Source organism: Halomonas sp. YLB-10, assembly GCF_003856855.1.
In the GTDB taxonomy this organism is placed as follows: Bacteria; Pseudomonadota; Gammaproteobacteria; order Pseudomonadales; family Halomonadaceae; genus Halomonas; species Halomonas litopenaei.
This window is the reverse complement of the sequence record NZ_RRCU01000002.1, coordinates 461,372-519,042: the sequence shown is the minus strand read 5'-3', so window position 1 is coordinate 519,042 and position 57,671 is coordinate 461,372. Positions and strand designations below refer to the sequence as shown.

The 57,671-nt window shown below is 64.5% G+C and carries 41 protein-coding genes, 2 tRNA genes and 1 pseudogene (2 of these 44 running past the window's edge); 31 read left to right on the top strand and 13 right to left on the bottom strand.

Annotated elements, in window-relative coordinates; translation table 11 throughout:
- The 3 genes from thpD to EBB56_RS06160 form a co-directional block, all read left to right on the top strand.
- Positions 1 to 452, top strand: partial view of an ectoine hydroxylase gene (gene thpD, locus EBB56_RS06170; RefSeq protein WP_108449962.1) — the end only. The gene continues 472 nt to the left of window position 1, outside the view; only the last 452 of its 924 coding nucleotides appear in the window; its start codon lies beyond the left edge, outside the window; it ends in the stop codon at positions 450 to 452.
- Between the two features lie 89 nt (positions 453 to 541).
- Positions 542 to 751: a hypothetical protein gene (locus EBB56_RS06165; protein WP_108132360.1), complete on the top strand. Its 210-nt coding sequence runs from the start codon at positions 542 to 544 to the stop codon at positions 749 to 751.
- Positions 752 to 911: 160 nt separating this feature from the next.
- Positions 912 to 1,265 (top strand): DUF488 domain-containing protein, encoded by a 354-nt coding sequence (locus tag EBB56_RS06160; RefSeq protein WP_045991984.1) that lies wholly within the window; start codon positions 912 to 914, stop codon positions 1,263 to 1,265.
- A 172-nt stretch (positions 1,266 to 1,437) separates the two neighbouring features.
- On the opposite strand, the gene EBB56_RS06155 is transcribed toward EBB56_RS06160, so the two are convergent.
- Positions 1,438 to 2,253 carry an acyl-CoA thioesterase II gene (locus tag EBB56_RS06155; RefSeq protein WP_108132364.1) on the bottom strand — a complete coding sequence of 272 codons (816 nt, stop codon included), beginning with the start codon at positions 2,251 to 2,253 and terminating at the stop codon, positions 1,438 to 1,440.
- A 122-nt stretch (positions 2,254 to 2,375) separates the two neighbouring features.
- Between EBB56_RS06155 and tadA the strand changes: the two genes are divergently transcribed.
- A complete protein-coding gene (gene tadA, locus EBB56_RS06150) occupies positions 2,376 to 2,828 on the top strand; it encodes a tRNA adenosine(34) deaminase TadA (RefSeq protein WP_045991988.1) in 453 nt (150 codons plus the stop codon).
- Positions 2,829 to 2,915: 87 nt separating this feature from the next.
- Here the strand turns inward: tadA and EBB56_RS06145 are convergent, their stop codons facing one another.
- From EBB56_RS06145 to mltF, 4 genes are all read right to left on the bottom strand, one after another.
- Positions 2,916 to 4,970: a diguanylate cyclase gene (locus tag EBB56_RS06145; protein WP_124803370.1), complete on the bottom strand. Its 2,055-nt coding sequence runs from the start codon at positions 4,968 to 4,970 to the stop codon at positions 2,916 to 2,918.
- A gap of 120 nt (positions 4,971 to 5,090) precedes the next feature.
- A complete protein-coding gene (locus EBB56_RS06140) occupies positions 5,091 to 7,115 on the bottom strand; it encodes a diguanylate cyclase (RefSeq protein ID WP_124803368.1) in 2,025 nt (674 codons plus the stop codon).
- Positions 7,116 to 7,352: 237 nt separating this feature from the next.
- Positions 7,353 to 9,323 (bottom strand): diguanylate cyclase, encoded by a 1,971-nt coding sequence (locus EBB56_RS06135; RefSeq protein ID WP_124803366.1) that lies wholly within the window; start codon positions 9,321 to 9,323, stop codon positions 7,353 to 7,355.
- A gap of 14 nt (positions 9,324 to 9,337) precedes the next feature.
- Entirely contained in the window at positions 9,338 to 10,813 is a 1,476-nt protein-coding gene (gene mltF / locus EBB56_RS06130; protein ID WP_260425299.1) for a membrane-bound lytic murein transglycosylase MltF, read from the bottom strand.
- Between the two features lie 140 nt (positions 10,814 to 10,953).
- Here mltF and purL point away from each other — a divergent pair, with 140 nt between their 5' ends.
- Positions 10,954 to 14,871, top strand: a complete 3,918-nt coding sequence (purL, locus tag EBB56_RS06125) for a phosphoribosylformylglycinamidine synthase (protein WP_124803364.1) — start codon at positions 10,954 to 10,956, stop codon at positions 14,869 to 14,871.
- Between the two features lie 181 nt (positions 14,872 to 15,052).
- Entirely contained in the window at positions 15,053 to 15,856 is an 804-nt protein-coding gene (locus EBB56_RS06120; protein ID WP_045992008.1) for a crotonase/enoyl-CoA hydratase family protein, read from the top strand.
- An 81-nt stretch (positions 15,857 to 15,937) separates the two neighbouring features.
- Here the strand turns inward: EBB56_RS06120 and EBB56_RS06115 are convergent, their stop codons facing one another.
- Positions 15,938 to 19,018 (bottom strand): efflux RND transporter permease subunit, encoded by a 3,081-nt coding sequence (locus EBB56_RS06115; RefSeq protein ID WP_124803362.1) that lies wholly within the window; start codon positions 19,016 to 19,018, stop codon positions 15,938 to 15,940.
- A gap of 3 nt (positions 19,019 to 19,021) precedes the next feature.
- On the bottom strand, positions 19,022 to 20,143 hold the full coding sequence (locus EBB56_RS06110; protein WP_124803360.1) for an efflux RND transporter periplasmic adaptor subunit: 1,122 nt from the start codon (positions 20,141 to 20,143) through the stop codon (positions 19,022 to 19,024).
- 229 nt (positions 20,144 to 20,372) lie between these two features.
- Here EBB56_RS06110 and EBB56_RS06105 point away from each other — a divergent pair, with 229 nt between their 5' ends.
- The 7 genes from EBB56_RS06105 to nadA all read left to right on the top strand — a co-directional run bounded on the left by EBB56_RS06105 (position 20,373) and on the right by nadA (position 27,157).
- Positions 20,373 to 22,214, top strand: coding sequence for a DEAD/DEAH box helicase (locus EBB56_RS06105; RefSeq protein ID WP_124803358.1), 1,842 nt, complete (start codon positions 20,373 to 20,375; stop codon positions 22,212 to 22,214).
- A gap of 235 nt (positions 22,215 to 22,449) precedes the next feature.
- A complete protein-coding gene (locus EBB56_RS06100) occupies positions 22,450 to 23,529 on the top strand; it encodes a ScpA family protein (protein ID WP_260425307.1) in 1,080 nt (359 codons plus the stop codon).
- The gene (scpB, locus tag EBB56_RS06095) at positions 23,526 to 24,518 is read left to right on the top strand and encodes an SMC-Scp complex subunit ScpB (RefSeq protein WP_124803356.1); all 993 of its coding nucleotides are present in this window, start codon (positions 23,526 to 23,528) and stop codon (positions 24,516 to 24,518) included. The genes EBB56_RS06100 and scpB overlap by 4 nt, the downstream gene beginning before the upstream one ends.
- A complete protein-coding gene (gene rluB, locus EBB56_RS06090; protein ID WP_045991996.1) occupies positions 24,515 to 25,384 on the top strand; it encodes a 23S rRNA pseudouridine(2605) synthase RluB in 870 nt (289 codons plus the stop codon). Before scpB ends, rluB begins: the two co-directional genes overlap by 4 nt.
- A 69-nt stretch (positions 25,385 to 25,453) precedes the next feature.
- Positions 25,454 to 25,529, top strand: a tRNA-Lys gene (locus tag EBB56_RS06085).
- A 41-nt stretch (positions 25,530 to 25,570) separates the two neighbouring features.
- Positions 25,571 to 25,646: transfer RNA gene (locus EBB56_RS06080), tRNA-Lys, on the top strand.
- A 482-nt stretch (positions 25,647 to 26,128) separates the two neighbouring features.
- Positions 26,129 to 27,157, top strand: coding sequence for a quinolinate synthase NadA (nadA, locus tag EBB56_RS06075; RefSeq protein ID WP_045992009.1), 1,029 nt, complete (start codon positions 26,129 to 26,131; stop codon positions 27,155 to 27,157).
- A gap of 204 nt (positions 27,158 to 27,361) precedes the next feature.
- Here nadA and EBB56_RS06070 read toward each other — a convergent pair whose 3' ends face one another.
- Positions 27,362 to 28,924: a M48 family metalloprotease gene (locus tag EBB56_RS06070; RefSeq protein ID WP_239452522.1), complete on the bottom strand. Its 1,563-nt coding sequence runs from the start codon at positions 28,922 to 28,924 to the stop codon at positions 27,362 to 27,364.
- A 147-nt stretch (positions 28,925 to 29,071) separates the two neighbouring features.
- Here EBB56_RS06070 and EBB56_RS06065 point away from each other — a divergent pair, with 147 nt between their 5' ends.
- Both EBB56_RS06065 and EBB56_RS06060 read left to right on the top strand, forming a co-directional pair.
- Positions 29,072 to 29,314: a sulfurtransferase TusA family protein gene (locus tag EBB56_RS06065; RefSeq protein WP_045991997.1), complete on the top strand. Its 243-nt coding sequence runs from the start codon at positions 29,072 to 29,074 to the stop codon at positions 29,312 to 29,314.
- Complete coding sequence (locus EBB56_RS06060; RefSeq protein ID WP_045991998.1) at positions 29,311 to 30,432, top strand: AI-2E family transporter; 1,122 nt, start codon at positions 29,311 to 29,313, stop codon at positions 30,430 to 30,432. Before EBB56_RS06065 ends, EBB56_RS06060 begins: the two co-directional genes overlap by 4 nt.
- A 94-nt stretch (positions 30,433 to 30,526) precedes the next feature.
- Here the strand turns inward: EBB56_RS06060 and EBB56_RS06055 are convergent, their stop codons facing one another.
- The gene (locus EBB56_RS06055) at positions 30,527 to 31,003 is read right to left on the bottom strand and encodes a peroxiredoxin (protein WP_045991999.1); all 477 of its coding nucleotides are present in this window, start codon (positions 31,001 to 31,003) and stop codon (positions 30,527 to 30,529) included.
- A 213-nt stretch (positions 31,004 to 31,216) separates the two neighbouring features.
- On the opposite strand from EBB56_RS06055, the gene dapA reads away from it, so the two are divergent.
- The 6 genes and pseudogenes from dapA (at position 31,217) to EBB56_RS06030 (ending at position 40,322) form a co-directional block, all read left to right on the top strand.
- Positions 31,217 to 32,101, top strand: a complete 885-nt coding sequence (gene dapA / locus EBB56_RS06050) for a 4-hydroxy-tetrahydrodipicolinate synthase (protein WP_045992000.1) — start codon at positions 31,217 to 31,219, stop codon at positions 32,099 to 32,101.
- 60 nt (positions 32,102 to 32,161) lie between these two features.
- On the top strand, positions 32,162 to 33,127 hold the full coding sequence (locus EBB56_RS06045) for an outer membrane protein assembly factor BamC (protein ID WP_045992001.1): 966 nt from the start codon (positions 32,162 to 32,164) through the stop codon (positions 33,125 to 33,127).
- The gene (locus EBB56_RS06040; RefSeq protein ID WP_045992002.1) at positions 33,127 to 33,924 is read left to right on the top strand and encodes an MBL fold metallo-hydrolase; all 798 of its coding nucleotides are present in this window, start codon (positions 33,127 to 33,129) and stop codon (positions 33,922 to 33,924) included. Before EBB56_RS06045 ends, EBB56_RS06040 begins: the two co-directional genes overlap by 1 nt.
- 56 nt (positions 33,925 to 33,980) lie before the next feature.
- The gene (gene purC / locus EBB56_RS06035; protein WP_045992003.1) at positions 33,981 to 34,694 is read left to right on the top strand and encodes a phosphoribosylaminoimidazolesuccinocarboxamide synthase; all 714 of its coding nucleotides are present in this window, start codon (positions 33,981 to 33,983) and stop codon (positions 34,692 to 34,694) included.
- Between the two features lie 834 nt (positions 34,695 to 35,528).
- A pseudogene (locus EBB56_RS22320) lies at positions 35,529 to 36,221 on the top strand (hypothetical protein); the annotation flags it as partial.
- Positions 36,222 to 36,572: 351 nt separating this feature from the next.
- Entirely contained in the window at positions 36,573 to 40,322 is a 3,750-nt protein-coding gene (locus EBB56_RS06030) for a YadA-like family protein (RefSeq protein WP_045992835.1), read from the top strand.
- A gap of 187 nt (positions 40,323 to 40,509) precedes the next feature.
- Here the strand turns inward: EBB56_RS06030 and tsaA are convergent, their stop codons facing one another.
- The gene (tsaA, locus tag EBB56_RS06025) at positions 40,510 to 41,247 is read right to left on the bottom strand and encodes a tRNA (N6-threonylcarbamoyladenosine(37)-N6)-methyltransferase TrmO (protein ID WP_045992834.1); all 738 of its coding nucleotides are present in this window, start codon (positions 41,245 to 41,247) and stop codon (positions 40,510 to 40,512) included.
- Between the two features lie 269 nt (positions 41,248 to 41,516).
- Here tsaA and EBB56_RS06020 point away from each other — a divergent pair, with 269 nt between their 5' ends.
- Positions 41,517 to 42,038 carry a GNAT family N-acetyltransferase gene (locus EBB56_RS06020; protein ID WP_045992833.1) on the top strand — a complete coding sequence of 174 codons (522 nt, stop codon included), beginning with the start codon at positions 41,517 to 41,519 and terminating at the stop codon, positions 42,036 to 42,038.
- 235 nt (positions 42,039 to 42,273) lie between these two features.
- Here the strand turns inward: EBB56_RS06020 and nadC are convergent, their stop codons facing one another.
- A complete protein-coding gene (gene nadC, locus EBB56_RS06015; protein ID WP_045992832.1) occupies positions 42,274 to 43,131 on the bottom strand; it encodes a carboxylating nicotinate-nucleotide diphosphorylase in 858 nt (285 codons plus the stop codon).
- 107 nt (positions 43,132 to 43,238) lie between these two features.
- Between nadC and ampD the strand changes: the two genes are divergently transcribed.
- The 6 genes from ampD to EBB56_RS05985 all read left to right on the top strand — a co-directional run bounded on the left by ampD (position 43,239) and on the right by EBB56_RS05985 (position 51,465).
- A complete protein-coding gene (ampD, locus tag EBB56_RS06010) occupies positions 43,239 to 43,796 on the top strand; it encodes a 1,6-anhydro-N-acetylmuramyl-L-alanine amidase AmpD (RefSeq protein ID WP_045992831.1) in 558 nt (185 codons plus the stop codon).
- A 358-nt stretch (positions 43,797 to 44,154) separates the two neighbouring features.
- Positions 44,155 to 46,827: a pyruvate dehydrogenase (acetyl-transferring), homodimeric type gene (gene aceE / locus EBB56_RS06005; protein WP_045992830.1), complete on the top strand. Its 2,673-nt coding sequence runs from the start codon at positions 44,155 to 44,157 to the stop codon at positions 46,825 to 46,827.
- A gap of 74 nt (positions 46,828 to 46,901) precedes the next feature.
- Positions 46,902 to 48,956 (top strand): pyruvate dehydrogenase complex dihydrolipoyllysine-residue acetyltransferase, encoded by a 2,055-nt coding sequence (gene aceF, locus EBB56_RS06000; protein ID WP_124803352.1) that lies wholly within the window; start codon positions 46,902 to 46,904, stop codon positions 48,954 to 48,956.
- A 289-nt stretch (positions 48,957 to 49,245) separates the two neighbouring features.
- A complete protein-coding gene (gene adk, locus EBB56_RS05995; protein WP_045992828.1) occupies positions 49,246 to 49,902 on the top strand; it encodes an adenylate kinase in 657 nt (218 codons plus the stop codon).
- A 100-nt stretch (positions 49,903 to 50,002) separates the two neighbouring features.
- Positions 50,003 to 50,722, top strand: a complete 720-nt coding sequence (tsaB, locus tag EBB56_RS05990; RefSeq protein WP_045992827.1) for a tRNA (adenosine(37)-N6)-threonylcarbamoyltransferase complex dimerization subunit type 1 TsaB — start codon at positions 50,003 to 50,005, stop codon at positions 50,720 to 50,722.
- A gap of 26 nt (positions 50,723 to 50,748) precedes the next feature.
- A complete protein-coding gene (locus EBB56_RS05985) occupies positions 50,749 to 51,465 on the top strand; it encodes a class I SAM-dependent methyltransferase (protein ID WP_045992845.1) in 717 nt (238 codons plus the stop codon).
- Here EBB56_RS05985 and plsB read toward each other — a convergent pair.
- Positions 51,449 to 53,893, bottom strand: coding sequence for a glycerol-3-phosphate 1-O-acyltransferase PlsB (gene plsB, locus EBB56_RS05980; RefSeq protein ID WP_083970407.1), 2,445 nt, complete (start codon positions 53,891 to 53,893; stop codon positions 51,449 to 51,451). The two genes, EBB56_RS05985 and plsB, sit on opposite strands and share 17 nt — an antisense overlap.
- A 141-nt stretch (positions 53,894 to 54,034) precedes the next feature.
- Here plsB and EBB56_RS05975 point away from each other — a divergent pair, with 141 nt between their 5' ends.
- On the top strand, positions 54,035 to 55,147 hold the full coding sequence (locus EBB56_RS05975; RefSeq protein ID WP_045992826.1) for a phosphatidylserine/phosphatidylglycerophosphate/cardiolipin synthase family protein: 1,113 nt from the start codon (positions 54,035 to 54,037) through the stop codon (positions 55,145 to 55,147).
- A gap of 118 nt (positions 55,148 to 55,265) precedes the next feature.
- Here the strand turns inward: EBB56_RS05975 and EBB56_RS05970 are convergent, their stop codons facing one another.
- Positions 55,266 to 56,018 (bottom strand): YecA family protein, encoded by a 753-nt coding sequence (locus EBB56_RS05970; protein WP_083970406.1) that lies wholly within the window; start codon positions 56,016 to 56,018, stop codon positions 55,266 to 55,268.
- Between the two features lie 97 nt (positions 56,019 to 56,115).
- Here EBB56_RS05970 and EBB56_RS05965 point away from each other — a divergent pair, with 97 nt between their 5' ends.
- Both EBB56_RS05965 and acs read left to right on the top strand, forming a co-directional pair.
- A complete protein-coding gene (locus EBB56_RS05965; protein WP_045992825.1) occupies positions 56,116 to 56,706 on the top strand; it encodes a SprT-like domain-containing protein in 591 nt (196 codons plus the stop codon).
- 170 nt (positions 56,707 to 56,876) lie between these two features.
- Positions 56,877 to 57,671 carry the 5' portion of an acetate--CoA ligase gene (gene acs / locus EBB56_RS05960; RefSeq protein WP_045992824.1) on the top strand. It continues 1,155 nt past the right edge of the window, so the window shows 795 of its 1,950 coding nt (coding positions 1-795); its start codon is at positions 56,877 to 56,879; its stop codon lies off the right edge, out of view.

Genomic DNA, 57,671 nt, shown 5'->3' with positions numbered 1-57,671 from the left:
CGGACTTCGAGACCTGGCACGCAGAAGACGGCATGCCCGGCATGCGCGCGCTGAGTGTCTCGCTGATGCTCACCGACAACGGCGAGTTCAACGGACCGCTGATGCTGGTGCCGGGGTCCCATCGCCAGTTTGTCCCCACCGTGGGACGCACCCCGGACCAGAACTGGGAGACCTCGCTCAAGGCGCAGCACATCGGTGTACCGACCCGGGAGCAGCTGGGGCCGATCATCGAACAGCAGGGCATCGAGGCACCCAAGGGGCCGGCCGGGTCGATTCTGCTGTTCGACTGCAACGCGCTGCATGCGTCCAACAGCAACCTGTCACCGTGGCCGCGCTCCAACCTGTTCTTCGTCTACAACAGCGTCGACAACCGCCTGGTCACTCCCTTCGGCGCCAAGTCCCCACGGCCCGAGCACCTGGCGGCGCGCGAGCGCACGCCAGCACTGGGATGATCAGGCGCCAGCCAATGTCGGTAGATGGCTTCGCCCTTGGGCGTGGCCGCTCCCCATCAAGAGAAAAGAGCCATCAAGAGGAAGCCCCCATGCACATTGGCGACACCCTGCTGATTGCCCGTGATCTGGTCATGGTAGCCGAGGACCAGTTGTCCTCGGGTAACACCGCCGAGATCATCGATACCTCGGCCCTGGTCGAAGGTGACGGTGACGACATACGTCTGCCGCGCTATCGGGTACTGATCGACGAGGTGGGGGAGCGGGATTGCTCCTGCACCATTCTCGAACGCCTCGAATAGTCGGACGCTGGCGCCTGGTCTGATTGTCTCATTGGCATCGGCATCGGCATCGGCATCGGCATCGGCATCGGCATCGGCTGCGACTGCCAAAGCCACACGGGGTGACGGCCGGGCCATGCGTCTGTTAAGGATGGAGCACATTCTCGGACGTGGAGGCACGATGACGATTCAGCTCAAGCGGGCCTACGATGCGCCCGCCGACAACGACGGCTATCGGGTGCTGGTGGACAGGCTCTGGCCGCGGGGGATCGCCAAGGACGAGGCGCGTATCGATGAATGGATCAAGGAGGCCGCTCCCAGTGATGACCTGCGCAAGGCCTTTCACAGCGAAGCACTGGGCTGGGGCGAGTTTCGTCAGCGCTATCTGGCTGAGCTGAAGGAGCAGAGGGAAACGCTCAGACCCCTGGCCGAGCGCAGCCAGCAGCACAAGGTAACCCTGGTGTTTTCCTCGAAGGATGAGACCCACAACAACGCCGTGGTGCTCAAGGACTATCTGGCCATGCTGACCGGGTGACATTCGGGCGGACCACCGGGCATCACGGCCTCGAACCTCCGACCCACGCATTACGAATGCGTTGCTCTACCTGCTGAGCTACACCGGCTTGACACCACCTTCTCGATCACACCGGGCCTACCGCCAGCCCGGCTAGCGGGGTTTCCAGGCGTCCCTGATGGCCTCCCGTGCGCTAGTCCCGGGGCTCCCTCAGGCGTGTCAGGCCTTCCTGGGCGCTGGAGGCCACCAGTTCGCCTTTTCGATTGTAGATGCTGCCACGAGCCAGGCCTCTGGCGCCGCCGGCCCAGGGGCTGTCCATGTCGTACAGCAGCCAGTCGTTGACGGCCACGTCCTGGTGAAACCACAGCGAGTGGTCGAGGCTGGCAATCTGCAGCTTGGGGTCGCCGAAACGGATGCCATGGGGCACCAGGGCGGTGGTCAGCAGGTTGAAATCCGAGCTGTAGGCGAGCAGGTAGCGATGCAGAGCGGGGTCATCGGGCAGCTCGCCATTGAGCCGGAACCACAACCGCTTGCGTGCGGGCGCGCCGTCCTCGGCGGTGTCTTCCACATGGCGAAATTCGATCGGGTGGCCGGGGAAGCGCAGGATCTCGTCGCTGTCGCCGGGCTCTGTTGCCTCGAGGGCGGGCATGCTGGCCTGGTGGCTCAGGCTGTGTTCCTGGCCATGGAAGGAAGCGCTGCAGAAGAAGATCGGACGGCCCTTCTGGATCGCGGTGATGCGGCGGGTGGTGAAGCTGCCTCCGTCACGAACGCGGTCGACCTGATAGACCACCGGCATGGCGGCGTCGCCGGGACGCAGGAAGTAGCCGTGCAGCGAGTGCACCTGACGCTCCGCCGCGACGGTCTGGGTGGCTGCCGACAGCGCCTGGCCCAGTACCTGGCCGCCGAACAGCTGGGGAAGCCCCAGGTCCTGGCTGCGTCCACGAAACAGGTTCTCTTCCAGCATTTCCAGGCCCAGCAGGTCTACCAGACCCTTCAAGGCGTCCGACATTCGCGTATCCTCCTTGCGCCGGGGTAGCCCGGCTAGTCGATGGCGGTGACACGGTGGCGATTGCCGTGCCCGCGACAATGGTTCAGCATTTGCCTGGGCTCAGTGTACGGGAGTGCAACACCTTGCGCAGTGACGAATTTTACATGCATCGAGCGCTGGAACTGGCCGAGCGGGCGGCCCAGGCAGGAGAGGTGCCGGTCGGTGCGGTGGTGGTGGACGCGGCCGGAGAGATCATCGGACGCGGCGCCAATGGCCCCGTGGCGAGCCATGATCCCAGCGCCCATGCCGAGGTTCAGGCGCTCAGGGACGCCGGGGTGAGCCTGTCGAACTATCGGCTCGAGGGCTGCACGCTGTACGTGACGCTGGAACCCTGCATGATGTGCTCCGGGGCCATCATCCACGCCAGGATCCGGCGTCTGGTCTACGGTGCCGCGGAGCCTCGTTCCGGCATGGTCGAGTCCCGAGCCAACCTGTTCGCCCAGCCCTGGCACTTCCACCAGGTGGAGGTCGAAGGTGGGGTGCTGGCGAGCCGAGCCTCTCGCCTGCTCAAGACGTTTTTTGCCGAGCGCCGATGAGCCTTTGCCGAAGCGCAAAGCACTGAGGCAACGTCGGCGGTGCAGACCAGGGTACTCAAGACTCCCGTTATAGGCGTCGAGCCTCGTTCAGGCGGTGAAGGGCGGTGTGTCCAGGTCCGATGCGCCGTCGACGGTATCCACGAAAAGCTCGACCCGGTCGCGTCCCTGGTGCTTCGCTGTATAGAGCGCCTGGTCCGCCTGCTGTATCAGGCGTGCCAGATCTAGCGGTGCCTGGTCCTGGCATGCCACCCCCAGGCTGATGGTCAGTGGCGTGCCGTCGTGATGAGCCAGCGGTGCCTGTCGGACGGCACGCCGCAGACGCTCGGCCACAGCGCTGGCTTCGGCTAGCCGTCCTTCGGGAATGATCACCAGAAACTCTTCCCCGCCGTAGCGCCCCAGCAGGCCGTCATCCCCCAGGGTCTCCTGTGCAAGTCGACCTACCGCCTTGAGCACTCTGTCGCCTTCGGCATGGCCGAGGCAGTCGTTGATGCGCTTGAAGTGGTCGATGTCGACAAGAATAACGCTAAGGGGCAAGCGCGCCCGCCAGGTCTGGGCGGTGGCCTGAAGGTGACGTCGGTTCGGCAGACCGGTGAGTTCGTCGTGGTCGGCGAGCCAGCTGAGTTGCTGCTGCAGGCGATGGCGAGTGCGGACCTCGCGGCGAAGGTCTCCGTTGGAGCGTGCAAGCGCACGATGCTGGGAGGCCATCTGGTGCTGGCTGAACAATGTCAGATAGAGGAACTGGCTGAACAGCAGACCCAGCATCAGGGTGACAGCCGGAAGACGGCTGCGCAGGCGCGTCAGCAATCGGGTATCGGGGCGCAAGGTCAGCTCGAGCGGTAGATAGGCTGTGTCGACTGTCGCCGCCTTATTGTCGGGTCGATGCAGGGGAATGGCGTCGAGGGGAACGGATACTGTCCACGGGGCCGGATGCCCCTCCATGGGCCATTCCTTGATCAGACGGTTGTGGTAGGTAAGTCGGACCTGCAGGCTCCCCGCCCCCGAGGGGGGATGCGTATACATATTCTCGGCCATGGCTGACAGTGACAAGGTCGCTGCCAAGTGCCCGAGCAGCTTTCCACCGGGACGGCGAATCGGTAGCGAGAGCGTGATCTTCATCGTCGGTGCAGGAGCGTCGATGGCGAGGGTAGTGATCGGGGCCTCCGGGGGAAGCACTGCGGCAGGTTGAGGCATATCAGTGGACCTGGGGACGACTGTGGTCGCGGGGCTTCGCACATTGCCGCCGGTCACTTCGACGTAGCGCAGCGTCGCAAGGTAGGGAAAGTGGTCGCGAAGAGGTCGCGTCAGGTGCTGCCAGCGTTCGGTAGAGGGCGGGAGCGGCGATTGTTCGAGGAAAACCTGCAAATGTTGCAGTGAGTGTCGAAAGTCATTGAATTCGCTAGCCAGGCGTTCCTCCATGGCACGGCCTTCGCGCTGTCCTAGATATTGCAGTTCGCCATCGGCCTGAATCTCCAGGTACTGCCAAAGTGCCAGGGTCATCACGACCAGAAGTGTCGAAGGCCAAAGCCCACGCCTGAGGCTGTCGCGGGTGGGACGCCAGCCGCTTACCACGCCCACCCACTGGCCGGCCAGCAACAGGCCGAGGACGGCGGTGACGGTGAGCGAGTGGGCGTGCAGCAGTGCCGCTGAAGGCAGCCAGTGATGCAGTGGTGTCTGGTCCAGCAGCAACAGCAGCAAGCAGGACATGTGGAGCAAGGGGACGCCCAGGCTCGAGCGCGTGCGCGCCAGTATCCCCAGGGTCAGCAGCGTCAGCACGACCAGTTCGACCAGCGGCGGGCGCCAGTCCAGCAGCGTCGAAGGTGTCGTCAGCCAACGGAAGGGTTCGGACAGGCGCTCCAGTGACAGCCAGTCTTCCGGTGCACAGGTGCCGAATAGCAGAGTGACCAGGCACAGACACAGTGGCCATAGCACCAGGGCACTGGTGAAGACCCCCTTGCGTGTCCATCGCCATTGACCAATGGCGACGATAAGGGCCAGCGCCAGGGTCGTCTGATTCGCTGGCAGAGACGCTACCCGCGTATCGAGCACGGTGAGGGAGGCGACTGCCAGCACCAGGGCGAGCAGGGTCAGCCCTTGGCTCAATAGCCGGTAGTGACGAACAACGGGTGTCGAGGTGTACCACATTCAGGCGTTCCAACCCTGGCGGCTCGCGGCCTGACTGGCCGCGCTACGACCAGCTTACCCAGGCGCTGAACGAGGCTCAGGAAGAACTGCGCCGCCTCGCGCCAGTGGGGTTGACCTGAGTCAGGAGTGCAACAGACCGCTGGGCTCTGTGGCCTCGCTGGGCTCGGCAGCGGGCTTCGCCTCGGCGATCTCCACCCGATTGCGGCCCAGCCGCTTGGCACGATACAGCGCCATATCCGCTCGATGCAGCAAGTCCCTTGGCACAACGGGGCCGTCGGTCTGGGTGATCAGGCCGATACATACCGTCATGGGACTGCCGTCTTCGTGTTGTACGCCGCAGGCCTGCACCTCTCGCCTCAGGTGTTCTGCCCAGGCATGTACCCAGGCGATATCGCCCTGTGGCAGATAGACCACGAATTCCTCGCCGCCGTAGCGGGCCAGCACGCCACCCTGTGGAAGCAGTTTCTGCGCGCAGGCGGCGAAGCGCTTGAGTGCCTGGTCTCCGGCTTGATGGCCTTGTTGGTCGTTGATGCGCTTGAAATGGTCGAGGTCACATAACAGCAGACTGAGAGGGTTCTGTCCGGCGTTCGTCGGCAGGCTGGCGAGAAAGGTGCGTCGATTGGCCAGGCCCGTGAGGTCGTCGTGTCCTGCCAGCCATTCGATGTTTTTCTGCAGGCGTGAACGACGCCGCATCTCTCGGCGTAGTTCGAGATTGGTATCGGCAATCTGGCGGTGCTGCTGGCGCTGCCGATGGCGGCTGAACAACAGCAGGTAGAGCAGCAGAGCCATGATCAGGCCGGTGCACAGCGTTGAACTCGGATAGTGCAGCTTCAGGTGCTCCAGCAAACGGCGGTTGGGGCTGAGCTCCAGGCTCAGGGTATGGGACAGCAGACGAACGTCGCTGACGAGCCTCCAGGGCGAATTAGCCGCTGACGTCGGTACCCGCCATAGGGTGCTGTCGCCGTCTTTCAATGTCAGCGTCATGGCGTCCGGTATATCGGCGAGCGCGGGCAGGAGATTGGAAGCTAAGGCGTCGAGGCTGAAGACCATGGCGACCGAACCCAGCAGCCGCCCACCATCAACCGTGTGGATCGGCAGAAAGTGGATGATGCCCCAGCCCCCATCGGGCAGTGGCAGGATATCCGATGACACCGCGTCGCGCTGGTGAAAGCTCTGCTGCAGCACTTCCATCAGTGGCTGGTCGAGGGCTCCATCCAGCAAGCGCATGCCCGGGTAGGCCTGGTGCCAGTTGTCGTCGGGATAGAGGTGCTGGACCCGTCCGGAGGGATCGATCAGGGCCAGCAGGGGCAGTTCCGGGAAGTCGTTCATAAAGCTCTGGGCTTCGTGGCGCCACATCGATGCCGAGGGCAGGCGTTGATCGATCTCCCAGACCAGATGGAAGCGATGCATGGCTCGAAGGGTGTCGTCGATGCGGTCTGTCATCGTTGCCGACAGGCGATCGGTCTCCCGCTGGGCACGTTCGAATAGCTGTCGATTGGCCTCGCTGTCCTGCTGGCACCACAGCAGAACCGTTGCCGTGGCAATCAGAAGACCGGGGCCCAGGGCGCGCAACAGGCTCGCCTGGTTATGGCGCCAGCCGGTCACCACCGCCAGGAACTGGGTCAGCAATAGCAGCCCGCTGCCCGCCAGCGCCCAGGGGCCTGCGGGTGGCGCCAGCGGCGGCAGTGTCTCGGGCGCCGCCACCTGGTAGGCCAGACTCCCCCACAGCAGGACGGCGATGGCGTGGAGCAAGGGGGTGCCCAGGCTGGCACGGGTGCGCAGGGCAAGACTCAAGGCCAGGCACGCCAGCAGCAGGCTGTCGGCCAACCCCGGCCACTGCCAGGAAAGGCGTGGGTGGCCAGTATCGAGCGGCGCTGGTGGATCGAAAGTCGCCAGAGACAGCCAGCCCTGGGGCAGGATATCGCCGGCCACGCCGATCAGCAGAGCGGCCAACACCGCCACCACCAGCGTCAGACTCAAGCCCAGCCGCTGGCGGTACCAGGCCAGTTGAGCAAGACCGATCAAGCCGCCCAGTACCAGGGTGGGCAAGGTGGTCGAGGCGGTATAGCCGGCGAGGCTGGCGCAGAGCCCCGCAATGTACAGTGCCAGGGACAACAGCGTCAGCGGGATTCTTAGACGTAGCATGTACCCACTTTCCAGGCGAGGAGCTGGCGGTTGTTGGACGTTGTGGTCAGCGAAATATCTCGCCGAACCGATCAGCGAGAAGAATAGACGTTAGGGGGATTGTGCTGGAAAATGCGGCCAAGTGGGCGCGGAACCATGCCTTTCCTGATGTAGATCAAGGACATCGAGAGGGCGGGTGGGTGTCTGGTTGGCTCCTGGTGTATCAAGTCAGCGCGCCAGATCCGCGCGAGGCCGCGCTCAGGCAGGTGATCCACAAACCTCGATGCGATTTCGCCCCTGTCGCTTGGCCCGATAAAGTGCCAGGTCCGCGCGGTGGAGCAGGTCTTCGGCGATCAGGTCGCCGGCGCCGTGGCTGGCGATGCCGATGCTCACCGTCATGGGGCGCCCATCGGCATGCTCAACGCCGCAGTTCATCACGCTCTGGCGCAGGGATTCGGCGATCTCGACGGCCTCGTCCGCGGCCACCCCGGTCAGCAGGGCCACGAATTCCTCGCCGCCGTAACGGGCCAGCACCACCCCTTCGGGCATCGCCAGGCGTCCCACTCGGGCGAAGCGACGAAGCGCCTCGTCCCCCGCCTGGTGGCCGAGCTGGTCATTGATGCTCTTGAAGTGATCGATGTCACACAGAAGAACGCTCAGCGGGCGGCACTCCTGCTGTTCTCGCAACGTCGACATGAACAGGCGGCGGTTGGGCAGCAGCGTCAGCTCGTCGTGGCCGGCAAGCCACTCCACCTCACGCTGCAGTTCGGTACGATGGCGGACCTCTCGGCGCAGCTCCTCGTTGGAGCGGTACATCGACGAGTGTTGTACCGACATGCGGTGGTGGCCGAATACCACCATGTACAGCAGGTAAGCCAGCAGCAGCCCGATACTGAGACTGGCCACCGGCTGGCGCGAACGCAGACCCAGCAGGTAGCCGGTGGAGGCGTTCAAGGCGACGGTCAGTTCTTGTTCGTCGAGGGCAAGCAGGCTCAGCGTGGTCCATGGGCCTGGCGACTCGCTGGTCGGCCAGTCGCGGATGGTGTCACCGTCCACGGCAAAGCGCATGCGGATATGCTTACGGTCCAGCAGGGTCTCGGCGTAGAGCTTGTCGGCCAGCACCGGGAGGCTGAGCACCATGGCCGCAGCGCCGGTGACGCGCTGCTGGTCGGGGGAGGTGATCGGCAGGTAGTAGATCATGCCGGGCATCCCCTGCAGCAGTGGCACGACGCCGGTGTGGCCCTCCTGGTTGTCGGAAAGTGCCTTCGCCAGTGCGTCGACGTAGGGGCGGTCCACGTCTAGTGCATTGATGCCGATGATCGCCCGGTTGCTGTCATCGCGTGGGTGGACAAGGCGGATGGTACCGTCGGCTTCGATATAGGCGATGTTGAGAAAGTAGCTGAAGTCCTGGTGGTAAAAGGCGGCCTGGCGCTCCCACTCTTCGGCGCTGGGGGCCTCTTCCAGCAGGCTCCAGAAGCTGGCGAAACGTCTCACTGCCTCCAGGTGGGCCGTTATCTCGGCGCCAAGCTGAGTCGCCAGACGATCCGATTCGCCCTGCAGCTCGTCTTGAAGCTGCTGGTCCACGTACACACGTTGCTGGTTCCAGACGAACAGACTGACCAGCACCAGGGCGAGCGAGGGAATCAGGCTGCGCAGGATGCTGATCCGGGTGTGGCGCCACCCCGAGACCACGCCGACGAACTGGGCGACCAGCAACAGCGCCAGCAACAGCATGCTGGCGGGGGTGCCTGCCAGGTTCTGCGGCGAGCGGATCTCGTCGGTGATCACCAGCAGCGCTTCGGTGACCAGTAACAGCGCCGCCAGCGCCTGCAGCAGCGGGGCGGCCAGGCTCGCCCGGGTGCGTCCCAGCAGCCCGCCAGTCAGCGCCAGCAGGATGAGCAGCTCCATCAAGGGCGGTCGAAGATCGTCGAGGCCCTGGACCCCGGGTAGCCACGATGCCCATTGGTCGAGCGTGACGTAAGAGATCAGGGCTTCGGGCAGCAGGTAGCTGGCCAGGCCCAGCAGCAGGATCGCCAGCACCGGCAACAGACACACGACCGACATCCTCACCCCACGCCAGTACCACATCGCCTGGCCGATGCCGGTCAGCAGCAGCAGGGTCCAGCTGGCGCTGTGGCTCTGATCCTGGATCATCGAGGGATCGACGATCAGTCCTGCCGTGGCCAGCAGGATGACCAGCAGCGTCATGGACAGGGCAATTCGAGACATGAAGGCAAGGTGTCCTAGGGCATGGGGGGCACGAGTTCGAAGATCTCGGCGTCGGCTTGATCGGGCAGGCGGGCATTCAGCTGGTGGAACTGCTGCTGGCTGCGATCGACGTAGTCGAGGATCTCGAGATAGCGGCGAATATTCTGCACATAGATGACCGGTTCGCCACCCCTTGCGTAGCCGTGGCGTGTCTTGCTGTGCCACTGGCTTTCCTGCAACAGGGGCAGCGCCTCACGCACATCACGCCACAGATCCGGGTTGCCACCCCGCATCCGGGCGATGTCACGGGCGTCATACAGATGGCCGAGGCCCACGTTGTAGGCCGCGAGCGCCATGTAGAGGCGGTCCTCACCGGTGATCGACTCGGGCAATCGCTGTTCGACGCTGCGCAGATAGCGTGCGCCGCCCTCGATGCTCTGGGCCGGGTCCAGCCGGTTCGATACTCCGACTTCCTCGGCGGTGGCGTTGGTCAGCATCATCAGCCCACGCACCCCGGTGGGCGACGTCGCCTCCGGGTCCCAGTGGGACTCTTGATAACCCACCGCTGCCAGCAGCTTCCAGTCGAAGTGCTGCGCGCGGGCGGCCTCTCGAAACAGGGCATCAAAGCGGGGCAGGCGCTTGTTGACGTGGTTGATGAAGACCCGGGCGCCAACGTACTCGAGATAGTCGTCATGACCGAAGTAGCGGGCGGTGAGGCGGTCGAGTTCACCGTCTGCGCGAAGCTCGTCGAAGAACGTATTGGCGCGTTCGATCAGCGCCAGACCGTCTTTCCCGGAGAAGGCCCAGGCCATGGTCACCGGCTCGCCGATGTCGAAGCCGTCTTCCACTTCGGGGAAGAACAGACGATTGAGGCGGAACTGGTGGGCGTACACCACCGCGGCGTCCAGCTCGCCATCCTCGATGCGCCTGAGCAGCGAGGCGATCTCCAGGTCTTCCGCTTCCTTCCAGCTGAGGCGAGGGTGCTCGCGCTGCAATTCGTGCATGACGCGGCTGATGCCGGTGCCCTTGGCGATGCCGATGTTCCAGTCCTTGAGGTCATCGAGCGCCTTGGGCGGCTGCAGTCCTCGGCGATACACCACCATCGGCTGCATCGACAGGATCGGGCGCGAAAACACCAGGCCTTCCGCCAGCGGATCCAGCGGCAGGGCGGCCGCACCGAGGTCGCCCTGGTGGCGCACCGCGTCGAGCACGCTCTGCACATGGTGGTCATCGCTCAGGTTCAGGCTGACCCCGAGGCGGTCGGCGAAGCGACGCATCAGTTCGTACTCGAAGCCGGTAGGTCCCTGGCGCCCCTCGTAGTAGGTAAAGGGGGTATTGCGGGTGTGCACGGTGATGAAATCACGTGCCAGTACTCGCTCCAGGGCGGCGCTTGAGGAGGGGCCGGGCGGTGTTGGCCAGAGCGCGCACAGCAGGCCCAGGCCACTCGCGGCAAGGATGCGCAGGCGCCGCGCATGACGGAAACCGTCCTTCATCGGGGCAAAATCGCTCATGGTGGAGCGCCCACCTTACCCAGCCCACGGGGCGCTGTCATCCGCATCGATTTCTCGCACCCGTCGGTTTCCAGTATCATATGCCGTCTCGCCCGCCGCGGCCCCCTTCTTTTATCGCTGATCTTCAGAGGCTCCTGGATATGCTCGAACTGCGCGGAGCGCCCGCCCTGTCCACCTTCCGTCACGCCAAGCTGCTGGCTCAACTGCGTGTGTCCGTCCCCGAGATCGAGGCGCTGCACGCCGAGTATGTGCACTTTGCCGATCTGGAGCGGGAGCTCGATGCCACCGAACTGAGCCTGCTCGAGCGCCTGCTCGACTACGGGCCGGCACAGCAGGATAGCGATGTGGAGGGGCTTGCGTTGCTGGTGGTGCCACGTATCGGCACCCAGTCTCCCTGGTCATCCAAGGCTACCGACATTGCCCACAACTGCGGTTTGACCCAGATCAACCGCCTGGAGCGCGGCATCCTCTATCGCATCAAGGTGCGCGGTACGCTGAAGGAAGCCCACTTCGACGCCATCGTCGCCGGCCTGCATGACCGCATGACCGAGACGGTGCTGCGAGACAGCTCCGACGCCGCCACCCTGTTCGCCCACCATGAGCCGGCGCCGCTGGGCCAGGTGGGCGTGCTCGAGGGTGGCCGTACTGCGCTTGAGGTCGCCAATCGCGAGCTGGGGCTTGCCCTGGCCGAGGACGAGATCGACTACCTGGTCGAGGCGTTTGTCGAGCTGGGCCGCAACCCCAGCGACGTCGAGCTGATGATGTTCGCCCAGGCCAACTCCGAGCACTGCCGCCACAAGATCTTCAACGCCGACTGGGTCATCGACGGCGAGGCCCAGAGCCACTCGCTGTTCAAGATGATCAAGAACACCTTTGAGGCCTCACCGGACGGCATCCTGTCGGCCTACAGCGACAACGCTGCGGTGATCAAGGGCAGCGAGGCGCGTCGCTTCTTCGCCACCCCGCTGACCGGTCGTGACGGTGAGCGCGCCAGCTACGGCGGTGAGGTGGAACCGATCCACATCCTGACCAAGGTCGAGACCCACAACCACCCGACCGCCATCGCACCGCATCCCGGCGCGGCGACCGGTGCCGGCGGCGAGATCCGCGACGAAGGCGCCACCGGCATCGGCGGCAAGCCCAAGGCGGGGCTGACCGGCTTTACCGTGTCCAACCTGCGTATCCCCGAGTTCGTGCAGCCCTGGGAGGCGTTCGACTACGGCAAGCCCGAGCGCATCGTCAACGCCCTGGAGATCATGCTCGAGGGCCCCATCGGCGGCGCCGCCTTCAACAACGAATTTGGCCGTCCCAACCTCACCGGCTACTTCCGTACCTACGAGCAGGACGCCCTCGGTGCCAGCGGCATCGAGCGTCGCGGCTACCACAAGCCGATCATGATAGCCGGCGGCTACGGCAACATCCGCGAGCAGCACGTGGCCAAGGGCGAGATCCCGGTGGGCGGCAAGCTGATCGTGATGGGTGGCCCGGCGATGTTGATCGGGCTCGGCGGCGGTGCAGCGTCGTCGATGGCCTCCGGCTCGTCGAGCTTCGATCTCGACTTCGCTTCTGTTCAGCGCGACAACCCCGAGATCGAGCGGCGTGCCCAGGAGGTCATCGACCGCTGCTGGGCGCTGGGTGACGACAACCCCATCTGCTTTATCCATGACGTAGGCGCCGGTGGTCTGTCCAACGCCTTGCCGGAACTGGTCAAGGACGGCGATCGTGGTGGTCTGTTCAGCCTGCGCGAGGTGCCCAACGCCGAGCCCGGCATGAGCCCGCTGGAGATCTGGTGCAACGAGGCCCAGGAGCGCTACGTGCTGGCGGTGGCACCTGCGGATCTCGAGACCTTCGACGCCCTGTGCCGGCGCGAACGCTGCCCTTACGCGGTGGTCGGCGAGGCCACCGCAGAGCACCACCTGGCGGTGGTGGACGGCCACTTCGACACCCGTCCAGTGGACCTGCCGATGAGCGTGCTGTTCGGCAAGCCACCCAAGATGCAGCGTGAGTTTGAGCGTGCGCCGCTGGAGCTGCCCGGTGTGATGCTCGACAACCTGGACCTGCGCGAGGCGCTGGATCGGGTGCTGCGTCTGCCCACCGTGGCCTCCAAGAGCTTCCTGATCACCATCGGCGACCGCTCGATCACCGGCCAGGTCGCGCGTGACCAGATGGTCGGTCCCTGGCAGGTGCCGGTGGCCGACGTGGCGGTGACCACGGCAAGCTTCGATACCCACGCCGGTGAGGCCATGGCCATGGGCGAGCGCTCGCCGGTGGCGCTGATCGACCCCGCCGCCAGCGCACGCCTGGCGGTGGCCGAGTCGATCACCAACCTGGCCGCTGCCCCGATCGCCCAGCTTGGCGACATCAAGATGTCGGCCAACTGGATGAGCGCGGCGGACCATGAAGGCGAGAACCAGGCGCTGTATGACGCCGTGCACGCCGTCGGCATGGAGCTGTGCCCGGCGCTGGGCATCGCGGTGCCGGTGGGCAAGGACTCCATGTCCATGCGCACCGCCTGGGAGCAGGACGGTGAGCAGAAGGCGGTGACCTCGCCGCTGACCCTGGCGATCACCGGCTTCGCTCCGGTCACCGACGCCATGAAGACGCTGACCCCGCAGATTCGCCTCGACCAGGACGAGAGCGACCTGCTGCTGATCGACCTGGGCGCCGGCAAGAATCGTCTGGGCGGCTCCGCCCTGGCCCAGGTCTACGGTCAGGTCGGCAACGACTGCCCGGACCTGGACGACGCCGAGGACCTCAAGGCGTTCTTCAGCGTCATCCAGGGGCTCAATGCCGACGGTCGACTGCTGGCCTACCACGACCGCAGCGACGGTGGCCTGATCGTCACCCTGTTGGAGATGGCCTTCGCCGGCCGCGCCGGGCTCGAGATCAAGCTCGACTGGTTGATCGACGAGGCCGCCGAGGCGGTGGACGCGCTGTTCAGCGAGGAGTTGGGGGCGGTCATCCAGGTCAGCCGTGAGCACACCGAAGAGGTGCTGGCCCAGTTCGCCGCCGCCGGTATCGAGACCTGCGGCGTCATCGCCCGTCCGCGCTACGACGACCAGATCCGCGTGACCCTGTTCGAGGAGCCGTTGCTGGAGACCACCCGGCAGCTGACCCAGCGCACCTGGAGCGAGACCAGCTACCGCCTGCAGGCCCTGCGCGACAACCCCGAGTGCGCCAAGAACGAGTTCGACAACCTGCTCGACACCCGTGACCCGGGCCTGAGTGCCAGCCCGACCTTCGACGTCGACGAGGACATCAGCGCGCCCTTCGTCAACAGCGCACGTCCGCGTGCCGCCATCCTGCGCGAGCAGGGCGTCAATGGTCACCTGGAGATGGCCTGGGCCTTCGACAAGGCCGGCTTCGAGGCGGTCGACGTGCACATGAGCGACCTGCTCGAGGGACGTGTCGGTCTCGACGAGTTCAAGGGGCTGGCCGCCTGCGGTGGCTTCTCCTACGGTGACGTGCTCGGCGCCGGCGGTGGCTGGGCCAAGTCGGTGCTGTTCAACCCCCGTGCCCGCGAGCAGTTCGCCGACTTCTTCGCGCGCGAAGATAGCTTCGCACTCGGCGTGTGCAACGGCTGCCAGATGCTGTCCCAGCTCAAGGAGCTGATCCCCGGCGCCGAGAACTGGCCGCGCTTCGTGCGTAACGAGTCCGAGCAGTTCGAGGCCCGAGTGGCCATGGTGCAGGTGGAGAAGACCCCGTCAATCCTGCTGGCCGGCATGGAAGGCTCGCGCCTACCCATCGCCGTGGCCCATGGCGAGGGCCGCGCCGAGTTTCGCGATAGCGCCCACCTGCGCAGCATGCAGGGCTCGGGCCAGGTGGCCCTGCGCTATATCGACAACCACGGCCAGTGCACCACCCGCTATCCGGCCAACCCCAACGGCTCGCCCTCCGGTATCACCGGCCTGACCACGCCGGATGGCCGGGTGACGATCATGATGCCCCACCCGGAGCGGGTGGTGCGTGCCGTCACCAACTCCTGGCGGCCGGCCGAGTGGAGCCAGGACGGCGCCTGGCTCAGGCTGTTCCGCAATGCCCGGGTGTGGCTGGGCTGATCCTCCAGTCCCTCCAGTCCCTCCAGACCCACGACAACGCCGCCTGCGGGCGGCGTTGTCGTATCCAGGAGCTAGCCAGGTGTTGTATCGAGCGGCGTCAGGTGCCAAGTTGAAGTTCCCGCTTTCGCAGTTTCGCCTCTTTATCGATCACCTGACCGGCCACCTTATCGACGGAGCTTCCATGTCCTCATCCACCCAGCGCAGTTTTCATGACCGCTTGAGCGTCTCCCTGATCGACCATGTGGCACGGGTACATCTCGAGCGGCCCGATCGCCACAACGCCATGGATCCGCCGATGATCGACGCCCTGCTCGAGGTTCAGCGTTGGCTCGGCGAGCGGGTGGGCCTGCGCGCCGTGGTGCTTACCGGCGAGGGCGAGAGCTTCTGCTCGGGACTGGACGTGGCCTCGGTGGTGGCAAGCCCCGAGCGCGTGGCCTGGCTGCTGACGCCGGACGCCAGTGGGGTCAATCCGGCCCAGCGCCTGGCGCTTGGCTGGCGTGACCTGGGGGCGCCGGTGGTAGCGGCGCTGCATGGTCACGTCTTTGGCGCCGGCCTGCAGATGGCGCTGGGTGCCGATCTGCGTATCGTCCACCCGGAAGCGACGCTGGCGCTGCCGGAGATCGAGTGGGGGCTGATGTCGGATATGGCGGTCAGCGTCACCGCTGCCGCGCTGCGCCAGGACGTGATTCAGGATCTGATGCTGACCGGCCGTCATCTGGCCGGCGACGAGGCCATGGTGCTGGGGCTCGCCTCGCGGCTGGACGAGGACCCGCGCGAGGCGGCGCTGGAGCTCGCCGTGTCCATGGCCCGGCGCTCGCCCAAGGCGGTGGCCGCGGCGCGTCGGCTGTGGCGAGAGGCGCCACGCCTGGATGAGCGCGGACGCTTGGCCATGGAGGCCGAACTGCAGCGCAACCTGCTGGCCGGGCGCGAGCAGCGAGAAGCGACCCGGGCACGCCTGGACGGGCGCCCACCGCGCTTCGATTGAGCGCCGGCGGCCTATGCCGCAAGCCAACGACAAGGCCCTCGCGGGTATCGCCCGCGAGGGCCTTGTCTTGCAGTCACCTTCCTATAGGGGGCAGGTTCCGGTAGGCCCCTTGACTGGCGACGGAGGATGGATGCGGAACAGGGTGGCGTAGATCACCGGCAGGATCACCAGGGTCAGCAGGGTGGCCGCACCCAGACCGAACACGATGACCACCGCCATGGAGGCGAAGAAGGCGTCGCCGAACAGCGGGATCATGCCCAGCATGGTGGTGATCGCCGCCATGGACACCGGCCGTACCCGGCTGATGGCGGCGGCCATCACCGCATCGAAGGGCGCCTCGTACAGCGGCATCTGAATCTTGATCTCCTCGACCAGCACGATGGCGTTCTTGAGCACCATGCCGACCAGGCTCAGGGTGCCGAGCAGCGCCATGAAGGTGAAGGGGGCGTTGAAGGTCAGAAGACCGCCGACGATACCGATCACGGTCAAGGGCACGATGGCCCAGATCGCCAGCGACTGGCGCAGGTTGCCGAACAGCAGCATGGTCAGGATGAACATGCCGAGGATGCCCAGCGGCAACAACTTGAACAGCGCCTTCTTGGCGTCACGCGAGGTCTCGTCCTCGCCGCCCCAGCCCAGGTGGTAGCCCTCGGGGAGATCGATGGCCTCGATCTGGGGCTTGAGCCGCGCAAGGATGTTGGCCGCCGTCTCGCCGGACAGCGGTAGCGGCTCGGCGTAGACCGCGAGCATGCGCTGACGGTCGCGACGCTTGATCAGCGGATCATGCAGCTGGGTCTCGAGCGGCCCCAGCACACTGCCGGCGCTGATGTAGGTCTGCTGCTCGGCGCTCCAGACGTTGAGGCTGGCGATGTCGTTGAGGCCGTAGCGCTCTTGCCGTTCATCGCGCAGCACGATGGGGATCAGGTCGGAGCCCTCGCGGTAGACGCCGGCCATCTGGCCGTCGTTGTGGATCAGCAACGCCTGGTGCAGCGCCTGGCGGGTGACGCCGACGCGCCGCGCCTGCTGCTCGAGAAACTCAGGCGTCAGCTCCTCCACCCGATTGCCCCAGGACAGGCGGATGCTGTCGACGAAGGGCTCGGCGCGGAACACCTCGCTGACCTCGGTGGCGAGCTTGCGCAGGGTGTCCGGGTCCGGGCCGTACAGGCGCGCCTCCAGGCTGGCCTTGGCCGCAGGACCGACCTGCAGCGCCTGGACCTTGTACTGCACCTCGGGATAGTCATCGCGCAGCAGGGTGATGATCTCGGCCATACGGCTTGCTCGGCTGTCGAGATCCTCGGTCTCCACGATCAGCTGGCTATAGCTCGCGTAGCGGTCCTCGGGTGAGTAGGTCAGGGTGAAGCGCTGGGCGCCGCCGCCGATCACGCTGGTCACGTGGGTGACCTGGTCCATCGTCGCCACCTGGGCCTCCAGGCGCGAGGCCACCCGCTCGCTCTCGAGAATGTCGGTGCCCTCCGGCATCCACACATCGACGAAGAACAGCGGTGTGGTGGAATCCGGGAAGAAGGCGTTCTTGATGTTGGAGGACAGCGCGAAGGCGCCGACCAGCAGGCCCACGCAGACCGCGATGGTCAGCCAGCGAAAGCGAATGCCCTTGTCGACCAGCCAGCCGAACAGCTGGAAGATCACTCCCTTGTAGGGATCCTCGTGACTGTCGCCGTCGCCGATCTCACGATCCTTGAAGAAGATGTCGAAGAAGAAGGGGGTCAGCGTCAGGGCGGTGATCCAGCTCAGCAGCAGTGAATAGAACAGCACCCAGAACAGCGAGCCCACCAGTTCGCCGGTGGCGTCCGGCGACAGGCCGATGGGGGCGAAGGCGGTGATGGCGATGGCGGTGGCGCCGAGCAGTGGCAGCCAGTTCTGGCCGGCCACCTCCTTGGCTGCCTCGAGCTTGCTCTTGCCCTTGCCAAGGCCGATCAGCATGCCCTCGGTGACCACGATGGCGTTGTCCACCAGCATGCCCAGGGCAATGATCAGGGCCCCCAGCGAGACCTTCTGCAACTGCAGGCCGTGGGCGGCCATCAGCATCAGCGTGCCGAGGATGGTGATCGACAGGATCAGCCCCATCAGAAGGCCGGAGCGCAGGCCCATGAACACCAGCAGCACCACGATGACGATGCCCACCGACTCCATCAGGTTGATGACGAAGCCGGACACCGCCTCCTTGACCACCTGGGGCTGGTGGTAGACCGGGGTCAGCTGCATGCCCAGAGGCAGGCGGGATTCCAGTTCGGCCAGGCGGGCGTCCACCGCCTCTCCGACCTTGACCACGTTGACCCCGGACACGAACGACAGGCCAAGCGAGATCGCCGGCTTGCCGTCGGCATGGTAGAGCTGACCGGGACGGTCGGTGAGCGCGCGCGTCACCGTGGCGATGTCGCCCAGGTGCACCGGGTTGGCGCCGGGGCGACCGACGATCAGGTCCTCCAGCGCCTCGACGCTTCTGAATTCGCCGCTGGGCTGCAACGAGATGATCTTGCCGTGTCGACGCACGCTGCCGGCGTCGGCTACCGCGTTCTGGGCGTTGAGCAGGCCGATCAGCGCATCCGGGGGAATGTTCAGAGCCTGCATGCGCTCGCGGTTGAGCGAGATGGTCACCTGCTCCGGGCGATCACCGGCGATCACCACCTTCTTGACGCCTTCGATCAGGCGCAGTTCGCGCTGCAGGAAGTCGGCCTGATTCTTCAGGTCGTAAAGGCTGTAGTCATCGCCGGACAGGTTGAACAGCAGACCGTAGACGTCGCTGAAGTCGTCCACCACCAGCGACTCCGAGGTGCCGGGGGGCAGGCCCGCCTGGGCATCGCCGATCTTGCGCCGAAGCAGGTCCCAGTACTGGGGCAGGGCCGTGCCCTGGACGTCGGTGTCGAGCTCCACGGTGATCTGGGAGAGCCCGGCGCTGTTCACCGAGCTGACCCGCTTGAGGTTGGGGATCTCCTGGATCGCCTTCTCCAGGCGCAGCGTCACCTCTTCCTCGACCTGCTGCGGGTTGGCGCCGGGGTAGGCGGTGCTGACCAGCGCCATGCGGATGGTGAAGTCGGGAAACTCCAGCTGCCCCAGGCCCAGAAAGGAGACGATACCGCCCACCGACAGCAGGATCGTGACCATCCAGCTGATGGTCTTGTTGCGCAGAAAATAGCCGACCATGACCTAGAGCCCCTCTTCCTGGGTCCAGGCGGTGACGCGAAGACCTTGGCGCATCAGATGGGCGCCGGCGCCGACCAGTCGGTCGCCGGCCGCCAGGTCGCCGGCGATGAAGATGCCGTCGTCGCTGGCGGTGCGGACCTCTACCGGTACCGCTTCCACCTTGCCCGAGGCTTCGTCGTCGGCGATATAGCGCCACACCACCGTGGCCTCGGGGTCGTCCTCCAGCGTGACCACGGTGCCCAGCGGCACCCGCCACAGGCCGTCGCTTTCGCCGGTCAGGGCGTTGAGGTCCATCGATACCACGGCGCTCATGCCGGCCAGCACGTAGACGTCGTCCGGCGTCGGCAGGGTCAGGGTGACGGTGTAGCTGAGGGTGCCGCTGGAGGCGCGGGTATCGTGCTCCTTGTAGCGCGCGGGGAAACGACGCTCGTCATCGCCGAAGCGCACCCAGGCAACGCTGTCGGCCTTCTCGAGGGCGGCACGCACGCGTTCCAGATCGAGCTGGCGGATCTGCTGTTCGGGCAGGTCGAAGGTCACGTCGATATTGCCGGGCTGCTGCAGCACCGCGATGGTCTGCTGGGGGGCCACCACCTGGAAATTGTCCACCGGCACGCTGGCGATGACGCCGTCGAAGGGCGCCTTCAGCTCGGTGTAGCCGAGCTGATCCTTGGCCAGGTCGAACTGGGCCTGGGCCGACAGGAAGGCCGCCCGGGCTTCATCGAAGGCGGCGCGGCTGATGGCGCCTTTTTCCAGCGATATCTGCATGCGGCGGTAGGTCGCCAGCGCCAGGTCGTAGCTCGACTGGGCGTTGGACAAGGCGTTGCGGGCGTCGCGGTCGTCGAGCAGGGCGATACGCTCGCCACTGGTCACCGCCTGGCCGGCCTGGACGTTCAACTCCTTGAGTTCCCCGCCGATGCGAAAGGCCAGGTCGGTGCGTTCGGAGGCCTCGACCACACCGGGGTACCGAGTCAGGGACCGATTGCCCATCTCGTCCAGGGTAAGCAGCTTGACCGGGCGGGTGACCTGCTTGGCCAAGGGCGGATCTCCCTCGGAGCAGCCCTGCAGCAGGGGCAGACCGGCAAAGACGAGCAGGGAGGCCATCTGACAGAGTTGGCGAAGCGACATGGCTGAGTCCTTGAAGACGGAGCCGCTTGACGTGCGGCGTGACTCGCCGAGGCCGGTGCCCCAGGGCTGCCCGGAGGGTGGGGGAGGGGCAGGCCCTGTTGTGGAGCATCGAGCGCTTGGCGTAGAGTGCGTCGGTTCGACGCGCAGGCGCCTATGCTACTGGCGCCGAGTGCACGCTGATGTGCCCTGGATCAATATTTGCCGAACCCTGCAGAGTAAAGGCGTCGTCATGCCCCAGACCGAGTCCCGGCTCCCGCCATCGTCGCCTCCCGCCTCCGTCAGGCCAGAACTGCGGCCCTATCAGCACGAGGCGGTGAAACGCGTCATTGGTCACTTTCGTCAGTCCGACGAGCCCGCGGTGGTGGTGTTGCCCACCGGCAGCGGCAAGTCACTGGTCATCGCCGAACTGGCCCGCCTGGCCCGGGGGCGGGTACTGGTGCTGGCCCACGTGCGTGAGCTGGTCGAGCAGAATCATGCCAAGTACCTGGCCTACGGCCTCGAGGCGGACATCTTCAGCGCCGGACTCGGGCGCAAGGAGAGCGCTCGCCAGGTGGTGTTCGGCTCGGTGCAGTCGGTGGTCCGCCACCTGGACGCGGTAAGTGACGAGCAGAACGCCCATGGCCCCTTCACCCTGCTGGTGATCGACGAGTGTCACCGGGTATCGCTGGACGCGGACTCCTCCTATCGGCGGGTCATCGACCATCTGCGTTCTCGCAATCCCTCGCTCAAGGTGCTGGGATTGACCGCGACTCCGTATCGGCTGGGCCAGGGCTTCATCTACCACCGCCACCACCACGGCATGGTGCGCGGTGACGCGGACAGCTTCTTTGGCGACTGCGTGTTCGAGCAGCCGCTGCGGCTGATGGTGCGCCAGGGCTACCTGGCAAGCCCGCTCAAGGTGGATGCGGCGGTGGCCCGCTACGACTTCTCGCAACTGTCGCCGGGGACCGGCGGGCTATATCGCGAGGAAGATCTCAATCGCGTGGTGGCCGGGCACCGGGCCACGCCGGGCATCATCGCCGAGGTGATCGAGCGGGCGCGGGAGTGCGAGGGTGTCATGCTGTTTGCGGCAAGCGTGGCCCACGCCGAGGAGATCCTCGGCTATCTGCCGGCACAAGCCTCGGCACTGATCACCGGCGATACCGACAGCGACGAGCGCACCCGGCTGATCGAGGACTTCAAGGCGAAACGGCTCAAGTACCTGGTCAACGTCTCGGTGCTGACCACCGGTTTCGATGCGCCCCATGTGGACCTGATCGCGATCCTCAGGCCTACCGAGTCCGTCGGCCTGTACCAGCAGATCGTCGGGCGAGGGCTCAGGCTCTCGCCCGGCAAGCGCGACTGTCTGATCCTCGACTACGCTGGCAATCCCTGGGACCTGTATGCGCCGGAGGTGGGCAGTCCGCGGCCGGACAGCGACAGCGAGCCGGTGCAGGTGCCCTGTCCACTGTGTGGCCACGCCAACCTGTTCTGGGGCAAGCGCGACGGCGAGCTGGTGATCGAACACTTCGGCCGTCGCTGCCAGGGCCTGGTCGACGCCGAAGGCAGGGCGCTGGCCGCCGCCGAGCCAGGGGCGCGCCAGTGCGATTTTCGTTTTCGCTTCAAGACCTGCGGCGACTGTGGCGCCGAGAACGATATCGCCGCCCGACGCTGCCATGGGTGCCAGACGCTGCTGGTGGACGCCGATGACAAGCTGCGCGAGGCCTTGAAGCTCAAGGACGCCAGGGTGCTGCGGGTCAGCGGCATGCTGCTCGAGTCCACCGTCAATGGGCGGGGGCTGCCGCGGCTCAAGGTCACCTACCATGATGAGGACGGCGCCACCCTGGCCGAGTGGTTCGCACTGGAGACGCCCGCCCAGCGGCGGGCCTTCGAGGCGGTGTTTCTGCGTGATCACGCCCGGGCGCCCGGTGTGCCCTGGTCGCCGACGTCACCCGATCAGGTATGTCGCGAGCAGCAAAGGCTCAGGGCCCCGGATTTCGTGGTCGGGCGCAAGGTGGGGCGTCACTGGCAGGTGCGTGAAAAGCTGTTCGACTATCGCGGCCGCTATCGCACCGCCGACAGCGCCGACTGAAGCGCCGCCTGACGCACCGACTGGGCCTCGCTGATTTAGCCAGATCGCGCGGAGCTTGATAGACTGGGGGATTGGTGGCGCCTCGGTCCAAGCGGCCGCATCCTCCCTTGTTCATCGTAACCACTACCATGGCAACCTAGGTCCCCCACGCGTGAGCGACTCGCCGACGACACAACAACCCCAGGGTGGGACTGACGAGGAAGGTGCAGCGACTCGGCCTGACACCGAGGGCGATTTGCAGGCCCAGGCCGGTGCTGCCCCTCACGCCGAGGTCGAAGCCCACGCCCAGGTGCTGGGACGCCTGTTCGATGAGCCGATCACCGAGCTGCCCGAGGATCTGTACATTCCCCCGGAGGCGCTCAGGGTCTTTCTCGAGACCTTCGAGGGACCGCTTGACCTGCTGCTCTATCTGATTCGCCGGCAGAATCTGGATATCCTGTCGATCAATGTGGCCGCCATCACCCACCAGTACATCGAGTACGTGGAACTGATGAAGGCCATGGAAATCGAACTGGCCGGCGAGTACCTGCTGATGGCGGCGATGCTGGCCGAGATCAAGTCGCGCACCCTGCTGCCGCGTCCGCCCAGAAGCGAAGACGGTGACGAGGATGAAGACCCCCGCGCCGAGCTGATTCGCCGCCTGCAGGAGTACGAGCGGCTGAAGCTCGCGGCCGAGGCCCTGGCGGAGTTGCCCCGGGTTGGACGTGACTGGTTTCCTGCCCGGGCGGCGCTGCCCCCGGTGGAGGCCCGGGTCATCCATCCGGACGTCGAGCTCGATGAATTGCTTGGCGCACTGGCCGGCATTCTGCGCCGGGCCGAACTCAACCAGGCCCACCAGATCGAAAGTGAAGTACTGTCGACCCGGGAGCGCATGCTGGCGATCATGGAGCGCCTGACCCATGAGCACTACACCCCCTTCGAGGCGTTGTTCTCGCTTGATGAGGGCAGGGCCGGGGTGGTGGTGACCTTCATGGCGATCCTGGAACTGGCCAAGGAGGCGATGATCGAAATCGTCCAGAATGCGCCGATGTCACCGATCCACGTCAGGGCGAGGTTGGCCGAGGACGGCGACGAAGATCCGTACGAAGGGCTTGAGGACGAGGGCGAGAGCGCCTTCGACGACGAAACCTTCGACGACGAAACCTTCGGCGATACCTTCGGTGATGCCTCTGATGATGCCTTTGATGATAGCGCCGCCGAGGACAGCGCTATTGACGACGAGGCGGGCGACGACAGCGCCTTCGATGATGCTGGTGAACCGGATGGGCGTATCGGTCAGTCGGTTGACAAGACACAGGGAGATGAGCCCGCATGAGCGTGATGGAGACGCCCGATGCGTTGGACGACATCGTAGAGGCGGCGCTGCTGGCCGCCGGCCAACCGCTGGCGCTGGACCGCCTCGAACAGCTGTTCGATGAACACGAGCGCCCGCCGCGACGGGCGCTCAAGGAAGCGCTGGAGCGATTGTCGGAGCGTCACCTGAGAGGCGCCATGGAGCTGATCGAGACCGCCTCCGGGTACCAGCTGCGCATTCGCCCGCGGCTGGCCAACTGGGTCGCCCGGTTGTGGGATGAACGCCCCCAGCGCTATTCCCGGGCGTTGCTGGAGACGCTGGCGCTGATCGCCTATCGTCAGCCGGTGACCCGGGGCGATATCGAGGAGGTCCGCGGGGTCACGGTGAGTGGCTCGATCATGCGCACCCTGCTCGATCGTGGCTGGATTCGCGTGGTAGGGCACCGAGACGTGCCGGGACGCCCGGCGGTGTTCGCCACCACCCGTGGCTTTCTGGACGATTTCGGGCTCAAGACCCTCGACGAACTTCCGCCGATGCACGAGCTCAAGCAGTTCGAGCAGTTCGACACCGAGGACGAGCCACCGCCTCCGCCCTCGGCGCTGCTGGCCCAGGCCGACGAGCCGCTGGACGACGATGGTGAGACCGCCGAGGGTGAAACTGCCGAGGGTGAACCCACTGAAGATGGAAGCGCTGAAGATGGAAGCGCTGAAGTTGGCAGCGCTGAAGCTGCAACCGAAAGAGGCGAGACCGAGGAAGGCGAGGCTGTATCGCCCGATCAGGATGAAGTGACGGCTTCCCGCGAGGAAGCCGAGACGACGGCGGGCCAAACGCCCGACGTCAATCAACCGACGGCCGGGACGGCCGACGACGAGCACGCCGGGATGGCGTCCGAACGGGCTCGCCTGAGCTTTGCCGATCTGGAAGCCAGGCTGTCCGAACGCGCCCGGGGCCGCGTCGATGATGACGCTGCCTCGGGGGTGGAACCCACAGAGAGTGAGAACGACGAATGACGACCACCAGCGAAAAACTGCAGAAGGTGCTGGCGCGTGCCGGCCTGGGATCCCGCCGGGAGATGGAGGCCGCCATCGCCGATGGCCGGGTCAAGGTCAACGGCAGCGTGGCGACCCTGGGCGACCGAGTGGAGGCCCGTGACCGGGTCAGTTTCGATGACCGACCGATCACCCTGCGCGCCGCCGACGAGGTGCCAAGGCGGGTGATCATGTACAACAAGCCCGAGGGCGAGCTGTGCACGCGCAAGGATCCAGAGGGGCGGCGTACGGTATTCGACCGCCTGCCGCGCCTCAAGGGCGAGCGCTGGATCGCGATTGGCCGCCTGGACATCAACACCAGCGGGCTGTTGCTGTTCACCACCGACGGCGAGCTGGCCAATCGGCTGATGCATCCTTCCACCGAGATCGAGCGCGAATACGCGGTGCGAGTGATGGGGGAGGTCAAGCGCGAGCACGTGGTGGCCATGGTCGAAGGCGTGATGCTCGAGGATGGCCCGGCACGCTTCAGCGACGTCCAGGAGTTCGGTGGCGAGGGCATCAACACCTGGTTCCACGTGGTCATCATGGAAGGCCGTAACCGCGAGGTCAGGCGTCTGTGGGAGTCCCAGGGGCTGACCGTCAGTCGCCTCAAGCGGGTCCGCTACGGCAACATCTTCCTCGACAAGCGGGCCAAGGCCGGCGAGTGGACCGAGCTTTCCCAGGACGAGGTCGACGACCTGGCCGGACTGGCGGGACTCGAATCGCGCAAGGTGCCTGAGTTGACGCCGGACGAGAAGAATCGCTGGAGCCGCGACAAGAACAAGCGTCGCCCGGTGCACACGATGAAGCGTGGCGGCAAGCCGGATCGCGGCGACAAGAAGCGCTAAAGATACGGTAATCGAAAAAAACACTTGCGTCGAAAGGGGCATATCCGTAATATCTGCACCCGTTCGGAAGGGTCGTTAGCTCAGTTGGTAGAGCAGTTGGCTTTTAACCAATTGGTCGTAGGTTCGAATCCTACACGACCCACCATCCGAACCTGTGCATGGTCAGGACGATGTCCTGCCATGATCGGGTCGTTAGCTCAGTTGGTAGAGCAGTTGGCTTTTAACCAATTGGTCGTAGGTTCGAATCCTACACGACCCACCAGATTCACGGCCCTCGCTGCTTGCAGCGGGGGCCGTTTTTCGTGTGCGCAGTCCGCGGTTGGAGCCGCCGCCGCAGCCACGACGGCGCTGTCAGCCTGAACAGAGCGTTCCTCAAGCGGCGCGAGTACGCCGCGCCGACGGCGTCGAGCCGATGCCATCGTGTCGGCAGGGAGTCGAGAACAGGTATGCCGCAGGCGCAATCTTGCGCCGATGCCATGCGTGGAGACTCGGCATAACCGTCCGCCTGCGTTAAACTGTCAAGTGACTCGCCGCTGCGATAGACGCATGGGCGAGGGAGAGAACCACCGGCAGCGGGTCTGGAGCGGCAGTGACGCCTTTCCAGCGCCGCATCAGGAGTCGCCGCTGGCGCTATCGGCGCCGGGCTCCACGCTCGAGGGTTCTCCTGGCGTGTCGCCGAACGGAGCGTTCGCGGCACTGTCCCATCAGCAGGGGGATCCCCTGTCGATCACAGTGGTAGACACGATGACGATCATGACTTCTCGCGCCGAGATCAGAGAGCATCTCGCGCGCCCGTACTGCCCTACCCGTATTCCCTCGGAAGACGCTGCGCGCGTCGAAGAGATCAAGCGCCTGCTCAAGGCTCACAATGCCGTACTGGTGGCGCACTACTACACCGATGACGCTATCCAGCAGCTGGCCGAAGAGACCGGCGGCTGTGTCGCCGATTCGCTGGAGATGGCGCGCTTCGGTGCACGCCACGAGGCCGATACGCTGGTGGTCGCCGGCGTGCGCTTCATGGGCGAGACCGCCAAGATCCTGTCACCGGAAAAGCGCGTGCTGATGCCGACCCTGGAGGCCACCTGCTCGCTGGACGTGGGTTGCCCGGAGGACGAGTTCGCGGCCTTCTGCGACGCCCATCCGGATCGCACCGTGGTGGTCTATGCCAACACCTCGGCGGCGGTCAAGGCGCGTGCCGACTGGGTCGTTACCTCCTCCATCGCGGTGGACGTCATCGAGCACCTCAAGGCCAGGGGCGAGAAGATCCTGTGGGCCCCGGACAAGCACCTGGGCGGCTACATCCAGAAGCAGACCGGCGCCGACATGCTGCTGTGGGACGGCGCTTGCATCGTCCACGAGGAGTTCAAGGCCAAGGGGGTCGAGGACCTCAAGTCGGTCTATCCGGACGCTGCCGTACTGGTGCACCCGGAGTCGCCCGAAGCGGTGGTCAGTCTGGCCGACGTCGCCGGTTCCACCTCCCAGTTGATCAAGGCGGCCAAGGAGCTGCCCAACGAGCAGCTGATCGTCGCCACCGATCGCGGCATCTTCTTCAAGATGCAGCAGGCGGTGCCCGACAAGACCCTGTTCGAGGCCCCGACGGCGGGCAATGGCGCGACCTGTCGAAGCTGCGCCCACTGCCCGTGGATGGCGATGAACGCCCTGGACAATCTGGCCGCCGCGCTGCGAGAGGGCAGCGGTGAAATCCAGGTCAGCGACGCCCTGCGGACCCAGGCGCTTAAGCCGCTGACGCGTATGCTGGAGTTTCAGGCCTGAGGCCAGCCGTTACTTTTCCTGGTGACACCCCGCGCCCACGCCCACGAGCCCACGCCCACGAGAGAGTCTCGTGGGCGCTTTTGTTCCTGGGCCGAGTCGTCTGTGGGCTGGCGGGCCTGAGCGTTGCGTCGCCTGAGCACTGTGTCGCCTGAGCACGGTGTCGTCACCGCGTCGATCGCTGCCGGGCCCAGCGGAACTTCCGGCTCAGCGGAATTTCTCCATGGTCCGGCGGTAGTCGAGGAAGGCGTCTCGACGACGCTGAATGCTTGACCTGGCGTTGAGGTCGCCTTCGCGCTCGGCCATCGCCTCGGCGACCTCCAGCTGGCGAATGGCGCGATCGATCTCACCGGTCAGCTGCAGTTGCTCGGCTCTGGCCAGATGGCCCCAGGCTTCGCGGCCACTGCGCCCGGCGGCTTCCGCCAGCAGCCCGAACACGGTGGGGTCCTCGGGACGGCGCTGGGCCAGTTCGTGGAGTTCCCGGTAGGCCGCGTCGGGGTCGCGCTGCAAGAGCGCCTCGCCCAGCAGCTGGCTGGTCGGTGGGTAGCCTGGCATCAGGCGCAACTGACGCCGGGCACGCTCGATGGCCTCGTCGACGCGCCCGCCTTCCAGCGCCACCTGGACGGCGCTGGCGGGCAGCAGGGCGGTATCCGGGTGGGCCCGTGCCAGGCCGTCGAGCGTATTCAGTGCCGAGCCGGTCTGGCCGGCCCGGGCGTCGATCAGCGCCTGCAGATAGCGCTGGGCGTCCGCCGGCGCCTGGTCCTGGCGCATCACCGTCATCGCCTGGCCGGGCGCACGCTCGTGGATCGCCAGCAGTGCCCGGGCACGGATGAACTGGTACTGCAGTTCATCCGGTGCCGAGCCCGTCACCCGGGTCTGGTTGACCCTGGCCTGGGTGTCGCTGATGCGTGATTCGGTGATCGGGTGGGTCAGCAGGAATTCCGGCGGAGTGCCGCCCTGGAGGCTCATCAGGCGTTGCATGGAGCGAAACATGTCGACCATCGCCTGGGGCTCGTAGCCCGCGCTGGCCATGGCCTGCAGGCCGATGCGGTCGGCCTCTTCCTCGTAGCGACGCGAGTAGCGAAGCTGGTCCTGGATCATCGCCGCCTGGCTGCCGGCCAGGGCCGCGATGCCGGCGTCACCGGCGCCGCTGGCGGCCAGGATCAGGCCCGCCAGCATGGTGGCCATGGCAGGCACCTGGGTCTGCTCGGCGCGTGCCTTGCTACGGGCGTAGTGGCGCTGTGACAGGTGGCCCAGCTCGTGGGCCAGTACCGAGGCCACCTCGGCCTCCTGGTCGGCGAAGGCGAACAGGCCGGTGTTGACGCCGACCACGCCGCCGGGGACGGCGAAGGCGTTCAGGGTCTTGTTGTCGACCAGGGTGATGGTGGTGTTGATGCCTCCCAGGTCGCTGTAGGGCACCAGGCGGCCGACCAGCGTCTCCACATAGTGCTGGGCCAATGGGTCGCGCCATTCCGGCACGTGGGCGCGAAACTGGCGTAGCCAGGCACGTCCAAGGCGGGTTTCCTCGCCGCTGATGGCGTTGCTGCCGGTGGACATCAGCGAGGGCAGGTTCAGCTCCCTCGGCTGATCGAGCAGGGTGCCTTGGTCCAGATACTGGGCCTGGACTGTGGTGGCGTTCAGGCTCAACGCAAGCGTCGACGCCAGGGCTAGGCCCGGCATCGGGCGCCAGCGGCCACGATGCCAAGGCGATGCCTGACGGCGTGCCCGCGCGGGGCGAGCGGTGACGGCAAACAGCGTGCGCTTGGGCATCGAAATCCTCGTCGATAGCGTTGGAGGGGGTTGCCTTGGGACATTGATTCAGCCGGAAAAGTGCCTTTAAATCGCAAGGGCTCGCCCCTCGGGGCAACGGCGCTGCGATGTGCAGCGATCCGATATCGCATTCTCTCGGGAGAGATCATGGCAGTGCAACCTGACGATGTGCTAGATGCGTGCGGACTTCCGTGTCCGCTGCCGCTGCTCAAGGCGAAGCAGGCGCTGTCGCGCCTGTCGCCTGGGCAGGTGCTGGAGGTCAGGGCCACCGACGCCGGTTCCTGGCGAGACTTTGAAAGCTTTGCCGAGCACAGCGCCCACGTGCTGGAAGGGCGTGAAGAACGCGACAAGGTCTATGTCTACTGGTTGCGCAAGGCGGGTGATGCATGAGTCTGCGTAGCGTATTTCGTGGCTGGGTCGATCACTACTTCTCCGATGAAGAGGCGGTGCTGCTGCTGGTGTTGCTGGTGGTGGGGCTGGCGGTGGTGATCTGGCTTGGCCAGATGCTGGCGCCCTTTCTCACCGCGCTGGTGGTGGCCTTTCTGCTGCAGGGCGCGGTCAACGCCCTGACGCGACGCAAGGTGCCACACCTGGTGGCGGTCATGACGGTCTTTCTGGCCTTTGTCGGGGTGCTGCTGGCGTTGGCGCTGATCCTGCTGCCGTTGATCTGGAACCAGCTCGCCAGCCTGATCCAGGAAGCGCCGCGGATGTTTGCTGCCGGCCAGCAGATGCTGGACGACCTGCAGATGAGCTACCCCCAGCTGATCACTCCGGACCTGGTCCAGGACTGGATCGCCGTGCTCAGCCGCGAGGCGACCCAATTGAGCCAGCGTGCGCTGACGCTGTCGCTGGCGTCGCTCGGCAATGTGCTGGGACTGCTCATCTACCTGGTACTGGTGCCGATCCTGGTGCTGTTCATGCTCAAGGACCGTGACCGTCTGGTGGGCTTTACCGTGTCGCTTTTGCCGGCCAAGCGTGACCTGATGACCCGGGTGTGGAAGGAGATGGACTGCCAGATCGCCAACTATGTGCGCGGCAAGGCCACCGAGATCGTCATCGTCGGTAGTGTGACCTTCTTCACCTTCGCCTTCTTTGGCCTTCCCTATTCGGCGCTGCTGGCGGTACTGGTGGGTTTTTCGGTGCTGGTGCCCTACATCGGCGCCGCGGTGGCGACACTGCCGGTGGCGGCGGTGGCGGGCTTTCACTTCGGACTGGGCGACCAGTTTCTCTATGTGATCGTCGCCTACGGCGTGATCCAGGCGCTGGACGGCAACGTGCTGGTGCCGGTGCTGTTCTCCGAGGCGGTCAATCTGCACCCGGTGTCGATCATCCTGGCGGTGCTGTTCTTCGGCGGCGTCTGGGGCTTCTGGGGGGTGTTCTTCGCGATCCCGCTGGCGACCCTGTTGAAGGCGCTGGTCTATGCCTGGCCTCGCGGGATCAAGGAGCGCAGCATGGCAAGGTTGCCGCCCCACTCTGACGCAGGTACAGGGACCGGCACCGACGGCTGAGCCCTGCTCTCTAGGCGAAACACAATGCCCGGCCAATGGCCGGGCATTCGTTCTTTGCCGGGGAGGACGAGGCTTGCATCCGTGGGCCGGCGTGTCAGGACTGGGCGTGCAGTTCGCGGGCGGCTTCCAGCACTTCTTCCACGTGGCCCTTGACCTTGACCTTGCGCCACTCCCTGGCCAGGCGACCTTCGCTGTCGATCAGGAAGGTGCTGCGCTCGATACCCAGGTGCTCCTTGCCGTAGAGCTTCTTGAGCTTGATGACGTCGAACAGGCCACACACGGCTTCGTCCTTGTCTGATATCAGCTCGAAATTGAAGCCCTGCTTGGCCTTGAAGTTTTCCTGGGCACGGATGCCGTCACGGGAGACGCCGATGACCACGGTGTTGGCGCCGTCGAAGTCTGCCTTGTGGTCACGAAAGTCGCCGCCCTCGGTGGTACAGCCGGGGGTGCTGGCCTTGGGGTAGAAGTAGATCACCACCTGGCGACCGCGCAGTTGCGACAGGGTGATGGTGTTGTCGCCGGTGGCGCTGGCGCTGAAGTCGGGGACCGGCTCGCCGATGGACACTGTCATGGTGGCTCCAGAATCGCAAAAATAGGCGTCCGATTACACGCAATGACGCTCTTCATGTAAAGACGCGGCTGTACAGGATATGGCCGCCTGAGTACCATTTGTGCTCTGGTCACGACCACGCTTCCCCGGGTCGCGACCCCCTTGGCCACATTCGTTCACCCCGACCGCCATCGTCAGGGTCGCGGGAGGGCAGACAACAGAGGAACAACGAGGATGATCACGGGCAGTATTGTCGCCTTGGCGACACCGATGAAGGCCAACGGCGATATCGACTGGGAAGTGTTGCGCAAACTGGTGAATTTCCACCTCGACAATGGCACAGACGCCATCGTGGCGGCGGGTACCACCGGTGAGCCCACCACCATGACCTTCGCCGAGCACTTCGACGTGATTCGCAGCGTGGTCGAAGAGGTCAATGGCCGCATTCCCGTCATCGCCGGCACCGGCTCCAACAACACCACCGAGGCGGTGGAGCTGACCCGCTACGCCAAGGAAGTGGGGGCCGACTACTGCCTGACCGTGGCGCCTTACTACAACAAGCCGACCCAGGAAGGTTTGTATCAGCATTTCAAGGTGATCGCCGAGACCAGTGATCTGCCGGTGATCCTGTACAACGTGCCGGGACGCACCTGTTCGGACATCTACAACGAGACCGTGCTGCGTCTGGCCGAGGTCGACAACATCATCGGCCTCAAGGATGCCACCGGCAACCTGGAGCGCGCCGAGGACCTGATCGAACGTCTCAAGGGCAGCGACTTCATGCTCTACTCCGGCGATGACGCCACCGCCTGCGACTTCATGCTGATGGGCGGTCATGGCGATATCTCGGTGACCGCCAATGTGGCGCCGAAGGCCATGCACGAGTTGTGCGCCGCCGCCGTGGCCGGTGAAAGCGACAAGGCTCACCAGATCAACACCCGGCTTCTGCCCCTGCATACCAACCTGGGCATCGAGGCCAATCCTATCCCCGTCAAGTGGGCGCTCAACCGCATGGGTATCATCGAGCCCGGCATCCGCCTGCCGTTGACCTGGCTGAGCGAGAAGTATCACTCCACCATCAGCGAAGCCCTGCAGCTGGCAGGACTGATCGAGGACTGACGCCTGAACCGTGCCTCCGGTCGTGATGTCGTGGACCCAATTTTCAATCAAGGTGGATGCATGAATTCTGCGCTTAAAGGACTGCCGCTGGCGATGATCGCGGCCCTGACCCTGGCCGGCTGTGCCAAGGACGGTCACTATCACGATCGCAACGAGGATTACGCGGGCGCCCGTCAGGCGGCTCCGCTGACCCTCCCCGGCAGCCGCGACCAGAGCCGCTATCGCGATATCATGCCGGTGCCTCAGGCTCGCGGGGACTTCTACGCCCGCGAGGGAGACTTCGCCGCGCCCTTGCCCCAGACGCTGTCTGCCAGCACCGCGGTGGCCGCCGGTGACGTGGCGGTGCGCGAGACCGACGCCGATCGCTGGCTGGTGGTAGGGGCCGCGCCCGCGGTGGTGTGGCCGGAGCTCGAGCGCTTCGTCGAACAGCGCGGGCTGGAGATCACCCGCAGCGACAGCGCCAGCGGTGTCATCGAGACCTCCGACGCCAGCCTGGTACTGCGCCAGGGCCTCAGGTCGGGCACCAGTGAGGTGCGCTGTGATACCGCGGGCCAGCTCAACCGGCTGTGCCTGAACTCTCTGCAGCGTCACTTTGAAGCGCGTAGCGCCTCGGCCAGCATCGCCTCGGCGTCGGCCCAGCAGACCCCCGAAGCCGACAGCGTTCGCTTCGAGCCCCGCGGCGATGACTGGGTGATGGTGATGCCCTTCGACATCGAGCGGGCCTACGCCGAGCTCGCCTTCCAGCTCGAGAACAACTTCGAGATGGAAGATCGTCGCGAGCTGGTCTCCGTGGATGAAAGCGGCAAGCGCTTCGTGATCGACTACATCACCGAGAGCGAGCGTACCCGTGGCTTCATCGACTCCTTGACCTCGATGGATCTGCTTGAGTCGATGCAACGCATCGAGCTCAGGTTGTCGCCCCAGGGCCAGGAAACCCTGATGGAGGCACGTAGCGCCGACGACGAGCCGCTTTCCGGCGATGACCAGCGTGAGCTGCTGCAGCGCATGGAGGGCTTGCTGCGCTGATGAGCGTCGGGCATGCCAATGGTTCCCGGGGAGGCTTGCGTTTCGCCTCCCTGGGCAGCGGAAGCAAGGGCAACGCCACCCTGGTCAGCGACGGCGAGTCGATGTTGCTGGTGGACTGCGGTTTCGGTCTCAAGGAGGCAGAACGCCGGCTGGCGCGGCTGGGTGTCCATCCGCGTCAGCTCGATGCCTTGCTGGTCACCCACGAGCATGGCGACCATGTGCGTGGCATCGGCCCCCTAGCCCGTCGCTATGACCTGCCGGTACATCTGACCCCGGGCACCTGGCTATCCGGCAAGCTCGGCCGACTGCCCAGGACCCACTGGATCACCCCTCAGTCGCGTTTTGCCATCAAGGGACTCGACGTCGACGCCATCACGGTGCCCCACGACGCCCGAGAGCCGGTGCAGTTTCGTATCGCCGCAGGTGACAGGAAGCTGGGGCTGCTGACCGACCTGGGCCACCCCAGCGAACACGTGCGCCAGGCCTTCCGTGGCTGCGATGCCCTCGTGCTCGAGTGCAATCATGACGTGCGCATGCTGGCTGAAGGCCCCTATCCGCCCAGTCTCAAGCGCCGTGTCGGCGGACGTTGGGGGCACCTGGCCAATGGCCAGGCTGCGGCGCTGTTGACCGAACTGGGGCTGGATCGGCTGCAGCGTATCGTCTGCTCCCACCTGTCGGAGCATAATAACCGCCCCGAACTCGCTCTGGAGGCATTGACGCCTCTGCTGGATGGCGACGAGACCCGCCTGACCGTGGCTGCCCAGGATGACGGCCTGGATTGGCAAGCGATTCACTGATTCAGGACCCTGGTCCTGCTTGAACCCCTTTTTTTGATTTGCCTGTGGAGGCACCCATGGAAAAGCGCGAAGAACTCTATGCCGGCAAGGCCAAGTCGGTCTATGCCACCGATGACCCGGATCGTCTGATCCTGCACTTTCGTGACGACACCAGCGCCTTCGACGGACGCCGCATGGAGTCGCTCGAGCGCAAGGGTATGGTCAACAACCGCTTCAATGCCTTCATCATGGCCAAGCTGGAAGAGGCCGGCATCCCCACCCACGTGGAAGAGCTGCTGTCGCCCACCGAGTGCGTGGTCAAGAAGCTCGACATGATTCCGGTGGAGTGCGTGGTGCGCAACATCGCCGCCGGTAGTCTGGTCAAGCGTCTCGGCGTCAAGGAAGGCGAGCCGCTGACACCGCCGACCTTCGAGCTGTTTCTGAAAAACGACGAGCTCCACGACCCCATGGTCAACGAGTCCCTGGCCGAAAGCTTCGGTTGGGCCAGCGCCGAGCAGTTGGCCGAGATGAAGGCGCTGACCTTCAAGGTCAACGAGGTGCTCAAGCAGCTGTTCGCCGACGGCGGCATGCTGCTGGTGGACTACAAGCTCGAGTTCGGCGTATTCCACGGCAAGATCGTGCTGGGTGATGAATTCTCACCGGACGGCTGCCGTCTGTGGGACGCCAAGACCCGCGAAAAGCTCGACAAGGATCGCTTCCGCCAGGGGCTGGGCAGCGTCATCGAGTCCTACGAGGAAGTCGGCCGTCGTATCGGCATCGATTTCAGCTGACAGCCGCTTGCCGGCACTGGTCTGCGCTGACTGCCGCAAGGGCATGATGCAACGACGGTGGTGCAAGTGGTGATAACGCCGAAAGCATGTAGAGGATCGCCCGGGCCTGGCCCGGGCGATCTGCTTTCCGCTGCCCACGTCTGTACCAATGGCTGGGCTCCCACGAGTGAATGAAGTTCCTGGCGCTACGCTGATGTTGGGTACTGGGAAGTGTCGACTCGGATAGGTGTGCGGCAACGTTATTCGCATTCCCGCAAGTCCTGAAACCCCCTGTGCCTGGTGTGGCTGCGTCTAACCGCAGTACAACACCTTCCTTTGCACTGAGCTGTCGGGAAAATTCCTGTTCATTTGACCATCGCTCGTCAGTTTTTGATGGCAACTGGCTATGGCTGGGGGGAAAGATGAATCTCATCAGTGCCCGTACAGCTTCTGAAACGGACCGTTAGTTTTTGTGCTTTATTTGGCACGTCCTGCGCCAATTACAAGCAAGAAATGATCTGTGTCACATTTGAAAATGGAAGTGACGGCGCTGCGCGTGTAGATTTTTTTAATCATGTTTTTTTTGAAAGTTTTGTGTCCGGAAAGTCGAGTTTCTGCACGCTGTTTTTTCTGATTCGTTTTTTCTTCTTTCAGGATTCTTATAAGAGAGTTTTAAGTGGTTGAAGACGGATTTCGGATGAAAGTGAGTGTCTTGGTGGCGCACGAAGATGTCACCTAAGTATTGGTGACAAGGAGGTCGGAGTGAGTGAATTGGATGGCCGTACTTTTTTGTTCGTTAACTCGCTCAAATCAGCAAGAAGTGGGACAAAAAGCGTTTGTATCACCTGTATCCTGATGTCTCTATCGGCTGTCACGCCTGGACTGGGGTCGAGTAAAGCGGAGGCTGGCCCCCTCGTTGATGACTGTCCGACGGTGGCAGGTGAGGTCGGCAACATAGCGTCAGAGGAGGCAACGATACCTCTGACGTCACCGACTAAAGATAGATGCGTCATGCCAGGTGAGACGTCGACGCCTGTCGACAAGCCTGAGCAGTTTGTCGTCAGCCGATATCTGGCGCCGGTGGGCATCCAGCCCGCTGCGGGGGCATCTGCCATCCATATAGGCACCGGTGTCGTTGGCGATGGTGATGCCTCTATCGCGATGGGCTACTATGCGACCACGAGTGCGGCGGCAGATTCTGGTATTGCCCTGGGCGATCAGGCTGTTACCAGCGGTTTGGCCGGTGTCTCGATCGGGCGTGGGGCTTATGCGAAAAGCAAGAATGGCGTCGCTATCGGTGGCGGGGCACTGTCTAGCGGCACGGTCGCTCGATTAAACGGCGCACAAGCGATAGGTGTAAACGCCATTGCCATTGGCGGAGACCTGACCGGAGGGTCCGTTGCCAGCGCCACCTCGAGTCTTGCTATTGGCGCAAAGGCGACCTCCACGGCGACCAATGCGACGTCACTTGGTGCCACGGCTAAAGCGACAGGCGGCCACTCTACGGCACTGGGATCAGGCAGTGTTGCCAACGGCGCGAAAAGTGTCAGTGTTGGCCATCTCAACGTTTCCAATGGCGACAATAGCCTTGCATTGGGTGAGAGCAACTCAACATCGACAGGTGCCAAGAGCGCGATTGCCATTGGTACTTCCAACAAGATCGAAGGCACATCGACATATGCGTCTGCGATTGGTCTCAACAATACCGTTAAAGGCAATGCAGTCCGGGTCGTTGGCAATACCAATAACGTGACTAGCGATTTTTCCGGTGTTTTCGGCTCAAGTAACACGCTGTCATCGACTGCTACTGGTGCCAATGTGGTAGGTCTTCAAAATACCGTCGCTGGCGCCGCTACCAATGTAGTGGGAAATTGGTCGAAAGCGAGTGGCAACTACTCCATGGTGCTCGGTGATTCCGGAGAGGCGTCCGCCAGCAACGCCATTGCCATCGGTACCAATGCCAAGGCCAGCGTGGCCAACAGCGTGGCCTTGGGAAACGGCGCCACCACCGAGGCGGTGGTGGGAACCACCCAGGCTACCATCGCGGGCAAGAGCTACAGTTTCGCCGGTGCGGCACCGACAGGCACTCTGAGCCTTGGCGCGGCGGCAACGACCGATAGCGGGGGCAATGCGGTAGCCAGCGTCGAGCGTACTATTACTCACGTAGCGGCTGGACGGTTAGCTGTCACCAGCACGGATGCCGTCAACGGCAGTCAGCTGAACGCCACCAATCAGGCGCTGGGAGAACTGTCGGAAGGCGTGCAGGCGTTGGGAGATCTGTCAGACGGCGTGGTGGTCTACGACCGCGGCACCGGAGGCACGCTCAATGAGGGCAGTATCACCCTGGCCGGCGATGCCGGAACCCGAATCACCAATCTGACCGACGCCACCCTGTCCACCGACAGCACCGACGCGGTCACTGGCCGTCAGTTGAACGCGACTAATGTGCGGGTGACCCAGAACGAAGGCGATATCGCCAATCTCACCACCAACCTGGGGGATATCGCCGCCGACAGCACTTACTACCAGGCCAAATCCAGCGGTAGCGGCGCCAGTGCCAGCGGCACCGACAGCCTGGCGATGGGGCCGGCGGCGGTGTCCTCGGCAACCAATGGGGTGGCTATCGGCAATGGCGCGAAGGCCAGCGTCGCCAACAGCGTAGCCTTGGGTAACGGTGCCACCACGGAAGCGGCGGTGGCCACCACCACGGCCACCGTGGCCGGTACTGACTACGCCTTGGCCGGCAGCAGCCCGACCGGTACGGTCAGCGTGGGCACCAGCGGCAGCGAGCGCACCATCACCCACGTGGCAGCAGGTCGACTCTCGGCCACCAGTACCGACGCGGTCAACGGCAGCCAGCTCCATGCCACCAACCAGGCTCTGGGGAATCTGGCCGAGGGCGCAGTGGTCTACGACCGCGGCACCGGTGGCATGCTCAATGAGGGCAATATCACCCTGGCCGGTGATGCCGGCACCCGGATCACCAATCTGACCGACGCCACCCTGTCCACCGACAGCACCGATGCGGTCACCGGTCGTCAGTTGAACGCGACCAATGTGCGGGTGACCCAGAACGAAGGCGATATCACCAATCTCACCACCAACCTGGGGGATCTGTCGGCCGGTGCGGTGGTCTACGACCGTAACGACGACGGCACGCTCAATGAGGGCAGTATCACCCTGGCCGGTGATGCCGGCACCCGGATCACCAATCTCACCGACGCCACCTTGTCCACCGACAGCACCGATGCGGTCACCGGTCGTCAGTTGAACGCGACGAATGTGCGCGTGACCCAGAACGAAGGCGATATCGCCAATCTCACCACCAACCTGGGGGATCTGTCGGCCGGTGCGGTGGTCTACGACCGTAGCGACGACGGCACGCTCAATGAGGGCAGTATCACCCTGGCCGGCGATGCCGGAACCCGAATCACCAATCTCACCGACGCCACCCTGTCCACCGACAGCACCGATGCAGTCACCGGTCGTCAGTTGAACGCGACCAATGTGCGGGTGACCCAGAACGAAGGCGATATCACCAATCTCACCACCAACCTGGGGGATATCGCCGCCGACAGCGCGTACTACCAGGCCAAATCCAGCGGTAGCGGTGCCAGTGCCAGCGGCACCGACAGCCTGGCGATGGGGCCGGCGGCGGTGTCCTCGGCAACTAATGCGGTGTCCATCGGCAATGGCGCTTCAAGCTCGGTGTTTGGCGGTGTGGCACTGGGCAGCGGATCGATCGCGAACCGCGAGGTGGCGAAGGTTTCCGGCCAGATCGTCGTGGGCAATGCCACCATTCAGTACAACACTTCGGACGCCGATCTAATGGGAGCGGTCTCCGTGGGGCGGGACGGTGAGTATCGCCAGTTGATCAACATCGCCGATGGTATCGAGGATCACGATGCGGTGACCATGCGTCAGCTCAAGGGGGCCGTGGGGTCGCTCTCGGATACGGGATCGCTGTATTTTCATGCCAACGGGGGAGGGGAAGTCGACGCCCTCGCCACCGGCGAAGGCTCCATCGCCATTGGGCCTGATACCACGGTCAATGGCGATGACGCCATCGGTATGGGGGTGAGCGCCAAGGTGGAGATAGGGGCAGCCGGTGCGGTTGCCATTGGCGACCAGAGCCACACCCTGCTGGAAGATGCGATTGCGGTCGGTAGTACGGCAGTGTCCTCGGGCGAGCAGGCGATGGCCCTGGGTGCTGGAGCCAGCGCCAATCAGGCTATGGATGTGGCGCTGGGGGCCCAGTCGACCTCACAGGAGGCAATAGGCACCGAGTCAGGCATTATCTTCGGTGAACAGCATGAATACGCCGGCACAAACCCCATTGCTACCGTCAGCATCGGTGACGAAGGGCAGGAGCGAACCTTGACCCACCTGGCCGCGGGTCGAATCTCCGCTACCAGTACCGATGCGGTCAATGGCAGCCAGCTCCATGCGACCAATATGGCGCTTGAGGAAGTGGTGGCGTATGACCACTTCAACGACGGCAGCGTCGACTGGAACCACGTAACCCTGAAGTCGCCTGGTAGAGCCTTCGGCGGTACCGTGCTCGGTAATATTGCGGATGGGTCGCTTTCCGACACCAGTCTAGAGGCGGTCAACGGCAGTCAGCTCCACGCCACCAATGGTCGTCTCACCAATCTTGAAGGCGATGTCGGTGATATCCAGACGACCCTCGACAGCTTGGGGGGCGGCAGTGGCAACCCGGCCCAGAATGTCGTGCAATATGACCCAGATTCCCACCAGGGAAAGATCACTCTGGCTGGTGCCGACGGTGGTACCGTGATCAGCAATCTGGCCGAAGGCGATATCCATCAAGGCAGTACTGATGCGGTCAATGGTGGTCAGATCTGGGACTTGATGGAGGATATCGGCGACCTGGCACTGAGTGGTCAGGACACCAAGTACTTCCAGGCGAATTCGCAGGGAGACGCTGCCACTACCAGTGCTGCAGACACCGTTGCCATCGGAGGTGGCGCCAAGGCTCAAGCTGAAGGAGGTGTTGCACTTGGTGATGGCGCTGTGGCCGATAGAGAAGGCATGAAGGGGGAGGAGGAAGCCTTTTCGCACGTGGCGGTGGAGTCATCCAAGGGAGCTGTTGCGGTCGGCAACGAGGGTGGTGAACGTCAGATCACCCACGTCGCGGGGGGCACCGAGGACACCGATGCGGTCAATGTGCGCCAGCTTGGTGCCGTGCAAGAGGGAGCGGTCAACTACGATCGTAGCGAGGATGGCAGCGTCGACTACCACTCTGTCAGCCTGGGCAATGGCAGTGGCCCCACCCAGTTGCATAACGTGGCTGCCGGTTCGGCACCCACCGACGCGGTCAACATGTCGCAGCTCAATGAACTGAACCGCAAGTTCACTTCCGACTACAACCAACTCGACCACAAGATTGACGAAGTAGAGCGAGATGCCAGTGCGGGGATCGCGGCCCTGGCCGCCATGGGCGATGCACCCTATGTCGCAGGAAAGCTCACCTATCATGTGGGGACTGGCTACTACAACGGAGAATCGGCACTAGGTGTGAGCGTACGACGAACCGCTGATACTGGCCGCTGGAGTGTCGGGATGGGGATTGGCGCCTCCCACGGTGGCCCAACGGTCGGTCTGGGAATCTCCGGGGTCATCGATTGAGACCAGTGGGCAGGTCAAACGAAAACCTGGTCGTTCACCTTGGGTGTGGCTGTGTCGCAAGGCACAGCGGTACTGACGGTGTCGCGATCACGGATGGTGATCGGCGTCGATGCACAGTGACAGTGGGCGCGGAAGTTGAAGTAGCGGCATATGATGCTGCGGCCAGTGGAGTTACGAGCACAGCGGGTCAGTCGTTTCTTCCTGGTTCCTGCCCGGTTTCAAGGGCGTCCACGCGAAAGCGCAGGGCGCCCTTGTCGTTTTCGGCGCGAAAACGCACGTTGAAACCTCTCAGGCTGACACCGTACTGGCGATCGTCGTCACTGCCCTTGCTGCGATAGGCGGGGCGCGGGTCCTGGGCGAGGACCTGGGCGATCAAGCGACGCAAGGAACCATCGTTGTCGCTGCTGGAAAGCACCGCTTCGGCCTCGGCCGAGAACACCACCGGATGCTGCGTCGGCGCTTCAGGTGCAAAACCGGTACGGGCGTCGGGGCGACTCTCGGCCCAGGGCAGGTAGGGCTTGATATCCACCACTGGTGTGCCGTCGACCAGATCGGCGCTCTTGAGCACCAGGCTGACGCCGTCGCGCGTATCGATGTCGATCAACTCCACCAGCGAGAGCCCGAGACGGTTGGGGCGGTGGGTGCTGCGGCTGGCAAATACGCCTATTCGTGCATTTCCTCCCAGTCGAGGCGGACGGACCATCGCTTTCCAGTGGGGCGGACTAAGGTGAAAGATGAAGGTCAGCCACAGGTGGCTGAACCCCTCCAGCCCACGTACGGCCATGGGATTGGCGAAGTCGCCCTCCAGCACCAGACGAGCTCTGGCATCTTCTGCAAGCCCTGGCTGACGGGGTACGCCGAACTTGTCCGGGAAGTCGCTGCGTATGGTGCCGATGGGCGTCAGGGTATAGAGGTCGTCGGGCATGATCTGGTGAGGCTCTGATGTCGATGCTTTTACGTCGATGCTTTGATGTCGAAACTCTGATGACGCAGGAAGTGGGTCAGGGGTGACCTGAATGACTCCAGCAACGTGCTTGCAGGTATCGTGACATGACAAAGCTCCAGTTGGGCATGAAACAGCGTCGCCGGGCATCAGGGTGGTCAGGAGTGTTGGATCGAGCCCGTTATCTGATTAGGCTTGGCGAACCTCGACGCGCCGGATTATCCGTCTCCAGTCCTGCAGGAGTTCCCTACATGTCCGAACCCAGAATGTCGCAAGCCATGCCGGTCGAGCGACGTTCCCGTATTCACTATCGTGAGGCCCTCGCCAAGGATGGCTCGGATCAAGCCGAAGTGTTCTATCACGCCGTCATGATGGGGGCCAGTCGCCACTACAGTCTGGCCCAGCGTCAGGCCTGGGCTTCGGCGCTGCCCAGGGACGGTTCCGCCTGGCGTGCTCGTCAGGCATTGTTTACTACCCTGGTGGCCGAGTGTGACGGTCGCTGCGTCGGCTTTGTCGAGTTGGACCCCGGTCGCGCGCGCGTCGAGACGCTCTATGTGTGGCCCTCGCTGACCGGCCAGGGCATCGGCGGCCGCTTGCTGTCGCTTGCCGAGGAGCGCCTGAGAAACGCCGGCGCCCGGCGGATGATCATCGAAGCCAGCCTGATGCTGGCAGAGCCACTGCTCGACGCCGGCTGGGAATCCCACGGTGAAGAGTGGGTCGAGCGCGCCGGAGAGCTGCTGCCACGGCTATGCATGAGCAAGCCGTTGGAGTGACCCCGGCTGGACGTTGGAGTGCCCCCGCTGGACGCTGGAGAGCCCCCACGCTGGACGCTGGAGAGCCCCCCCGCTGGAGTGACCCCGCTGGAGAGCCCCCCCGCTGGAGTGACCCCGCTGGAGAGCCCCTTGAGAGTAATCTCCAAGAGTAACTCCGAGAGTGCCCTTCAAGAACAGCCCCCAGGCATGGGCCAGGGTCCAGGCCGGGGGAGCGCTTCTCGAAACGGACAGGGCGTCAGCCTGCCGGGCCTTCCTCGACCATGCGCATGGACAGGTCGATGGCCTTCACGTCCTTGGTCAGTGCGCCGCTCGAGATGCAGTCGACACCTGTCTGGGCGATGGCTTTCAGCGTCGTCTCGTCGACATTGCCGGACGCCTCCAGCGTCGCCTGGCCTGCGACGCGGCGCACCGCTTCTCGCATGTCATCCAGTGAGAAGTTGTCGAGCATGATCACGTCGGCGCCGGCGGCCAGCGCCTGATCCAGTTCCTCGAAGGTCTCGACTTCCACCTCCACCGTCAGGTCACGCGCGATGCTGCGGGCCTCCTTCACGGCGCCGGCGATGCCGCCGCAGGCCGAGATATGGTTTTCCTTGATCAGGAAGGCGTCGTAGAGGCCGATCCGATGGTTGCAGCCACCGCCACAGGCCACCGCATACTTCTGGGCGATACGCAGACCTGGCAACGTCTTGCGGGTGTCGAGCAGCCGCACACCGGTGCCCTCGAGCAGGTCGACGTAGTGGCGGGTGCGCGTGGCGGTGGCCGACAGCGTCTGCAGCAGGTTGAGAGCCGCGCGCTCGCCGGTCAGCAGGCTGCGTGCGGGGCCTGCCAGTTCGAGAAAGGGCTCGTCTGGCGTCAGTCGATCGCCGTCCGCGGCATGCCAGGTCAGAGCGACCCGGGGATCGAGGCGGCGGAACAGCTCGTCGACCCAGGCCACGCCGCAGAGTATCGCCGGCTCGCGGCTGATGACGCGGGCCTTGCCCAGATGCTTTTCGGGAATCAGTTGGGCGGTGATGTCCACCGGACCGACGTCCTCGGCCAGCAGGCGAGCGGCACTGTTGCGGATGTCTTCGGCAAGGGCGTCCTGAAAGTGCATGGGTATCTCTGTATTGCGGCGCGTGGAGCCGACATTATAGGGGCACTAGCACCTCGACGTCAGTGGGCGAGGTGACGATCCCATATTCAGACAATGGAGACACCAGCATGCAGTGTCACGACGGGTGGCTCGACGGGGCCAGGCGAGCGCCTTCGCCCAACGTCAATGAACGACCCGAACGAGAAATATCGGCGGTGGTGGTGCATTCCATCAGTCTGCCGCCGGGTCAATTCGGCGGCGAGCACATCGAGGAACTGTTCACCAACCGTCTGGATCCCGAGGCCCACCCTTACTTCGCGAGTATCGCCGGACTCAAGGTCTCGGCGCATCTGTTGATCCGTCGCGACGGAGAGTGTGTTCAGTTTGCGCCCTTCGAGGCGAGGGCCTGGCACGCGGGACGCTCCAGCTGGTTCGATGGCCATTGCCTGCGCCGCGAGCTCAACGACTTCTCGATCGGGATCGAGCTCGAAGGGGACGAGGTGTCGCCCTATCGAGACGCCCAGTACCGTGCCCTGGCCCAGGTGCTGCACGCGCTGTTTGACGCCTACCCCGAGATCACCCCCCAACGACTGACCAGTCACGCGCGAATCGCTCCCCTGCGAAAGACCGATCCCGGCCCCTCCTTCGACTGGGCGTACCTGCGGCGCTGTTTGCAGCACCGCTAGATGAAGATGCCATGCATCGTTTCGGCATAGCGCGAGCCATCACCTTCAGGTCAAACGGTAGTTTGTTTACAAGTGGCTGACTTGAGGCGCTTAAGTCATACCCCCTTTGGGTTAAGCCATTGTGTTGCAGTGCAATATGAGGTAATTGAAAAATATTTCCATAGCTGCTTCAATTGGCAGTGCAGGGCGTTTGAGGTATCTTCTTGCCCAATCGTGCTCGTTTGGCACGGACATTCTAGTAATATTACTACATGCCTGACGCTGCGAGGCGGGCGGGGAATCACCCCCTCTATCCCGCTCGCTCATTGGCCTCGATCGTGGGGCAATGGACCCCCATCGTCATTCGGAGAGACGTTCTATGAGTCTTGGTTCAAGAGAAGATCTCGATCCGGTCGAAACCCAGGAATGGTTGGATTCCCTGGAGTCTGTTCTGGATCGTGAGGGCGAGGATCGTGCCCGGTACCTGATGACGCGGCTCGCCGACCGTTATCGCCAGGACGGCATGCAGGTGCCCTTCTCGGTCACCACCCCGCATCGCAACACCATTCCGGTGCACTGCGAGGCCCCGATGCCTGGCGATCTGTTCATGGAGCGTCGTATTCGCTCGGTGATCCGCTACAACGCCATCGCTCAGGTCATTCGCAACAACAAGGCGAAGCCGGGACTGGGTGGCCACATCGCCAGCTTCATGTCCTCCGCGACTCTCTACGACGTGGGCTTCAACCATTTCTTCCGTGCCCCCAACGGCGACTTCGAAGGCGACCTGATCTACATCCAGGGTCACGTGGCACCGGGCATCTACGCCCGCGCCTACCTCGAGGGCCGGCTGACCGAAGAGCAGATGGACAGCTACCGTCAGGAAGTCGATGGCAACGGCCTGTCATCCTACCCGCACCCGTGGCTGATGCCGGAGTTCTGGCAGTTCCCGACGGTTTCCATGGGTCTGGGCCCGATCCAGGCGATCTACCAGGCCCACGTCATGAAGTACCTGCACTCCCGCGAGCTGCACGACATGCAGGATCGCAAGATCTGGTGCTTCATGGGCGACGGTGAGTGTGACGAGCCGGAATCTCTCGGCGCCATCCACCTGGCCAGCCGCGAGAAGCTCGACAATCTGATCTTTGTTATCAACTGCAACCTGCAGCGTCTCGATGGCCCGGTGCGCGGCAACTCCCGCATCATCGACGAGCTCGAGGGTGTCTTCCGCGGTGCCGGCTGGAACGTGCTCAAGGTCGTCTGGGGTCGTCACTGGGACCCGCTCTTCGAGAAGGACAAGAAGGGCATGCTGCAGAAGCGCATGGACGAGGCGGTCGACGGCGACTACCAGAACTACAAGGCCAACGGCGGTGCCTACACCCGTGAGCACTTCTTCGGCAAGTACCCGGAGACCGCCGACCTGGTCAAGGACATGTCCGACGAGGACATCTGGAAGCTCAATCGCGGTGGCCACGATCCGTTCAAGGTCTACGCGGCGTACCACGAGGCGACCACCAAACCCAATGGTCGCCCCACCGTGATCCTGGCGCATACCGTCAAGGGCTACGGCATGGGTGGCGGCGACGGCGAGGCGGCCAACGAGGCGCACCAGGTCAAGACCATGGAGTACGAGGCGCTCAAGCGCTTCCGTGATCGCTTCGGCATCCCGATCTCCGACGACCAGCTCAAGGAAGTGCCGTACTACAAGCCGGACGACGATTCGCCCGAAATGAAGTACATGCACTATCAGCGCGAACAGCTAGGCGGCTATCTGCCGAGCCGTCGCAATGACTTCGAGGCGCTCGAGATTCCCGGCCTCGATGACAAGACCTTCGCCTCCCAGACCGGCGGCTCCAAGGGCCGCGAAGTGTCCACCACCATGGCCTTCGTGCGGATCCTCAATGGCCTGGTCAAGGACAAGAAGATCGGCAAGCGGGTGGTCCCGATCATCCCCGACGAGGCGCGCACCTTCGGTATGGAGGGCATGTTCCGTCAGCTCGGTATCTACACCTCCGAAGGCCAGAAGTACGAGCCGGTCGACAAGGGCCAGATCATGTTCTACCGCGAGGATCAGAAGGGTCAGATCCTCGAGGAAGGCATCACCGAGGCCGGCGCCATGTCTGCCTGGATTGCCGCGGCCACCTCGTACTCGAACAACAACACCACTCTGCTGCCGTTCTACATCTACTACTCGATGTTCGGCTTCCAGCGGATCGGTGATCTGGCCTGGGCCGCCGGTGACATGCAGGCTCGCGGCTTCCTGTGCGGTGGTACCGCCGGTCGTACCACGCTCAATGGCGAGGGTCTCCAGCACCAGGACGGTCACAGCCTGCTGCAGGCAGCGATGATCCCGAACTGCCGCACCTATGACCCGACCTACGGGCACGAAGTCGCGGTCATCGTGCAGGATGGTCTGAAGCGGATGTTCTCCGACAAGGAAAACTGCTTCTACTACCTGACCCTGATGAACGAGAACTACGAGCACCCCGAGCTCGAGGAGATTCCCGCCGAGGACATCATCAAGGGCATGTACCTGCTGCGCGAGACCAAGGGCAAGAAGGGCCACGTCCAGCTGCTGGGCTCCGGTACCATCCTGCGCGAGGTCGAGGCTGCCGCCGAGATACTGGCCGAAGAGTGGGGTGTGGGCTCCGACATCTGGAGCGTGACCAGCTTCAATGAGCTGCGTCGCGAGGCCCTGGGGCTCGATCGTCAGGCCTTCATCAACCCGGATGCGGACCCCGAGAAGCCTCACGTCACCAAGTGTCTGGAAGGGCGCAAGGGACCGGCGATCGCCTCGACCGACTACATGAAGCTGTACGCCGACCAGGTCCGCGCCTGGGTGCCGACCGACTATCATGTACTGGGCACCGACGGCTATGGTCGCTCCGACACCCGCGAAGCGCTTCGCCGGTTCTTCGAGGTCGACCGCTACTACGTCACCGTGGCGGCGCTCAAGGCGCTGGCCGATCGTGACGAGATCGACCGCAAGGTCGTGGCCGAGGCACTCAAGAAGTACGACATCGACCCGAACAAGCCCAACCCGCTCGAGGTGTAAGGCATCGGTTGGACTGTCCGGTGGCATGGCGGGCCGGTGGCCCGCCTCCGTCAAGAGTTTGAAGGAGCGCGACCTTGAGTAGCGAAATCATCAAAGTGCCCGATATCGGTGGTGACACCGATGTGGAAATCATCGAAGTCGCGGTGTCCGAAGGTGACGTGATCGAGCCGGAAGACACCCTGATTACCCTGGAATCCGACAAGGCCAGCATGGACGTGCCGGCGCCCAAGGGCGGCAAGGTCCTCAAGGTTCTGGTCAAGGAAGGCGACACCGTCTCGGAAGGCGATGACATCGTCGAGATCGAGGCCGAAGGTGGTGGCGACGCCGACGAGGATGCTGACGCCGACGCCGATTCGGCTGAAGAGTCGCAGGCCGATTCCGGCGGCGACGAGCAGGAAGCGCCCAAGTCCGACGACAAGCCGGCACCGAAGAAGAAGAGCGGCGGTGGCAGCAAGACCGTCGAGATCAAGGTGCCGGACCTGGGTGGCTCCAGCGACGTCGAGATCATCGAGGTGGCGGTGTCCGAAGGCGACGAGGTCGGCGAGGAAGACACCCTGATCACCCTGGAGTCCGACAAGGCCTCCATGGACGTGCCGAGCCCCCACGCCGGCAAGCTGGTCAGCCTGACCGTCAAGGAAGGGGATACCGTCTCCGAAGGTGACGTCATCGGCTCCATGGAAGTCGCCGGTGAAGGCGGTGATGGCGATGAGTCTGCCGATGAGTCTGCCGATGAGAGTGCAGCCGAGTCCGCCGAAAGCGCGTCGGAAGAGCAGGAAGAGGACGATTCCGACGACGAGGCCGCCGAAGGTGGTCGTCAGGAGGTTCGTGTCCCCGACCTGTCCGGTTCCAGCGACGTGCCGATCATCGAGATGGCCGTCAGCGAAGGTGACGAGGTGGACGTCGAGGACGCCCTGATCACCCTGGAGTCCGACAAGGCCTCCATGGACGTGCCGAGCCCGTTCAAGGGCAAGGTGGTGGAGCTGTCGGTGAAGGAAGGCGACAGTGTCTCCGAGGGTGACCTGATCGGCTACATCGAGGTCGCCGGCGCGGCGCCCAAGAAGAAGGCGCCGAAGAAGGACGCTCCCAAGAAGGACGCTCCCAAGAAGGACGCCGCGAAAAAGGATGCCCCGAAGAAGGACGCGCACAAGCAGCAGGCGGCCTCCGGTCAGGGCTCTGCGGTGGCCGACAAGCCGCGTGATGCCAAGAGCGTTCACGCCGGCCCTGCGGTGCGCATGCTGGCCCGCGAACTGGGTGTCGACCTGGCCCTGGTGAAGCCCTCCGGTCCCAAGGATCGAGTGCTCAAGGAAGACGTGCAGAACTACGTCAAGCAGGCCATGGCCAACCAGGGCAAGGGCAAGAGCGACGCCGCTGCGGCACCTGCTGCCGGGGGCTCTGGCATTCCGCCGATCCCGGATCAGGACTTCAGCCAGTTCGGCGAGATCGAAGAGAAGCAGATGGGCCGCCTGATGAAGATGGGCGCCAACAATCTGCATCGCAGCTGGGTCAATATTCCCCACGTCACGCAGTTCGACGAGGCGGACATCACCGAGCTCGAGGCCTTCCGCAAGTCGATGAAGGCCGAGGCGGAAGCCCAGGGCGCCAAGCTGACTCCGCTGCCGTTCCTGATCAAGGCGTGCGCCTATGCCTTGAACAAGTACCCGCAGTTTAACGTCAGCCTCAAGGCCGACGGCGAGACCGTGGTGCAGAAGAAGTACGTGCACATCGGTATTGCCGTGGACACGCCCGATGGCCTGATGGTGCCGGTGATCCGCGATGCCGACAAGAAGTCGCTGATCGACCTGGCCAAGGAGTCGGTGGAGCTGGCCAAGAAGGCTCAGTCGAAGAAGCTCAAGCGTGACGAGATGACCGGTGGTTGCTTCACCATCTCGAGCCTGGGCTCCATCGGCGGGACCGCCTTCACGCCCATCGTGAACCCGCCGGAGGTGGCGATCCTCGGGGTCTCCAAGGCGTCGATGAAGCCGGTGTGGAATGGCGCGGACTTCCAGCCGCGACTGATGATGCCGCTGTCGCTGTCCTATGACCACCGTGCCGTCAACGGCGCCGATGCCGCGCGCTTCACCGCGTTGCTGGGACAGTTGTTGACCGACGTGCGTCGCCTTCTGCTGTAATTCAGGCTGAATGCGAGAACAGAACGGCGCCGCAAGGCGCCGTTTCTCGTCCTGCCGTCAGCTCTGACTGCGTGCCATGTGGATGTGCCAGGCCGGGCGAATCGTGACGCTTCTATGACTCCTGACCAAAGTGCAATCTAGATGCCAGCAGCTTGATGTTAAACGCTTTTTCTGCAGGTTTTCGGTGAGTTGCGAGTAACCTCAGGTTGTGTCGCCAAGACGGCACGGGTATTGTTCGCTTAACCCATTCTTCACCCCGACTTTTCGCTTTCTCGAAGGAGTTCCAACGATGCGTTTGATCCTCTTGGGTGCCCCGGGTGCCGGCAAGGGCACCCAGGCCCAATTCATCTGTGAGCGCTACGATATCCCACAGATTTCCACTGGTGATATGCTGCGTGCAGCGGTCAAGGAAGGCAGTGAACTGGGCCTCAAGGTGAAGGAAATCATGACCACCGGTGGCCTGGTCTCCGATGACATCATCATTGCCCTGGTCAAGGAACGCATCGCCCAGCCTGACTGCGCCAACGGTTTCCTGTTTGATGGCTTCCCGCGCACCATTCCCCAGGCCGATGCCATGAAGGAAGGTGGCGTCAAGATCGATCACGTGCTCGAGATCGCCGTGGCCGACGAGGAAATCGTCAATCGTCTGGCGGGTCGTCGGGTCCACCCGGCGTCCGGCCGCGTCTACCATGTCGACCACAATCCGCCCAAGGAAGACGGCAAGGATGATGTGACCGGCGAGGCGCTGGTTCAGCGTGATGATGATCGCGAGAACACCGTTCGCAATCGTCTGTCGGTCTACCACGAGCAGACCGAGCCGCTGGTGGGCTACTACCAGCAATGGGCCCAGCAGGCGCCTGAGGATGCCCCGCGCTATCATCGCGTGGAAGGCGTGGGTAGTGTCGATGACATCACCCGTCAGGTGCGCGAGGCCCTCGAAGGCTGATCTACCGCACCACGCTTGCTGCATTCGACTCACGGCTCGCCCCAAGGCGGGCCGTGAGTCGTTTATAATGTGCCGGATTCACTACCAGGATGAGCCTGACATGACCTTGATTGTGGCCCTCGATGCCTCCTCGAGCGCCTGCTCCGCGGCCCTGCTGCGTCGCCAGGAGGGTAGCCCGGACGAGGTGATAGCGCGTTTTGCGCAGACCCCGCGAGAGCATACCCGTCGTCTGTTGCCGATGGTCGACGAAGTGCTGGCCGAGGCCGGGGTGGCGGCCAGCGAACTGGACGCCGTGGCCTACGGGCGCGGACCAGGCTCCTTCACAGGCTTGCGGATTGCCGCGGGTGTGGCCCAGGGGCTGGCCTATGGACTGGACCGGCCACTGGTCGGTGTATCGACGCTGGAGGCACTGGCGCTGGGCGGCCACCTGCGCCATCGCTATCGCTACATGGTCACCGCGCTGGACGCCCGCATGGGCGAAATCTACGTCGGTGCCTGGCGGGTCGAGGATGGGCGGCCGTTGGCACTGATGGACGAAGCGGTGCTGCCGCCCGAACGACTGGTGCTGCCCCGCGAGCATGAAGACCATGATTGGGTGGGGCTGGGGTCTGGCTGGGCGCTGTGGGATCAGATGCCCGCCGAGATCCAGGCCAGCCTCAATCTGACCGTGACCGATGTCGACCCTGCCGCCGAGGACATGGTGCGCCTGGCCGTCGAGGTCTTTGCCGCAGGCGATGCCCAGCGTCCCCATGACGCCCAGCCCGTCTATCTGCGCGATCAGGTGGCCTGGAAGAAGACCGAGCGAAAGGCGCGTTCGTGAGTGTTCGCCTGAGCCCTGACCTGGCGCTGCCCTTCGTGTTGGACACCGACCCCGAGGCGGCGCTGGCGCTGGAACGGGATGACCAGGGTCGGCTGGTGCTGGTCGGTGACGAGGCCCGCTATGGCAAGCCGCTGTGGGTGGACTTCGTCGGTGGGCGAGCCGGCCACCGACGGCGTTTCGGCGGTGGGCGCGGTCAGCTGGTGGCTCGGGCCTGCGGTCTGGCCAAGGGCGTCACCCCGAGCATCATCGATGCCACCGCGGGTCTAGGCCGTGACGCCTTCGTGCTGGCGAGCCTGGGCGCCGAGGTGCTGCTGATCGAGCGGGTAGCCGCGATTGCGGCCCTGCTGGATGACGGACTCCGGCGTGCCCGGGAGGATAGCGACACTCAGGAAGCGGCGGCGCACATGCACCTTGCCCACGGCGACAGCAGTCGTGAGCTTGGCGCCATCGTGGCAGCGGCCGGGGTAGCCCCGGAGGTGATCCACCTGGACCCGATGTTCCCCCACCGCGACAAGTCGGCCCTGGTCAAGAAGGAGATGCGGCTGTTTCGCGAGTTGGCGGGGGACGATGACGATGCACCGCGGCTATTGGAAGCGGCGCTGGACGTCGCCAGCCACCGCGTGGTGGTCAAGCGTCCGCGCAAGGCGCCTGCCATAGCAGGCCCCGAGCCGAGGCATCGACTCGAGGAGAAGACCAGCCGCTACGACATCTACGTGCACCGCTCGCTCAAGGCTGAGCGCTGACCTCCGAGGGAGTCTCGACGGCCTCCTCGCGGTGACGGCTGATCAACGCCAGCCGCCGTCGCAGCGAGGCGTCGAGCAGGCGTGAGGCCCGCTGGGCCGCGCGCTTGAGGCACTCGTCGAAGTGCAGCCGGTCCTGCTCGAGCCACACCCAGCCTTCCTGTTCCAGGGTATCGATCAGGGTCTCGAACAGCTTGGGGTCGAAGAACTCCGGTGCCTCGCGACCGCTGAGCAGTCCAAGGCGTTCCGACAGCGCACGCGAGCGCTCCTTCAGGGTGGCCCGGTCCAGTGCCCCCGATCCGGATCGCAGCAGCACCTCGATCAGCAGGGCGTTGCGCTCCAGCGATGGCTGGATCATGCGGCCGATCAGCTCGAGGCGTTCTCGGCCTTCGAGGCTTTCCACCGGCGTAAAGCCTTCGCCATGGCGCTCCAGCAGCCCCAGGTCCACCTGGACGGCAAGAATGGCCGCGAGGCGTTCCTTCATGTCCGCGCTTTCATCGACACAGAACTCCCGGGCCAGCGGTGGCCAAAGCGGCGTCAACAGGTCGCAGAGTTCGTGGAGGCTGCGTTGGTGGCGGCTGCGAAAGGCGAAGGCGACCAGCGCCGGCAGGGCGAACAGGTGCAGCACGTTGTTGCGATACCAGGCCAGCAGTGCCGCTTGCTCGGGCGTGGCGCTAACGATGTCACCAAGGCTATGGGCGTGGCGCTCGACCATGTCCAGGTCCACCGCCCTGGCGATGCAGGCTTCCGGAGACTCGTCGGGCAGACTGGGTCTTTCGCCGCAGGCGGGGCTGTCGGCCAGGCGACAGAGCAGGGCGAGCTGGTCGGTCAGGGTGGCGTACTCCAGGGCGCGGTGCGGCGACGAGAGTAGCGCTAGGCCTGTCAGGTTGATGGCATTCAGCGCCGCCACCCGGTTGATGCGCCGGGTCAGGGATCTGCCAAGCGTGGTGACCGTCGGTGCCAGCCAGTCGGGGCGCGGCGACTCGTCGTCTCGCCAGCCGGGGGCGTGGCTATCGAGAAAGCCCCCGATGGGCAGCGGCTCGCCGATATTGACCGATACCCGGCCGTAGGGCTCGCGCAGACGTCCGAGCACCCGCAGCAGATCCAGCGGGGACTCCTTGCGCTTCTTGCCACCGCCCAGTTCGCGCTGGTAGCTGGAGTTCTCGAGAATACGCTCGTAGCCGATATAGACCGGAACAAAGACCATCGGCCGCTCGTCGACCCGCTGGCAGCGCAGGAAGGACCGCAGTGTCATCGCCAGCATGCCGGGACGAGGCGTGAGCATGCGACCGCTGCGGGAACGACCGCCTTCGATGAAGTACTCCATCGGATAGCCCCGGGCCAGCAGGCGGTGCAGATATTCGTTGAACACCGCGCCGTAGAGGCGGTTGTCGCGAAAGCTGCGACGCAGGAAGAAGGCGCCACCACGTCTCAGCAAAGGGCCGATCAACGGCATGTCAAGGTTGCGTCCTGCGGCGATGTGGGGCGGCATCAAGCCTTCGCGGTAGAGCACGTAGGACAGCAGCAGGTAGTCGATATGGCTGCGGTGGCAGGGCACGTAGATCAGGGTGTGATCCTCGGCCAGGGCCTTGACCTCTTCCAGACCATTGACGTCGACGCCGTCGTAGAGCCGGTTCCACAGGCGCTTCAAGGCGCCGGCCAGAAAGCGCAGCACCGGATAGGTCATGTTGGCCGCGATCTCGTGGCCATAGCGTCTGGCGCGTCGCTTGAGTCGTTTGCGTGAGCTGGCCTTCTCTGCCAGTTGGTCGATCTCCCGACGCACCTCGTCGCTTGCCACCACTCCCTGAATCATCGTGCTGCGGTGCGACAGGTCCGGCCCCAGCACCCGCGTACGCACCCGGCGAAAGTGTACCCGCAACAGCCTTGCCGCCTTGCGGTTGGTGCGTGGGGCGTCACCGTCATGCAGTTCTTCGAGGTGCAGCGGGGCGCCGAACTGGATTTCCACGTCGCGGCCGTTGACCAGCACCGACAGCGCTCGCCGCAGTCGTCCGGTCAGGCGCCAGCTGTCCGCTGCCAGCAGATGCCAGAGGCCGAAGTCCTTGCCCGGGGCTCGCCCCCAGAACACACTGACGGGCACCAGCTGTATCCGGGTGTCGCTGGTGATCAGCTCGGTGAAGGGCGCGACACCGGTGGCTTGGCCCGGCCACAGCCGGAACCGGCGTGCCGGCAGCGCCACGCAGCGCGGCAGGTTGCTGTCGGGCAGCGCCAACCGGCCACGCGCCGGGGGCAGGCCATGACGTTGGCAGTAGCTGTCCAGCAGCAGGGCGTCGCTCAGCGAGGGGCGCGGTAGCACATAGAGCGTCGGCAGCTGCGGATCCAGCGCCAGTTTATCCGGCGTCGGTTCCGCCAGCCGAACCTCGGTCCACAGTTCGATGAGTCGGCGCAGCGGTGCGCGAAGCATGCCAGGCATAGCAATTCCGTTGTTCGGGGCAGTAGGCGAGGACCGTCTGCGGGCCATCCATGTCGTGCCGTCAGTATAACGATCGGGTAGGGTGGCGCCATGATCTGCTTGATATCCGGTTGATATGACACCGCCAGGGAGACGTGCAGCATGACCACCGCGTGGCGACAGCATAATCGCGTCGATCTATTGCCGGAGGCCGATCGCTTCCTGCCGGCGCTGTTCGAGGCGGTGGCCGAGGCCCGTCAAAGCGTGCTGATCGAACTTTATCTGATGGAGTCCGGCGAACTGGCCGACCGCGTCATCGAGGCGCTGGTGGCCGCATCGCAGCGCGGCGTCGCCGTCTATCTACTGTTGGACGGTTTCGGCGCCATGGGGCTTTCAGGCCAGGATAGAGAACGCCTGGTCGCATCCGGCGTGTGGTTGCGGGACTTCAACCCGCTGGGCTGGCACTCGCTGGGACGCAACGTCAGTCGTGATCATCGCAAGCTGGTGGTGGTGGATCAGCGACTGGCCTTTACCGGGGGCTTTGGCGCCGTCGATGAGTTCCTGGCGGCCTGGTTCGAGGTGGCCGTGCGTGTCGAGGGCCCGGTGGTGGCCGACTGGGTGGCGCTGTTTGCCCAGGTGTGGAACTCGCCGCTGACCAGAGGCGCCCCGCAGGCGCCGGCGCTGCCGTCGCCGAGTGGCGAGAGGCGCCATGACCCTGGAGTCAGGGCACGGGTGATCTGGGGGCGGGGGTACCGCTTTCAGGCCATTCGCCACTCACTGCAGGAGCGAATCGCCCGCGCCGAACGGCGCCTGTGGCTGTGTACGCCCTACTTTGTGCCCACCCTGGGGCTGAGGCTCAGGCTGCAGCGCGCGGCGCGCAAGGGCCGTGACGTGCGCCTGCTGCTGCCAGGACGGGACCACGACCATCCCGGTATCCGCTACGCCGGGCAGCGCTTCTACTCTCGGTTGCTGCGGGCAGGGGTGCGCATCTACGAGTTCCAGCCAAGCTTCATCCACGCCAAGTTCGTGGTCGCCGATGACTGGGTCAGCCTGGGGTCCTGCAACTTCGACCACTGGAGCCTGCAGTGGAACCTCGAGGCCAATCAGGAGGTCGAGGACGCCGTCCTGGCCGACGAGGTCGCGGCGCTGTTCGAGCGCAATTTCGCGGCGAGTCGGGAGATCACCCGGGAAAGCTGGGCGCGCCGCTCCTGGTGGGCCAGGATCAGGACCTGGCTGTACGGCACCCTTGATGGCTGGCTGACCCGCTTGCGCTGAGGCGCCGGCTATCGCTTGCTCCGGTGCTGACCAGCGCCTGGCCTGTGACTCGCTATCGCTTGCCCTGTTATTCGCTATCGCTTGGCCTGCAACTCGCTAGCGCTTGGCCTGTTATTCGCTATCGCTTTCCTTTGGGGCCTTTGGCCTGGGGTCTGCCCTGGCCGCCCTTGCCCTTGTTGCCTTGGCTCTTGTTGCCAGGGCCCTTGTTGCCAGGGCCCTTGTGGCCTGCCTTGCCACCCCTGCCGCCGGCTGGCGCCTTGCCGCGGGGCTTGGGCTTGGGGGTGTCCGGCGGTACCCGGAAGTGCAGGTACAGATCCAGCACCAGTTCCGGCAACTGACCGACCAGGCGCTCGAGTCGCTCGCCTTCCCCGGCCAGATCGGCCATGTCGGGCTCGTCAGCGAACAGTCCCGACAGCGCCATGAAGGGCAACAGCAGTGTGGCCACGGTTTCTTCATCGCCCTCGAACCAGGCGCCCTCGTCGAGGAAGACGCCTTCCATGAAGCCGGCACACCAGTCGCCGATGGGCGTCTCTTCCGCCGCCATGCCGTCCAGCGTCAGCTCGAAGGGCAGCTCGGGAAGACCGCCGCCTTCCAGCACGCCGATAGCGTTGGTCCTGAGCTGCTCGAGCAGGCCCAGGATGATCTCCCTTTCCTGGTCGCTTTCGAACTCGGGGGTGCCGTGAAACAGCTCCGCGACCCAGGCGGCAGCCTCGACATCCCGCGGCGCCACCGCCAGCGCGACCAGGAAGCCGTGGGCGCCGATCAGGTCCAGCGCATCGGGACCGGCGCGCTCCTCGAGAAAGTCATCGAGCAGGTCCAGAGCGTCGTCTTCGAGCAAGGGGAGGGGGAGCGGCGTTTCGGCGTCGGACATGGGGCGCTCACTTGGCGAGGGGATGACTGGACGGTGGTCTTTACCGTCCCCGTTCGAGGCGGCATTCTAGCACTCCTTTACCTACTCTGACTGCGTCATGACCTCGACCCGGCCATCAATTCGCCCGCGCGCTCGCGGTGACTCTCCCACCCCGGTGTTGCCCGACGTCGACGACGCCTGGCTTCAGTCACTCGACGTCGCCGCCCTGCGCCAGGCGCTGATGGCAAGAGTCGTGGAGGCGGTGGCGCTGTGTCGTGACTATCATCCTGGGCTGCCGGAGCCGAAGGTGTGGTGCGATCTGCGCGGCAAGGGCGCAGGGCAGGCCCACTTCGGTCGCGGCGGACTGCGCTTCAATGGCCAGTTGTTGGAAGAGAACCGCCACGCCTTCTTCACCGAGGTGGTGCCCCACGAGGTGGCCCACTGGCTGGTCTGGCACCTGGAAGATGGGCCTACCTTTCGCCCCCATGGCAGGGAGTGGCAGACCGTCATGCTCAGGCTGTTCGGCTTGGCCCCCCGGGTCACCCATCGCTTCGATACCGCCCGCTCGAGCCCTGTCCCGTATCGCTATCGCTGCGCCTGTCGCGAGCACGGATTCTCGGCACGGCGTCACGCCAACGCCCAGGCCGGTCAGGAGTATCGCTGCCGGCACTGTCGCGGCCGACTGTGCCTGGTTGGGAAGAAGTGCTGAAATTTGCGCTTAACCTCTTGTTATAAAATAAAAAAATAGTCATACCAATGTCTAAGGGGAAACCCTGGCCTGGCGACGTTATGCTGGCTGTCAGGTTATTCGCGCCGGTCGGTCTCTCTTATTCAGGCGGCTGGCTCTTCACTTCGATGGGTATCCAAGGACAGAGCACCATGAGCGATCATCAGCACGTCTATCCGGTTTCCGATGCGTTTGCCAAGACCGCCTGGGCCGACAAGGCCACCTACGACAAGCTCTATCGGCAGTCGGTGGAAGATCCCGAGGGCTTCTGGAAGGAGCAGGCCGCACGCCTTGACTGGATCAAGCCGCCGCAGACCATCAAGTCGGTATCCTTCGCCAGCGACAATGTCGACATCCGCTGGTTCGAGGACGGCACCCTCAACGTGGCGGCCAACTGCCTGGATCGACACCTCGACAAGCGTGGCGACAAGCCGGCGATCATCTGGGAAGGGGACGATCCGAACGAATCTTCGGTGATCACCTACCGCGAGCTGTACGAGCGTACCTGCCAGCTGGCCAACGCCCTGAAAGGAATGGGGATCGGCAAGGGTGACACCGTGACCCTGTACATGCCGATGATCCCGGAAGCCGCCATGGCCATGCTGGCCTGCGCCCGTATCGGTGCGGTGCACTCGGTGGTGTTCGGCGGCTTTTCTCCCGACGCCCTGGCACAGCGGGTCAAGGACGCTGCCTCACGGGTCATCATCACCGCCGACCAGTCCGTACGCGGTGGCAAGCAGGTACCGCTGAAGGACAACGTCGACGCCGCCCTGACCCGTGATGGCACCGACGTGGCCGAGAAGGTGCTGGTGGTCAAGCGTACCGGCGGTGACATCGAATGGCACGAGGGACGTGACGTCTGGTACCACGACGCAGTGGCCGACCAGGACACCGACTGCCCCGCCGAAGAGATGGGCGCCGAGGATCCGCTGTTCATCCTGTATACC

What these genes read in the sequence shown, in the direction of transcription:
- EBB56_RS06165 (WP_108132360.1), top strand. Translation starts at nt 542, where the DNA reads ATGCACATTGGCGACACCCTGCTGATTGCCCGTGATCTGGTCATGGTA.
- EBB56_RS06160 (WP_045991984.1), top strand. Translation starts at nt 912, where the DNA reads ATGACGATTCAGCTCAAGCGGGCCTACGATGCGCCCGCCGACAACGAC.
- EBB56_RS06155 (WP_108132364.1), bottom strand. Translation starts at nt 2,253, where the DNA reads ATGTCGGACGCCTTGAAGGGTCTGGTAGACCTGCTGGGCCTGGAAATG.
- EBB56_RS06145 (WP_124803370.1), bottom strand. Translation starts at nt 4,970, where the DNA reads ATGTGGTACACCTCGACACCCGTTGTTCGTCACTACCGGCTATTGAGC.
- EBB56_RS06140 (WP_124803368.1), bottom strand. Translation starts at nt 7,115, where the DNA reads ATGCTACGTCTAAGAATCCCGCTGACGCTGTTGTCCCTGGCACTGTAC.
- EBB56_RS06135 (WP_124803366.1), bottom strand. Translation starts at nt 9,323, where the DNA reads ATGTCTCGAATTGCCCTGTCCATGACGCTGCTGGTCATCCTGCTGGCC.
- mltF (WP_260425299.1), bottom strand. Translation starts at nt 10,813, where the DNA reads ATGAGCGATTTTGCCCCGATGAAGGACGGTTTCCGTCATGCGCGGCGC.
- purL (WP_124803364.1), top strand. Translation starts at nt 10,954, where the DNA reads ATGCTCGAACTGCGCGGAGCGCCCGCCCTGTCCACCTTCCGTCACGCC.
- EBB56_RS06120 (WP_045992008.1), top strand. Translation starts at nt 15,053, where the DNA reads ATGTCCTCATCCACCCAGCGCAGTTTTCATGACCGCTTGAGCGTCTCC.
- EBB56_RS06115 (WP_124803362.1), bottom strand. Translation starts at nt 19,018, where the DNA reads ATGGTCGGCTATTTTCTGCGCAACAAGACCATCAGCTGGATGGTCACG.
- EBB56_RS06110 (WP_124803360.1), bottom strand. Translation starts at nt 20,143, where the DNA reads ATGTCGCTTCGCCAACTCTGTCAGATGGCCTCCCTGCTCGTCTTTGCC.
- EBB56_RS06105 (WP_124803358.1), top strand. Translation starts at nt 20,373, where the DNA reads ATGCCCCAGACCGAGTCCCGGCTCCCGCCATCGTCGCCTCCCGCCTCC.
- scpB (WP_124803356.1), top strand. Translation starts at nt 23,526, where the DNA reads ATGAGCGTGATGGAGACGCCCGATGCGTTGGACGACATCGTAGAGGCG.
- rluB (WP_045991996.1), top strand. Translation starts at nt 24,515, where the DNA reads ATGACGACCACCAGCGAAAAACTGCAGAAGGTGCTGGCGCGTGCCGGC.
- nadA (WP_045992009.1), top strand. Translation starts at nt 26,129, where the DNA reads ATGACGATCATGACTTCTCGCGCCGAGATCAGAGAGCATCTCGCGCGC.
- EBB56_RS06070 (WP_239452522.1), bottom strand. Translation starts at nt 28,924, where the DNA reads ATGCCCAAGCGCACGCTGTTTGCCGTCACCGCTCGCCCCGCGCGGGCA.
- EBB56_RS06065 (WP_045991997.1), top strand. Translation starts at nt 29,072, where the DNA reads ATGGCAGTGCAACCTGACGATGTGCTAGATGCGTGCGGACTTCCGTGT.
- EBB56_RS06060 (WP_045991998.1), top strand. Translation starts at nt 29,311, where the DNA reads ATGAGTCTGCGTAGCGTATTTCGTGGCTGGGTCGATCACTACTTCTCC.
- EBB56_RS06055 (WP_045991999.1), bottom strand. Translation starts at nt 31,003, where the DNA reads ATGACAGTGTCCATCGGCGAGCCGGTCCCCGACTTCAGCGCCAGCGCC.
- dapA (WP_045992000.1), top strand. Translation starts at nt 31,217, where the DNA reads ATGATCACGGGCAGTATTGTCGCCTTGGCGACACCGATGAAGGCCAAC.
- EBB56_RS06045 (WP_045992001.1), top strand. Translation starts at nt 32,162, where the DNA reads ATGAATTCTGCGCTTAAAGGACTGCCGCTGGCGATGATCGCGGCCCTG.
- EBB56_RS06040 (WP_045992002.1), top strand. Translation starts at nt 33,127, where the DNA reads ATGAGCGTCGGGCATGCCAATGGTTCCCGGGGAGGCTTGCGTTTCGCC.
- purC (WP_045992003.1), top strand. Translation starts at nt 33,981, where the DNA reads ATGGAAAAGCGCGAAGAACTCTATGCCGGCAAGGCCAAGTCGGTCTAT.
- EBB56_RS06030 (WP_045992835.1), top strand. Translation starts at nt 36,573, where the DNA reads ATGGTGCTCGGTGATTCCGGAGAGGCGTCCGCCAGCAACGCCATTGCC.
- tsaA (WP_045992834.1), bottom strand. Translation starts at nt 41,247, where the DNA reads ATGCCCGACGACCTCTATACCCTGACGCCCATCGGCACCATACGCAGC.
- EBB56_RS06020 (WP_045992833.1), top strand. Translation starts at nt 41,517, where the DNA reads ATGTCCGAACCCAGAATGTCGCAAGCCATGCCGGTCGAGCGACGTTCC.
- nadC (WP_045992832.1), bottom strand. Translation starts at nt 43,131, where the DNA reads ATGCACTTTCAGGACGCCCTTGCCGAAGACATCCGCAACAGTGCCGCT.
- ampD (WP_045992831.1), top strand. Translation starts at nt 43,239, where the DNA reads ATGCAGTGTCACGACGGGTGGCTCGACGGGGCCAGGCGAGCGCCTTCG.
- aceE (WP_045992830.1), top strand. Translation starts at nt 44,155, where the DNA reads ATGAGTCTTGGTTCAAGAGAAGATCTCGATCCGGTCGAAACCCAGGAA.
- adk (WP_045992828.1), top strand. Translation starts at nt 49,246, where the DNA reads ATGCGTTTGATCCTCTTGGGTGCCCCGGGTGCCGGCAAGGGCACCCAG.
- tsaB (WP_045992827.1), top strand. Translation starts at nt 50,003, where the DNA reads ATGACCTTGATTGTGGCCCTCGATGCCTCCTCGAGCGCCTGCTCCGCG.
- plsB (WP_083970407.1), bottom strand. Translation starts at nt 53,893, where the DNA reads ATGCCTGGCATGCTTCGCGCACCGCTGCGCCGACTCATCGAACTGTGG.
- EBB56_RS05975 (WP_045992826.1), top strand. Translation starts at nt 54,035, where the DNA reads ATGACCACCGCGTGGCGACAGCATAATCGCGTCGATCTATTGCCGGAG.
- EBB56_RS05970 (WP_083970406.1), bottom strand. Translation starts at nt 56,018, where the DNA reads ATGTCCGACGCCGAAACGCCGCTCCCCCTCCCCTTGCTCGAAGACGAC.
- EBB56_RS05965 (WP_045992825.1), top strand. Translation starts at nt 56,116, where the DNA reads ATGACCTCGACCCGGCCATCAATTCGCCCGCGCGCTCGCGGTGACTCT.